Raw genomic sequence first — 57,671 nt, 5'->3', positions numbered from 1 at the left:
GGCGCGACCAAGAACTGGACGATCGAAGAAAAGGTCAAGACCGGCTACGCCAAGCTGAACATCGACACCGAACTGATGTCGATGCCACTGCGCGGCAATATCGGCATGCAAGTCATCGAAACCAACCAGAGCTCGACCGCGAACGCGCTGCGCGCCTGGCCGTTCGCCGATCTGGTGCCGCTGACCGACGGCAAGAAGTACACCGACTACCTGCCGAGCGTGAACCTGGCATGGGCCCTGCCTGAACAGCAATTCATCCGCTTCGGCGCCGGCAAGACCCTGGCGCGCGCCAAGCTGAACCAGCTGAACGCCGCCCTGGAAGTGGGCCTGACCGCGCAGACCACCGGCACCCCATGGGGCAATGGCGGCAACGCCCAGCTCGATCCATGGCGCGCCAAGCAGGTCGACCTGTCGTACGAAAAATACTTCGGCAACAAGGGTTATATCTCGGCCGCCGGCTTCTACAAGGACCTGTCCTCGTATATCTACAGCGTGACCGTGCCGCGTGACTTCTCGGAGTACAACCTGCAGGGCGCCCTGACCAATATCGGCACCATGACCCAGCCGATGAACGGCGAAGGCGGCACCCTGAAGGGCCTGGAGTTCGCGGCCTCGACCCCGCTGGACATGATCCACCCGATGCTGGACGGCTTCGGCATCACCGCCAACGCCTCGTTCACCAGCAGCGAAATCTCGATCGTCGACCAGCGCTTCGGCAGCCTCGCGATCCCGCTGCCAGGCCTGTCCAAGCGCGTGTTCAACGTCACCGCCTACTATGAGAAAGATGGTTTCTCGGCCCGCGTCAGCCAGCGTTATCGCAGCGACTTCGTGGGTGAGATCGGCGGCATCGGCGGCGCCACCGAGCTGACTTACGTGAAAGCTGATAAAGTGGTCGACCTGCAACTGGGTTACGACTTCAAGCAGATCGAGGGCCTGTCGGTGCTGTTCCAGGTGAATAACCTGACCGACACCGCCTTCCGCAGCTACGCCGGCACCGAAGATCGTCCGCGCGGCTACAGCAAGTACGGCCGCCAGATGCTGCTGGGCCTGAACTACAAACTGTAAGCAACACACTGGTTTATCGGCACGCCGCCCAGCGCGGCGTCTGCCAGCCCTTGCAGGTTCAGCCTGCAAGGGCTTTTTGTTTTTTTCGGATTCTGTGGTTTTGGCCTCATAATCCACGCCTGTCTAGTCCACGTATCGTCCTATTTAGCGCCTTGCGCGGGGCGAGGGTGTAAACTACCGCTTTCGTTTCTACTTATTTAAGAGCAACTCCTTTATGTCTGACACCCCAATTCCATCGTTTTCCGACCTCAATCTTTCGGCGCCTGTCCTGAAAGCATTGAAAGACGTCGGCTACGAAACGCCGTCGCCGATCCAGGCTGCCACCATTCCTTTGCTGCTGGAAGGGCGCGACGTGTTGGGGCAGGCCCAGACCGGGACCGGCAAGACCGCGGCCTTCGCGCTGCCGATCCTGTCGAATATCGACGTCAAGAAGACCGCGCCGCAGGCGCTGGTGCTGGCGCCGACGCGTGAACTGGCGATCCAGGTCGCCGAAGCCTTCCAGAGCTACGCTGCCCACATCAAGGGCTTCCACGTGCTGCCGATCTACGGTGGCCAGAGCTATGGCCCGCAGCTGTCGAGCCTGCGCCGCGGCGTGCACGTGGTGGTCGGCACCCCGGGCCGCGTCATCGACCACATCGAGAAAGGCTCGCTCGACCTGTCGCAGCTGACCACCCTGGTGCTGGACGAGGCCGACGAAATGCTGCGCATGGGCTTCATCGACGACGTCGAGCAGATCCTGCAGCAAACCCCGGAAGGCCGCCAGACCACGCTGTTCTCGGCGACCATGCCGCCAGCGATCAAGCGCATCGCAAAAACCTATTTGCGCGATCCGCAAGAAGTCACCGTGGCCGCCAAGACCGGCACCGCCGACAATATCAAGCAGCGCTACTGGCTGGTGGCCGGCATGCACAAGCTCGACGCGCTGACCCGCATCCTCGAGGCCGAGGCGTTCGACGGCATGATCATCTTCGCGCGCACCAAGCTGGGCACCGAAGAACTGGCGACCAAATTGCAGGCGCGCGGCTTCGCGGCTACCGCCATCAATGGCGACATGGCCCAGCAACAGCGCGAGCGCACCATCGAGCAGCTCAAGAACGGCAAGATCGACATCCTGGTGGCGACCGACGTCGCCGCGCGCGGCCTCGACGTGGAACGCATCAGCCACGTGATCAACTACGATGTGCCGTCCGATCCAGAGAGCTACACCCACCGCATCGGCCGTACCGGCCGGGCAGGGCGCAGCGGTGACGCGATCCTGTTCATCACCCCGCGCGAGCGCGGCCTGCTCAAAGCCATCGAGCGCGCTACCCGCCAGCCGGTTGCCCCGCTCGAACTGCCGACCATCAAGGTGGTCAATGAAGTGCGCATCACCCGCTTCAAGGACCAGATCCGCACGGCCCTGGCCGAAGGCGGCCTGGAAGTGTTCCGTTCGCTGATCGAAGACATCGAGCGCGACGACAATGTGCCGGCCATCGATATCGCAGCCGCGCTGGCCAAGCTGGCGCGCGGCGACGAGCCGCTGCTGCTGCAAAAGCCCGATCGCGAAGCCCGTCCCGAATTCGTGCCATCGCAACGCGAGTTCGGCGGCGGCGTGCAGGAGCGCGCACCGCGTGCACCACGCGGCGACTGGGAAGAGCGTCCGGCGCGTCCGGCACGCGAGCCAGGCTTCAAGAAAGAGCGCGTGATGCGCGATCCTGAACCGGGCATGGCCACCTTCCGCATCGAAGTCGGCTTCGCCCATGGCGCCAAGCCGGGCAATATCGTCGGCGCGATCGCCAACGAAGCCAATATCCCGTCCAAGCATATCGGCCGGATCGAGATCTATGACGATTATTCGACCCTCGACCTGCCGGACGATATGCCGAAGGACCTGGTCGAGCACCTGAAGACGATCTGGGTCGCAGGCCGCCAGCTGGCCATCACGCGCGACGGCGAAACGCCAGCGACGCCGGCGGCCAAGAAGCCGTACGCGGCCAAGGGCGTCGAGCGTCGCCTGGGCGAAAAGCCGGCCACTAAAAAGCCGCACCGCAAGGGACCGAGCCAGGGCTGATGCCTCCTGCACGTCGTTCCCGCCCTCGCCGGGCGAGGGCGGGAACGACGGTGTTCAGGGTAGGGGATGAATTCACGGCTCGTCAACGCTGTTGTTTAACTACAAAACCATATCTTTACAGCGCAGTGCCCTCTCGTTCTCACTATGAGAACACCGCGATTGACACCCAGAAATCATCATGTTATTTTGCTACAGATACGCTAGCCGGACTGTAGTCGTCTGTTTTCGTCCCTTCCGGCCTCGCACCGCATCCTGCACAAGGCACTGACGGTACGCTCAATGCGAGCGGCCGTGCAATCACACGAGAGAGCCCGCACCGTCCGGGCCAGATTGGGGACACACAATGGATATGCAATCGACCGTGGGGAAGCCACGTCTGTCGTTCTGGCAGCTGTGGAATATGAGCTTCGGTTTCTTCGGCATCCAGTTCGGCTTCGCGCTGCAGAACGCCAATACCAGCCGCATCTTCGCCACCCTCGGCGCCGACCCCGACAACCTGGCCCTGTACTGGCTGGCCGCACCGGTCACCGGCCTCTTGGTCCAGCCCATCATCGGCTACCTGAGCGACAATACCTGGCACCCGAAATGGGGCCGCCGCCGTCCCTTCTTCTTCATCGGCGCCGTGCTGGCCGCGATCGCGCTGTTCCTGATGCCGAATTCCACCGCGCTGTGGATGGCGGTGGCCGTGCTGTGGATGATGGATGCCGCCATCAACGTGTCGATGGAGCCGTTCCGCGCCTTCGTGGGCGACAAGCTCGACCCGGCCCAGCAAACCGCGGGCTACGCGATGCAGACCTTCTTCATCGGCTGCGGCGCCGTCATCGCGTCCCTGCTGCCGACCTTCTTCGAGAGCATGGGCGTGTCCAATGCAGCCGTCGGCGGCGTGATCCCGGACACCGTGCGCTACTCGTTCTACGCCGGCGGCCTGGTGTTCTTCCTGGCCGTGAGCTGGACCGTGCTGTTCGCCGACGAACTGCCGCCGCCCGACATGGAAGCCTTCCATAAAGAGCGCAAGGCGTCGCGCGGCGTGGGCACGATGTTCGTCGAGATCCTGGGCGGCTTCGGCAAGATGCCGCGCACCATGGTGCAACTGGCCTTCGTGCAGTTCTTCACCTGGATCGCGCTGTTCGCGATGTGGATCTATACCGGCACCGCGATCGCCGACAACGTCTACGGCACCACCGACGCCCAGTCGAGCGCCTACCAGGACGCCGGCAACTGGGTCGGCATCATGTTCGCGGTGTACAGCGGCGTGTCGGCGCTGGCAGCCTTCATCCTGCCGGTGTTCGCCCGCGCGACCTCGCGCAAGATCGTGCACGCCACCTGCCTGGTCATCGGCGGCCTGTCGCTGTCCAGCATGTTCCTGATCACCGACAAGCAGATGCTGGTGCTGCCGATGATCGGCATCGGCATCGCCTGGGCTTCGATCCTGACCATGCCATACGCGATCCTGGCGGGTTCCTTGCCGGCCAAGCGTATGGGTTACTTCATGGGCCTGTTCAACTTCTTCGTCGTGATTCCGCAGATCGTCAGCGGCCTGCTGTTGGGCAGCGTCACCAAGCACCTGTTCGGCGGCCATGCAGTGCTGACCCTGGTGCTGGGCGGTGGCTGCATGCTGGTTGCGGCGGTGCTGACCCTGTTCGTCACCGACAAGGCGGCGCCGGTCTCGAAAGCCTGATCGGACGCTGTTTCCAGCCCTCGCGCGCCGTCATTTTTGCGGCTGTCGTATCGTAATGTTTTACTAACATATTCACCCGAGGCCGAGCCGGCACCGGGTGCTTATGTGAGCGCAAACTTACCCTGACAGGAGCACAGCATGACCATCCAGACCGTCGCGACCACCCCGTTCGCCGGGCAGCGTCCCGGCACCTCGGGCCTGCGCAAGAAGGTGTCCGAGTTCCAGCAGCCCGGCTACCTCGAGAACTTTGTCGAATCCATCTTCCTGACCCTGGGCGAGGGCAAGTGCCGCCACCTGGTGGTGGGCGGCGACGGCCGCTATTTCAATCGCGAGGCGATCCAGACCATCCTGCGCATGGCTGCCGCGCACGGGGTCGAGAAGGTGCTGGTGGGCCGCGGCGGCATCCTGTCGACACCGGCCGTGAGCTGCGTGATCCGCAAGCACGCCTGCTACGGCGGCATCGTGCTGTCGGCCAGCCATAATCCGGGCGGTCCCGAGGGCGACTTCGGCATCAAGTACAACATCGAGAACGGCGGCCCGGCGCCGGAAAAAATCACCGACGCCATCTACGGGCATACGTCGTCGCTGACCGAATACCGCATCAGCGATGCGCCGACCGTGGACCTCGACCGGCTGGGCACTACCCGCATCGAGAACACGACGATCGAGGTGATCGATCCGGTGGCCGACTACGCCGAGCTGATGGCGCGCCTGTTCGACTTCGATGCGATCCGCGCGCTGTTCGCGAGCGGCTTCCGGATGCGCTTCGACGCCATGCACGCGGTGTCGGGGCCGTATGCCAGGGCGGTGCTGGAAGATATCCTCGGCGCGCCCGCCGGTACGGTGGTCAATGGCCAGCCGCTGGAAGACTTCGGCGGTGGCCATCCCGATCCGAACCCGGTCAATGCGGCCGAGCTGATCGCGGCGATGGCGGCGCCGGATGCGCCCGATTTCGGCGCCGCCTCGGACGGCGACGGCGACCGCAATATGATCGTGGGACGCGGCATCGCCGTCACGCCGTCGGACAGCCTGGCCATCATCGCCGCCAACGCCACCGTGGCGCCGGGCTACGCGGGTGGCATCACCGGCATCGCACGCTCGATGCCGACTTCGCAAGCGGCCGACCGCGTGGCCGAGGCGCTCGGCATCTCGTGCTTCGAGACGCCCACCGGCTGGAAGTACTTCGGCAACCTGATGGACGCCAACCTCGCCACCCTGTGCGGCGAGGAGAGCTACGGCACCGGCTCCATCCACATCCGCGAGAAGGATGGCCTGTGGGCGGTACTGTTCTGGCTCAACCTGCTGGCCGTGCGCAAGCAGCCGGTCGGGGAGATCCTGCGCGCACACTGGGCCCGCTTCGGCCGCAACTATTATTCGCGCCACGACTACGAGGCGGTCGACGCGCAAGCGGCAGCCGCCATGATGGATGCGCTGCGCGCGCGCCTGCCCGAGTTGGCGGGCCAGACCCTCGATGGCCACCACGTGGCGCAGGCCGACGACTTCGAATACGCCGACCCGGTCGACGGCTCGGTAGCAAGCCAGCAGGGCATCCGCATCATCATGAGCGACGGTTCGCGCATCGTGTTCCGGTTGTCCGGCACCGGCACCGAAGGCGCCACCGTCCGTCTTTATCTCGAACGCTTCGAGGCCGATCCGGCGCGCCACGACCTGGACACCCAGCAAGCCTTGCAGGGCCTGATCGGCGTGGCCGAAAACGTGTCCGGCCTGCGCCGGCGCACCGGCCGCAATGAACCTACCGTCATCACCTGATCATCTGATCGACTAACCCACCACACAGGAAACCGCATGAAACTACCCGTCCTTGCCGCCTCCATGCTGCTCGCCTTCGGCGCCATGTCGTCTGCAACCGCACATACCAAGGCGCCAGCCGGAAAACCTTTCGTCTGGGAGAACGCGACCGTCTACTTCCTGCTGACGGACCGCTTCAACAACGGCAATCCGGCCAACGACAGGGCATATGGCCGCAAGGACGATGCCGCGACGATGCGCGGCTTCATGGGCGGCGACATCGCCGGCATCACGGCCAAGATCAAGGAAGGGTATTTCACCGACCTGGGCGTGAACGCGATCTGGTTCACGCCGGTCGTCGAGCAGATCCACGGCTCGACCGACGAGGGCACCGGCAAGAGCTATGGCTTCCACGGCTACTGGGCGAAGGACTTCACCGCGCTGGATGCGGCCTTCGGCACCGAGGCCGAACTCAAGGAGCTGGTCGACACGGCGCACGCGAAGGGCATCCGCATCGTGTTCGACGTGGTGCTGAACCACACCGGTCCGGTGACGAAGCAGGATCCGGTATGGCCGGCATCGTGGGTGCGCACCGGCCCGCAGTGCACCTACAAGGACGCGCGCACCACGATGGATTGCACGCTGGTGGCGAACCTGCCGGACTTCCTCACCGGGAGCAACGCCAACGTCGAGCTGCCTCCGCACCTGGCGGCGAAGTGGAAGAAGGAAGGGCGCTACGAGCGCGAAGTCAAGGAACTGGACGACTTCTTCAAGCGCACCGGCTATCCACGCGCGCCGCGCTACTACCTGATGAAATGGCATGCGGACTGGGTGCGCAAGTACGGCATCGATGGCTTTCGCGCCGACACCGTCAAGCACACCGAGCCTGGTCTGTGGAAGGAGCTCAAGCAGGAAGCCAGCATCGCCTTCGAGGACTGGAAGCGCGCCAATCCGAAGCAGCGCCTGGGCGACGACCGGTTCTGGATGGTGTCCGAGGTCTACAACTACGAAATCAAGCACGCGCGCAAGTTCGACCTGGGCGGCGGCGACTTCGTCGATTACCTGGACCAGGGCTTCGACAGCATGATCAGCTTCAGCCTGCGCAGCGACGCCAAGCAGCCTTACGAAAAGATCTTCTCTGATTATTCGAAGATCCTGCAAGGCGAGATGAAGGGCTATTCGGTCCTGAACTACATCAGCTCGCACGACGACAGCAGCCCCTTCGATCCGCTGCGCGAGCGTCCGTTCGAATCGGCCAACAAGCTGCTGCTGGCGCCGGGCGCCGCCCAGATCTACTACGGCGATGAGACCGCGCGCATCCTGCGCGTCGAAGGCGCCGAGGGCGACGCCACCCTGCGTTCGTTCATGAACTGGGACGAGCTGAAAACGAACGCCGAACGCGGCATGCACCGCGTGGCCGATATCCGGGCGCACTGGGCGCGCCTGGGACGCTTCCGCGCCGCCCATCCGGCGGTCGGCGCCGGCGTGCACCAGATGATCAGCCATAGCCCCTACACCTTCAAGCGCACCTGGGAAAAGAACGGCGTGAGCGACCGCGTGGTGGTGGCGCTCGACCTGCCGGGCGGCCAGCCGGCCACGATTCAGGTGGGCGGCGTATTCCATGACGGCGCCACCGTGCGCGACTGGTACACCGGCAAGACCGCTGTGGTCAAGGGCGGCAAGGTGCGTTTCGATACCGCAGCCCCGGTGGCGCTGATCGCCCAGGACTGAGGAGGTCGCTCGCCCCCATGCTTGCTGCATAAAACCTGCCGCGCGGAATTCCCGTCCGTGCGGCCGCTACCTTCGTCCGAAGACTGCTAAGCTGGAAACACAGTCAGGTTTTACGGAACCGCGCGCCGACCGAGCGCGCGGCCGTGGCGCGCCGATGTGACCGGGCGCGGAAGGGGAGCGAGCATGGACAGCAAGGCAAGAGCGAGAATGAGCTACCGCCTGGTACGGGGTACGGCGCGCAGGCTGGCGCCCGGGGGCGATACCTATGCCGGCCTGCACCTGCCGGACGACGGCGAGGTCGGCATGACCGATTCGCCCGATCCCAAGCTCGACTACATCACGCGGCTGGCGGTGCAGGCCACCGGCGCCGACATCGGCGGCATCAGCCTGTTGTTCAAGTCGCAGGTCTGGCTGCCGTCGCATATCGGCCTCAATGCCAGCTTCTTCCCGCGTCCCGGTTCCTTCTGCGACAGCGCGGTGTCGGACGGCAACGACTGGTTCGAGGTGGAAGACGCCAGCCTCGATCCGCGCTTCGCCGGCAATCCGCTGGTGACCGGGGAGCCGCATTACCGCCACTATGCCGCCGTGCCGCTGCGGGGCGAGAGCGAGCACCTGCTGGGCAACCTGTGGGTGATGGGCACCGAGCCGCGCACGCTGGACGTCGCCCAGATCGCTCAACTGCGGCTGATGGGCCGCATCGTGGTCGACATGCTCGAGCTGCGCTACTGCGATCCGGTCACCGGCATGTTCAACCGCGCGGTATTCCTGCAGCACCTGCAGCGCATGCTGGCCGACCACGACGGGCAGACGGTCACGGTCGGCCTGGTCGACCTGATCGGATTCCGCCAGGTGAACGACCTGTTCCGGCGCGAGACGGGCGACCGCATCCTGCGCCTGATGGGCAAGCGCCTCGAAGGCTGGGTCGATGGCGCGCTGTTCGGCCACCTGGGCGCCGACCAGTTCGTGTTCGCGCTGCTGTCGCCGCCGCACGACGAGCAGGCCTGGATGAAACGGCTGTGCACCGCCATCGACCAGCCGTTCGAGGTCGAACCGGGCAATATGCACACGCTGCACGCGCGCATCGGCTTGCGGCGCCAGGCGCTGCCCTGCGAGGAAAGCGCCGGCGGGCTGCTCGATACCGCGGATATCGCGGCATCCTCTGTCCGCCAGCACCAGGACGCGAGCGCCGTGCATGAGTACGACGCGGCGCTGATGGCGCGCGCGCGCCTGCGCTACGAGCTGCGCGAAGCGATCCGCGGCGCGCTGCGCTTCGGCCACCTGGAAGTGCATTACCAGCCGCAGGTCGACGTCGCCCGCGGCCGCCTGATCGGGCTCGAGGCGCTGGTGCGCTGGCGCCATCCGGTCTACGGGCTGGTGGGGCCGGCGATGTTCGTGCCGCAGGCCGAGACCTCAGGCCGCATCTTCGAGCTCGACATGCATGTGCTCAACCTGGTTTGCCACGACCTGATGGCATGGCGCGCGCGCGGCCGCGAAGTGCCGCCGGTGGCGCTCAATTTTTCTCGCGCTTCGCTGATGCATGCCCAGATCTTCGCGCGCCTGGCCGACATCCTCGAGTCCACCGGCGTGCCGGGAGAACTGCTCGAATTCGAAGTCACCGAAAGCCTGCTGCTCGATTCGCCGCAACTGCTGCACCAGCGCGTGTCGGCGCTGCGCGCGCTCGGGGTGCGGGTGGCGGTCGACGACTTCGGCACCGGCTATTCGAACCTCGATGCGCTCAACAGCTTCCCCTTCGATCGCCTCAAGGCCGACCGCCGCTTCGTGCACGGCGTGGCGAGCGACGCCCGCACCGCCGGCGTGTTCGCCCTGATCCAGGGCATCGCAGCGGTGTTCGACGCCGAGCTGCTGTGCGAAGGACTGGAGGACGAGGCCGACCTGTCGTGGCTGGCCGAGCGCGGCGTGCACTGCGTGCAGGGCTGGTACTTCAGCCGCGCGCAGCCGGCGCAGGCGATCGAGCGGGTGCTGCAGCGCTTCCAGGAGGCGCAGGCGGCGCCGTTGTCGGTGCCGGAGATGCGCGCGCTGCTGGCCTGACGATGGGCTGCATTCGTGCATATCGAATCGGTGGCGATCCGGGTTAGACTGGTGGTTCCGTCAACTTTGCCTTGATTGCCATGCCAGTCTTTACACGTATTGCCCGTGCAGTCGCGGGAATGGGTTTTGCCCTCGCGCTGCTGCCGGTCCAGGCCTTCGCGCAGTCCACCACGGAGCCGAGCTACGGTCCCGAGCTGGAAGAGTTCAAGTACCCCGAACCGACGCAGCAATACCGCTTCAAGTCGCAGGGCGTCGACCTGCAGATGACCTATATGGACGTCAAGCCGGCCAAGCCGAATGGCCGCACCGTGGTGCTCATGCACGGCAAGAACTTCTGCGGCGCGACCTGGGATGGCACCACCAGGACCCTGACCCAGGCCGGCTACCGCGTCGTGGTGCCCGACCAGATCGGCTTCTGCAAGTCGACCAAACCGCAGCACTACCAGTACAGCTTCCAGCAACTGGCCGACAACACCCGCAAGCTGCTCGAGTCGATCGGCGTGAAGAAGGCGATCGTCATCGGCCACTCGACCGGCGGCATGCTGGCCACGCGCTATGCGCTGATGTATCCGGAAGCCACCGACCAGCTGGTGATGATCAACCCGATCGGCCTGGAAGACTGGAAGAACCTCGGCGTGCCGTCGCTGGGCGTGGACAAGTGGTATGAGCGCGAGCTGAAAACCTCGGCCGAGCGCCTGCGCGAATATTCGCGCACCACCTATTACAACGGCCAGTGGAAGCCGGAGTACGAGGTGCCGGTGCAGATGCTGGTCGGTATGTACCGCGGCAAGGGCAAGGAAATCGTGGCCTGGAATTCGGCGCTGATCTACGACATGATCTATACGCAGCCGGTGGTCTACGAGTTCCCGCTGATTAAAGTGCCGACCTTCCTGCTGATGGGGCTGAAGGACACGACCGCGATCGGCAAGGACGCGGCGCCGGCCGAGATCCGTCCGAAGCTCGGCAACTACACGGTGCTGGCGCAGAAGACGAAGGAGGCGATTCCCGGCTCGAAGCTGGTGACCTTCCCGGACATGGGGCATGCGCCGCAGATGCAGGAGCCGGTGAGGTTTCACAAGGCGCTGGTGGAGGGGCTGGTGCGCTGATTGTGGTGTACTGCGCGCTTGCGGCTGCGTTGCGTTAACTTGGGTGCCCGCCTTCGCGGGCACGACGTGCGTGCGTAGCGGACTGCGGTAACTGCGGTGGCCCGCACCGTCAGAACGTCGTACCCGCGCAGGCGGGTACCCAAGTTTGCAAGCGCACCCGCACCCTTCGCAGCACCCCCCCCAACCCCCATTCTCTTGCATTTAGTTCAATGGTATCCTTACACGATGACCGTCGATCCAGACACCAAACTGAAACCCGCGCGCGCCGCTTTTGCCGACGGACCGCGCCTGCTGGCCGACATCGGCGCCACCCATGCGCGCTTCGGTCTCGAGACCGCGCCCGGGGTCCTGTCCCAAGTCACCGTGCTGCGCTGCGACGACTACGACGGCATCGTCCCGCTGCTGCACGCCTACCGGGCAGATCATCCGAACCAGCGCATCAGCCACGCGGCCTTCGCGCTGGCCAATCCGATCAGCGGCGATTTCATCCGCATGACCAATCGCGACTGGCAGTTCTCGACCGACGAGGTGCGCCGCGCGCTGGGCCTGTCGACGCTCCTGATCGTGAACGACTTCACTGCGCTGGCGATGGCGCTGCCCGGCTTCCAGCCGAAGGACTTGCTGCAGGTCGGCGGCGGACAAGCGCAGACGCATGCGGTGTCGGGCGTGCTCGGTCCCGGCACGGGCCTGGGCGTGTCGGGCGTGATCCCCACCATCGACGGCTTCGTGACCCTGGGCAGCGAGGGCGGCCACGTCAATTTCGCGCCGAGCGACGAGCGCGAATTCGCGATCCTGCAATATGCCTGGCGCGAATGGAAGCACGTCTCGAACGAGCGCCTGATCTCCGGTCCCGGCATCGAACTGATCTACCGCGCGCTGGCGCAACGCAACGGCGTCGACGCGCCTGCGCGCAGCACGGCCGAGATCATGAGCGGCGCGCTGGACGCCGGTGACGCCCTGTGCCTGGAGGTGCTGGAAACCTTCGCCGGCATGCTGGGCAGCGCCGCCGCCAACCTGGCGGTGACCCTGGGCGCCTTCGGCGGCATCTTCATCGGCGGCGGCATCGTGCCGCGCATGGGCGAGTGGTTCGCCGGTTCGCCGTTCCGGGCCCGCTTCGAGGCCAAGGGGCGCTTTTCCGACTACATCGCCCAGATCCCGACCTTCGTCATCATGACGCCGAACCCGGCACTGTACGGCGTGTCGGCGATCCTGTCCGAACACCTGCGCGGACGCAGCGGCGCCAACACGCTGATGGACCGCGTGCAGCAGCTGCGCCACGAACTGTCGCCGGCCGAGCAGCGCGTGGCCAGCCTGGTGGTCGATCATCCGCGCAAGGTGCTGTCCGAACCGATCGCCGAGATCGCGCGCCTGGCGGACGTGAGCCAGCCGACCGTGATCCGCTTCTGCCGCTCGCTGGGCTTCCAGGGCCTGGCCGAGTTCAAGCTGAAGTTCGCCGGCAGCCTGACTGGCACCATCCCGGTGCGCCACAGCCAGGTGCGCGTCACCGACAGCACCCATGATTTGTCGGCCAAGGTGATCGACAACACGGTGTCGGCGATCCTGAAGTTCCGCGACGCGCTCGACGTGCATGCGATCGACCGCGCGATCGAGCTGCTGCGGCGCGCGCGCCGGGTCGAGTTCTACGCGATGGGCAATTCGCGCGCGGTGGCGCTGGACGGCCAGCACAAGTTCTTCCGCTTCCGCATCCCGGCCGCGCTGTACGGCGACTCGCACCTGCTCAACCTGGCCGCCGGCCTGCTGGGACCGGGCGACGTGGTGATCGCGATCTCCACCGGCGGCCAGCTGCCCGACCTGCTGGAGGCGGTCGACACGGCGCGCGCGCAAGGCGCCGACGTCATCGCCATCACCAGCAGCAAGTCGCCGCTGGCGAAGAAGGCCAGCGTGTGCCTGGCGGTCGACCACAGCGAGGACAGCACCACCTTCCTGTCGATGATCTCGCGCATCCTGCAGCTGCTGCTGATCGACATCATGTCGGTCGGGATCTCGCTGGGGGCGCAGGGGGAGGGCAGCCAGGGTAGCCAGAACGACATCGAACAGCGCCGGCTGCTGATTTCGCACCTGGACATCTAGAAGGACCCGCATGATTCATCACCTGTCGCTCGGCGTGCGTAATCTGCATGCCAGCGCGCGTTTCTACGACGGCATCCTTGGCGCGCTGGGTTTCCGGCGCGTGTTCGAGGACGACGAGGCGATCGGCTACGGTCTGGAAGACGACGAGGACATCCTGTGCCTGAAGCAGCGCGCGGACGCGGCGCCGCCTGGTCCGGGTTTTCATCTGGCGTTCGCGGCGCCGACGCGGGCGGCCGTGGACGCCTTCCACGCGGCCGGGCTGCGTGCGGGCGGCGCGGATAACGGCACTCCGGGACCGCGTCCCGACTACGGCCCGCATTACTACGCGGCCTTCCTGGTCGATCCGGACGGCCACCGCGTCGAGGCGGTAGTCAAAGGGCCGGTGGCCTGACGCCGGATGTCACACCGGTGTCACGGTCAACCCCGACAATGAACGCCAAGCCCGATCAACGGAGGTGGCCTGTGTCGCATCTTGCCTGTTCACTTTTCCTGCGCATCGCCGGTGCAGCATGTGTGGCCATCCTGGCGGCAGGCTGCGCCAGCCACGACCTGAAAAACCCCGGCCCGTCCTGGCCCACTTCTCCCAGCGTCATCGCACACCGTGGCGCCTCGGCCCTGCGTCCCGAGCACACGCTGGCCGCCTACCGCAAGGCGATCGAGGACGGCGCCGACAGCATCGAGCCCGACCTGGTCGCCACCCGCGACGGCGTGCTGGTGGCGCGCCACGAGAACGAGATCTCGGGCACCACCAACGTCGCGGAGCTGGCGCAGTTCTCCGCGCGCAAGGCCAGCAAGACCATTGACGGCGCAGTGGTCAGCGGCTGGTTCACCGAAGACTTCACCCTCGCCGAACTCAAACAGCTGAGCGCCCGCGAGCGCATCCCCGCCAACCGGCCCGCCAACACGATGTACGATGATCGGCATGCGGTCCCGACCCTGCAAGAGATCATCGACCTGGTCGACAGCGAAAGCCGCGCGCGCAACAAGACCATCGGCCTGGTCCCCGAGCTGAAGCACCCGAGCTATTTCAAGTCGATCGGCCTGCCGCTCGAGCGGCGCCTGGTGGACGCGCTGGCGGCCAACGGCTACCGCGGCCGCGATGCGGCCGTGTTCATCCAGTCTTTCGAAACCGGCAACCTGAAGGAGCTGCGCGCGATGGCCGGCTACCGCCTGGTGCAGCTGGTCAGTCCGAGCGGCGCGCCCCACGACGCGATCGAAGCCGGCAGCGGCCTGACCTACGCCGACATGATCACGCCGGAAGGACTGCGCGCGATCGCGTGCTATGCCGACGTGGTGGCGCCCTACAAGACCATCGTCATCCCGCGTGACGCCGCCGGAGAACTGGGAGCGGCGACGCGCTTCGTCCAGGATGCGCGCGGCGCCGGGCTGGCGGTTCATGTGTGGACCATGCGGCCCGAGAATCCCTTCCTGCCAACCGGCATGCGCTCCGCGCCCGCAGACTCGCCCAGCCAGCGCGGCGATGCGGCGGGCGAGATTCGCGCCTATCTGGAAGCCGGCGTGGACGCGGTATTCACCGACGATCCGGCGATCGGACGCACGGCGATTGATGCCGTGCGGAAACATTGATTCTTGCCTCTCATGGCTTGAAACGGCACGTCGTATTGACGACCGCGGGGCCCACGCGTAAAAGCGTCTACGCCACGCAACGCTCACGGCGGAAACAGTAGTTTCCACTAGGAACCCCATGTAAGATTCGGCCGTGGACGCCCCCATTCCCGGCGTTCCGTCATCGTCCCGGCCTCGACCCGCCGTCCCTGAACCGGTATTTGGAAGAGCACCATCATCGTCACCTACGCACACACCGAACAGGCCCGCCTTGCCGCGCTGGCCGCGCTTCAAATCCTCGACACGCCCGCTGAGACGCGCTTCGACCGGTACACCCGGCTCGCCGCGATGACCTTCGGCGTGCCGATCGCGCTGGTGTCGCTGGTCGATGCCGAGCGCCAGTGGTTCAAGTCGCGCGCCGGGCTTGAAGCGCAGGAGACGCCCCGCTCGATCTCGTTCTGCAGCCATGCGGTGCAGGCGAGCGAGATGCTGGTGGTGGAGGACGCGGCGCACGATCCGCGCTTCGCCGTCAATCCGCTGGTGACGGGCGCGCCGCACATCCGCTTCTATGCCGGCCAGCCGGTCTACAGCGATGGCCAGGCGGTGGGCACCCTTTGCATCATCGATAGCGCGCCGCGCAGCTTCGGCATCGAGGAGCGCCAGGTGCTGAAGGACCTGGCCGGGCTGGTCGAAACCGAACTGAATCACATGAAGGCGGTGATGGCGCGCATGCTCGCCGAGCAGGCGCTCAAGTCGCTCAACACCGAACTCGAAGCCCGCATCGCAGCCCGCACCGCTGAGCTGGAAGAGCGCGTGGCCGAGTCCATGCGCATCCGCCAGCAGCTGGAAGAAAAGCAGGAGCTGCTGGACGCGGTGCTGGAATCGATCGACGTCGGCGTGGTCGCCTGCGACGCCATCGGCAACCTGACTCTGTTCAACCGCACCGCGCGCGATTTCCATGGCCTCGACCTGAAGGCGGTGGCGCCAAGCGAATGGTCGCAGTATTACTCGCTGTACCACGCCGACGGCCGCACGCCGATGGCGATGGACGAGGTGCCGCTGGTGCGCGCGCTCAAGGGCGAAGTGGTGCGCGACGGCGCGATGGTGATCGCGCCGAACAAACGCATTCCCTATACGCTGATGGCCAGCGGCCGACCGCTGCGCAATGCCCAGGGCAAGACCCTCGGCGCGGTGGTGGCGATGAAGGACATCACCGAACTGAAGGCCTCGAAAGACCGGCTGGTCGAGAGCGAGGAACGCTTGCGCACGATCACCGACAATCTGCCGGTGCTGATCGCGCATCTCGACCAGGACCACCGTTATGTGTTCGCCAATGCGGTGCACCAGTCCTGGCTGGGCAAGGCGCCCGAGCAGGTGGCCGGCCAGACCATGGTCGAGGCCTTCGGCGAGGAATACTGGTCGCAGCAGCAGGAAGCCCTGAAGGATGCCTGGGAAGGCAAGGCCTCGCAGTGCGAGCACGACATCGTGCGCAAGAAGCACATCCGCATCGTGCACTCGACCTTCCTGCCGCACCTGCGCGACGGCCAGGTGGTCGGCGTTTACATCCTGACCACCGACGCCACCGCGGCGCGCATGCATGAGCGTAACCTGCACGCGCTGGCCCACACCGACGCGCTGACCGGCATCCCGAACCGGCGCCAGTTCGAGCTGGCGCTGCAGGTTGCGGTGCAGCGCGCGCCGCAGCGCGAGCGCGCCTTCGCCCTGCTGTACCTGGACATCGACCACTTCAAGCAGATCAACGACAGCCACGGCCACGCGGTGGGCGACATGGTGCTGGTGGAGTTCGCGCGCCGCGTGCGCAAGGTGGTGCGCAGCTCGGACCTCGTGGCGCGCCTGGCCGGCGACGAATTCACCGTGCTGCTCGACGAAGTCGGCTCGCCGCGCGACGTCGAGCTGGTGGCCAAGAAGATCATGCAGGCGATGGAAGCGCCGTTCGTGGTCGGCAGCCATGCGATTCCGGTGGGCGCCACCATCGGCGTCGGCCTGGCCGACGCCCCGGGCGTCACGGCGCAGGCAATCAGCGAGCTGGCCGACGGCGCGCTGTACGAGGCCAAGGGCATGGGCCGCAATACCTTTGCCATCGCAAGGCTGGCCGATGCGCTGGCGCTCGACACCGTGGCCTGAGACCGGCGTTGCACTCGGCCGGGCCGGGAGAACGCTTGCTGGCATCAATCCGTCGAAGATGGCGTGTTTTCGATTGGAGGCGCGGCTCTCGTCATTGCCCCGCCCGCCGCCACTTTCCATGAATCTGGAAAGATGGCGGCATATCAGCATTACTCAGTCACGAACACTACGGCCGTACGCGCCGGCACGGTAAACGTGCCGCGGGCGCCGTCGAAGCGCGCCTCTTGCGCGCGCTGGTCCGCCGCGCCGGCCGCGGTATGCACCGGATGCAGGCGCAGCTTCTTGCCGCGCAGGAGCGTGGCGTCGATGGTGTGCGCCTTCTTGTCCACGTTTACCAGGTAGCCCAGGCCGGCGAAGTTCGCGCCGGGATAGCCCTGACCGTCGATCCAGGCCGCCAGCACGGTCGGCACCTGCTCCGGGCCGGTGTTGAAGAAACGCAGGCGGGCATTGATGTCTTGCGTGCTGCGCAGGCGCAGCAGCGTGGAGCTGGCGCGGATCTGCAGCAGGTCGCGGAAGGCGTCGCGCGCGAACGCGATGTCGGCGGGCGCCGGCTTGAGCGCGGCATTGGCCAGCAGCGGCTTGAACAGCGGCCAGTCCTTGGCATTGTCTGCGGCCGGCGGCAGCCCGGTGCCGAAGAAGTTGTCCTGGTAGGTCCAGTCGAGACGGTTGAACCAGTCGCCCGAGTTGAAGCTGTTGCGGTCCAAAGACTTCGAACGCAGCACGTCGATGCCGGCGTGGTAATAGGCCACGCCCTGGCTGAAGGCATTGATCGCCATGCCCAGCACCTGCACCCGCGCACGCTCGGTGGCGCTGGTCGCCACCGGCAGCTTGAGCGCGTTGATGTCGTACAGGGTCTGGTTGTCGTGGTTCTCGACGTAGTTCACAGCCTCGGCGGGCTGGCTCGCGTAGCCGGCCGGCTGGTTGCCGCCGTAGACGATGTCCTGCAGCTGGCGCACCTTGCCGTCGAAGGTCTGCATCGGGTAGCTGCGCACCGAGCCGGCCAGGCCGACGCGGATCAGGTCGGCCGCGCGCAGCAGGTCGGCGGACTTCGCTTTGCCGCCGAGCGCGTTCGGGTCGTACACCAGGCCATTGATATAGCCTTGCTGGCGGATGACGATCTCGCCCGAGTCGCCCGGCGAGCCGCCGCGCACGGCGTCGCGCGCGCGGTCGCTGAAGGTGCCGATGCCGGTGCCGTTCAGCGACAGCTGCGAGGCCTGCACGAAGCGCGCGCCATCGGCCACCTCGCCGAAGTTCCAGCCTTCGCCGATCAGCTGCACATGGCGGCCGGCGGCCTCGTTCACGTCCTTCTGCAGGCGCTCCATCGCCGCGCGCGGCTGGTGGCCCATCAGGTCGAAACGGTAGGAGTCGATCTTGTAGTGGCGGGTCCACAGCACCGACGAGTCGATCATCAGCTTGGCCATCATCGTGTTCTCGGTGGCCGTATTGAAGCAGCAGGTCGAGGTCTCGATGCCGCCTTGCGCATCCAGGCGATGGTAGTAGCCCGGCACCACGCGGTCGAGGATCGATTTTTCTTCCTGGCCGGCGATGAAGGTGTGGTTGTAGACCACGTCGGTGCCGACGCGCAGGCCTGCCTTATGCAGGTTCATCACCATCTCGCGGAACTCGACGATGCGGCGCGCGCCATCCTGCGGGTCGCTGGCATAGCTGCCCTCGATCGCATTGAAGTGCTGCGGGTCGTAGCCCCAGTTGAAGCAGTCGGTATGCGCGGTCTTGCCGATCAGGGCCTGCTGGCTCTCGCCATCGGGCGCGCCTGATGGTTGCGGCTGTGCGCAAGCCACTTCCGGGATGCTGCCGATGTCGTACACCGGCAGCAGGTGCACATCGGTCAGGCCGGCTTTTGCCAGCGCGCGCAGGTGCTTCATGCCGTTCGAGTTCGTCTCGGAGAAGGCGGTGTACTTGCCGCGTTTGGGCGCGGGCACGGTGTCGTCGATCAGCGAGAAGTCGCGCACGTGCAGTTCGTAGATGACCATGTCGGTCTGGGCCTGCACCGTGGCTGGCGGACGGGTGTCGTCCCAGCCGCGCGGCTTGAGATTCGGCGCATCGAGGTCGGCGATGTAGCTGCGCTTCGAATCCGCGTTCAGGCTGACCGAATACGGATCGGTGACCAGGTTGCGCACCAGGCCGGCGCCGGGCACGGCGACGTCGACCGCATATTTGTAATAGGTGCCCGACAGGTCGCGCGGCAGGCTGGCCGACCAGGCGCCGGTCTTCTCGTCGAGCGTCATCGCGTGCACGGCGTTCGCCTTGGCCGTCGGGCCATCATAGGTGCAGACCGCAACCTGGCGCGCGGTTGGCGCCCACAGCTTGAAACCGGTCTTCTTCGCAGTCGGCGTGGCGCCGAGATCGGGGATGGCTTCGGCGGCGGCGTACAGCTCGTCGAGCGCACCGGCCGACTGGATGCGGGTGGCGGCGACCACCATGCCGTGCGCGTCTTCCTGTACCAGCACCAGCTGTTCGCGGTGCAGGGCGGGCAGGCGCGCGAGATCGGCATCCGCCACGCGCAGGGTCGGGCCGGTGGCGACCCATTTGAAGCGCTCGGCCGCGGCTTGCGGGACGGCCGTGGTCGAGATGTCCAGCTTCAGTGAACCGGCGGCGCCGGCGACCTTGCTGCCGGCCTTGGCGACGATCGATGCGGCGGGGGAGTGGTACAGGCGATAGGCGCCGTCAGCGGCGGCGCCGGGCCAGCGCACCAGGCGCTTGTCGAGCCAGACGGCGCGCGCATCGACTTGTTCGCCATTGGCTTGCAGGACTTCCTGGAAGCCGGCGCTATTGCACGTTTCAAGTGGAACCGCGGCGTAGGCGGTCGAGGACAGCGATGCCGCGACGAGGGCAAGTTGGAGTTTGTTCATGGTGGGTTGGCGGGTCTCCCGCCGACGCGTTCAGGCGCCGGCGCAAGACCACCGCATTGAGGGAGTTAAGAGGGAGCATGGGCGGCAAGGCCGCCCACCCCGCACATTACGCCGCGTTGCCGCGATAATGATCGACCATCTTGTAGCGCGTCGCATACCAGCCGAACGCCAGCGCCGACAGCAGCGCGAAGCCGGCAAAGAAATACATCTGCGCCGCCATCACGCCCATGCCGGTGCCTTCGATATAGCCCACTACCGACTCGTTCTTGACGCTCGCGTTCACGATCAGCACCCACAGGTTACCGACCGTGACGGCCAGGTACCACAAGGCCATGATCACGCCCTTCATCGAGGCCGGAGCCTGGCTGTAGGCGAATTCGAGGCCGGTCGCCGAGACCAGCACCTCGCCCAGGGTCAGCAGCGCATACGGCGCGATCTGCCAGGCGATCGAGACAGCGTCGCCAGCGTCGAGCGCGACCTGCAGGTTGCCGACCACGATCCAGGCGGCGGCCGACAGCACGATGCCGGCGGTCATGCGGCGCAGCGGCGACGGTTCGATGCCGAACTTGCGCAGCATCGGGAACAGCAGCAGGTTGTTCACCGGGATCAGGATCATCACCAGCAGCGGGTTCAGGGCCTGCATCTGGGCCGGGATGACGTCGAAGGTCCAGCCGAGGAAGCTCACCTGCGTGGTCATGGCATTGGCCTGCACGATCCAGGTCGAGGCCTTCTGGTCGAACAGCGACCAGAATGGCGTCACCAGCGCAAACACGATCAGGATGCGCAGCACGGCGCGCACGCCGTCCACCGCTTCTTGCGGATGCACGCCGCGCGCGCGGTCCAGCTGCATCGAGGCGCCGATGCCGCCGAAGGCCATCAGCAGCACCAGTGCAGTACAGGCGCCGATCACGAAGCCCCACTGCGCCGACATCGCCAGCGACACCACCGCCGCGGCAGCGCCGACCAGCGCGATGTTCAGGCCCGGACGGCCCTGGCCGGGGGCCTTGGTCAGCAGGGCGGTCTTGGCCACCTGCATGAAGGAGTGCGGATTCGGCGGCGAGGGCGGCACGTGCACGTATTTCTTCTTGCCGCTCCAGAACACCATGGTGGCGATGAACATCAGGATGCCGGGCACGCCGAAGGCCCAGGCCGGACCGTAGTCGCGCAGCAGCAGCGGCATCAGCAGCGAAGCGAAGAACGAGCCGAAGTTGATGATCCAGTAGAAGGCGTCGAACACGACCTTCGCCTTGTCCTTGTTGGTCTGGTCGAACTGGTCGCCCACGAAGGAGGCCACCAGCGGCTTGATGCCGCCCGAGCCGAGCGCGATCAGGAACAGGCCGAAGTAGAAGCCGTTGACGTTGTCCTCGAAGATGGCCAGGCAGGCGTGGCCCGCGCAGTACACGAGGCTGAGCCAGAACACCGTGTTGTACTTGCCGAAGTAGCGGTCGGCCAGCCAGCCGCCCAGCAGCGGGAAGAAGTACACGCCGATCACGAAGGTGTGGAACACGTGCTTGGCTTCGCCGGTGCGCATGTCTTCCGGCAGGAACATCAGGAGCGTCGTGATCAGGAAGGGCGTCAGGATGTTGCGCATCCCGTAAAAGCTGAAACGCTCGCAGCCTTCGTTGGCAATAATGTAGGGAATCTGCCGCGGCATTCGCCCGGAACCTGGTTTTGCTAGATCAGTCATCGACCGCTTCCTTGAAATGTCAAACAGACGCGATGCTATGACGAGCGCGTATCTCTTTGCAATAAAAATATTGTTGTGAAACAAACGAGAAACATATCGACGTAGTTTAGTTACGAAGACCACTCGGCTGGAAACGTTTTCGATGTTTCAAGCCTTTGAATCATAAGGATAAATCAAGAATTTTCGGAAAACTTCCGGAATTGTCAAGTTTTGTTGCGTCCTGTATATTGCCTAGAATTCCAAACCAGAGACCAGCCATGACCCAGATCTCGACCACGACGAATCCGAACTGGTGGCGCGACGCCATCATCTACCAGGTTTATCCGCGCAGCTTCCTCGATACCAACGGCGATGGCATCGGCGACCTGGCCGGCATCACCGAGAAGCTCGACTACATCGCGAGCCTGGGTGTGGACATCGTCTGGTTGTCGCCGTTCTTCAAGTCGCCGATGCGCGACTTCGGCTACGACATCGCCGATTACTGCGACGTCGACCCGATGTTCGGCAACCTGGACGACTTCGACCGCCTGGTGTCCAAGGCCCACGGCCTGGGCCTGAAGATCATGATCGACCAGGTGATGTCGCACACCGCCGACACCCACCCCTGGTTCGCCCTTAGCCGTTCGAGCCGCGACAATCCGAAATCGGACTGGTACGTCTGGGCCGATCCGCTCCCGGACGGCAACCCGCCCAATAACTGGCTGTCGGTGTTCGGCGGCTCGGCCTGGCAGTGGGATACCCGCCGCAAGCAGTACTACATGCACAACTTCCTGGTGAGCCAGCCGCAGCTGAACTTCCATAACCCGGACGTGCAGAAGGCGCACCTGGCGGCCCAGCGCTTCTGGCTCGAGCGCGGCGTCGACGGCGTGCGCATGGATGCCTGCGTGTTCCACTTCCACGACCGCCAGCTGCGCAGCAATCCGCCGGCGCTGGTGCGCGACACCTCGACCGTGACGGACGTGAACCCGTACGGCATGCAGGCCCACATCCACGACAAGACCCAGCCCGAGAACATCGCCTTCATGGAAAAGCTGCGCGCCCAGCTGGATGAATTCGGCGCGGTCTCGATCGGCGAGATCAGCTCGGACGATGCGCTGGCCCAGATGAACGAGTACATGGCAGGCGGGAACAAACTGCACATGGCCTACAGCTTCAACTTCCTGACGCCGGTGTTCACGGCCGCGCACATCCGCGCGCAGGTGGAAGACTTCGAACGCCGCGTCGAGGAAGGCTGGGCCTCCTGGTCGGTCGGCAACCACGACGCGATCCGCGTGATGACGCGCTGGGGCGGCCCGCAAGCGGCCGCCGGTTTCGCCAAGCTGGTGCTGGCGATGCAGCTCTCGCTCAAGGGCACGCCCTGCCTGTACCAGGGCGACGAGCTGGCGCTGCACGAAGCCGACGTCCCGTTCGAATTGCTGCAAGACCCGTACGGCATCACCTTCTGGCCCGAGTTCAAGGGCCGCGACGGTTGCCGCACCCCGATGCCGTGGCAGGCCGGCGCGCCGCACGCCGGCTTCACGCAGGGCACGCCCTGGCTGCCGGTGGAGCCTTCGCACGCCGCCGCCGCGGTCGACCTGCAGGACGCCGACCCCGATTCGATGCTGAACTTCCAGCGCCGCTTCATCGCCCTGCGCCGCACCATGCCGCAGCTGACGCGCGGCGAGATCGCCTTCATCGACGTGCCGGAGCCGGTGCTGGCCCTGCGCCGCGACCTGCAGGATGAGCGCAGCGTGCTGGCGGCGTTCAACCTGTCGAACGAAGAAGTGACGTTCGACTGGCCGGCGACCGAAGGCGCCGACCACATGGCCGTCGAGGGGCTGGCCGGTGCAGCCCAGCGCGGCCGCGTGACCCTGCCGCCTTACGGCGCCTGGTTCGGCCTGGTCCGCGCGGAGGGATGATGGCGGCCCGGCAGGAGCAGGGGCAGAGGCAGGAGCAAGAATCGGAAAAGTTCGCGCGCACGGCGTTCGCCGACGGACCGCGCCTGCTGGCCGATATCGGCGCGACCCATGCGCGCTTCGCGCTGCAGACCGCGCCAGGCGTGTTCCGCTCGGTCCAGGTGCTGCGCTGTGACGACTTCGAGGGCATCGTCCCGCTGCTGCGCCACTATCTGCGCGACCATGTCGACCATGGGAATGTGCGGCTGAACCACGGCGCCTTCGCGGTCGCCAACCCGATCAACGGCGACTACGTGCGCATGACCAACCGCGCCTGGGAGTTCTCCACCGACGCGGTGCGACGCGAGCTGGGCCTGTCGACCCTCCTGATCGTCAACGATTTCACCGCGCTGGCCACCGCGCTGCCGGGCTTCGCCAAGGAAGACCTGATGCAGGTGGGGCCGGGCACGAAGGTAGAGGGCGCCGTCATCGGCGTGCTGGGGCCGGGCACCGGCCTGGGCGTGTCGGGCGGGATCCCGACCGCGGACGGTTTCGTCACCCTGGGCAGCGAGGGCGGCCACGTCAACTTCGCGCCGGCCGACGAGCGCGAATTCGCCATCCTGCAATACGCCTGGCGTGAATGGCCGCACGTGTCGAACGAGCGCCTGATCTCGGGCCCCGGCATGGAAGTCATCTACCGCGCGCTGGCCGACCGCAACGGCGTCGACGCCACGGCGCGCAGCGCGGCGGCCATCGTGTCCGGCGCGCTGGAGGCCGACGACTCGCTGTGCCTGGAAACGCTCGAATGCTTCTGCGGCATGCTGGGCGGCGCCGCCGCCAACCTGGCGGTGACCCTGGGCGCCTTCGGCGGCATCTTCATCGGCGGCGGCATCGTGCCGCGCCTTGGCGAGTGGTTCGCGCGCTCGCCGTTCCGCACGCGGTTCGAGGCCAAGGGGCGTTTCTCGGACTACCTGGCGGACATCCCGACCTATGTGATCACCACGCCGAACCCCGCCTTCCACGGCGTGGCGACCATCCTGGCCGAGCACCTGCGCGGTCGCAGCGGCGCCAACACGCTGATGGAACGCATCGGGCAGCTGCGCGAAGAGCTATCGCCGGCCGAGGCGCGCGTGGCGACGCTCGTGCTCGAGCATCCGCGCACGGTGCTGAACGAACCGATCGCCGAGATCGCGCGCCTGGCCGACGTGAGCCAGCCGACCGTGATCCGTTTCTGCCGCTCGCTGGGCTTCCAGGGCCTGGCTGAATTCAAGCTCAAGTTCGCGAGCAGCCTGACCGGCGCGATCCCCGTGCGCCACAGCCAGGTGCGCATGAGCGACAGCACCCACGATCTGTCGGCCAAGGTGATCGACAACACGGTGTCGGCGATCCTGCGCTTCAGGGACCAGCTCGACGTGCGCTCGCTCGACCGCGCGATCGAACTGGTGAGCCGCGCGCGGCGCGTCGAGTTCTATGCGCTCGGTAATTCGCGCGCGGTGGCGCTGGACGGCCAGCACAAATTCTTCCGTTTCAGGATTCCGACCGCGCTGTATGGCGACGCCCACCTGTTCACCCTGGCCGCGGGCTTGCTGGGGCCGGGCGACGTGGTGATCGCGGTATCGAATTCGGGCGGCCTGCCGGAGCTGTTACAGGCGGTGGACATCGCGCGCGCCGCCGGCGCCGACGTGATCGCCATCAGCAACAGCCAGTCGCCGCTGGCGCGCAAGGCCAGCGTGTGCCTGGCGGTCGATCACAGCGAGGACAGCACCAGCTTCCTGTCGATGATCTCGCGCATCCTGCAGCTGCTGCTGATCGACATCATGGCGGTGGGGATTTCGGTCGATGGCCAGCATGGGCCGGAGGCGGGCAAGGATCCGCGCCGGCTGCTCATCTCGCACCTGGATAGTTGAAGACTCGGGGCGCCGTCAGTTGGCGCTCTTGAGGTCCACGCGTTCGATGGTGCGGCGCCATTCCTGGAGGCTGAGCAGGGTGTCCGAGCCGGTGTCGTCGACCAGGATCTCGCTGCCGTCCTGGGCCACCAGGAAGCTCTCGCGGCGGCGCGCATCGTCGGCGCGGTTCTCGACAAAACTCAGCTGGTAATACTTCTTGCCGTTGACTTCGCGCGGGACCGGATCGTCCTCGATCACGGCGCCATGCGCCTTGCCCTGGCTGCGCTGTTCGATCTGGCGCGACCAGGCCTGCAGTTCCGGCAGCGCCAGCAGCGAATCCATCGCCTCCTGTTTCGTGTGCGCCGGCGCCTGGGCCGTGGGCGCGGCGGGCGCGGGCGCCGGTGGCGCTTCGCGCTCGGCGCGCTTGCAGCCGGCAACGGCGCAGCACAGCATCAGCGCGGCAATGGTCAGGCGCAAGGGGGAAGAAGATGCGGCGCGTGTGGACATGGCAGGTCTCGTGAAGGCAGGCGGTCATGGTAAACCATGCGTGTTCGACCAGCAACACGGGACGCCGTTCGACGACAGCATGGATTGTGCGAAAAGCAAGGGCATTGCAACGATGTTTTGCATCCGTTGTTCAATATATTTCCATACGGAAAGTAATTCATGTTTTTCGCCACGAAATCACATTTTTCACCATGGAACCAGAATTTATTCGTAGAAATAATGATATTCTGTAGGATCACTCCTACCTGAACTCCCACGTCATGGACAGCCGCCACTCTGCTTATACCCGCCGCCTCGCCAAGGCGTCGCAACGCGAAAAGCGCTTGGGGGCGCTCGCCGTGCTGGGCCTTGCCGTGGGCGTCGCGGGCGTACTGGCGCCGCCGCTGGACATCGATTGGACGCGGCTGGACCGCCAGCCGGACGAGATCACTCACCTCGGCGCAAGCCCGGGCGCCGCACTGGCGCCGGCCGCGTCGATCGCGGCGCCGGCCGCGGAACAGGGCGCCGCACGCCGCATCTATCCGTTCTCGATCATCCCGGGTGGCGTGGCCGACAAGGACGAACTGGCGCGCGTCATCCGCACCGACGCCGTGGTCGCGGCGCACTATGCCGGCTTCGACGTGGCGAATGCGCGCGCGGTCACCGTGACCGCGCCGCGCGCCGTGTACGTGTCCTACCGCAAGGGCGACCAGGTCTACTGGACCAGGAAGAAGCTGATGCTGGCGCCGGGCGAAACCCTGCTCACCGACGGCAAGAACGAGATGCGGGCGCGCTGCGCCAACCGGATTTCCGACGTGCCGATGTATCCGGTCGAAGCCCATGGGCCGACCGAGTCGGAACTCGATTCCTTCGTCACCGAGGATGGCGGCGGGATAATGGCCGTGGCGGCCGGCCTGGAGGGATTCGACGACGGTCCCTCCGCAGGGCAGCGCTATCATACCGAGGTGTTCCCGAACGGCGCCGGCCTGCTGACGGGCGCCGCGCCGGCCGCGCAGTCGCGCCTGGCTGACCTCATGGGCAGTCCGCCCGCAAGGTATGGCTCGGGCATTTCGAACGGCGGCACGCTGGGCGACGGCAGCGGCGATGGCGCGACGACACCGTCGACCGGGACGCCTGTCGGCAGTACCCCGACGCCGGGAGGTGCCGGCAATGGCAATGCCGGCAGTGGCGACAGTCCTGGCGGCGGCCTGCCTGGCGCCTCGACCCCATCCACGCCGACGCCATCAACGCCGACGCCATCATCGCCGACGCCGGACCCTGGCACCGTCCCGGGCTCCGATCCCGATCCCGGCCCGGGACCCAATCCCGAGTTGTCTCCGCCCACGCCGGGTGTGCCGGGCACGCCGGGAGGTCCCGATACGCCGGGCACGCCAGGCGTTCCGGGCACCCCGGGAAATCCCGGCATCCCTGGCACCCCGGGTGGTCCGCCGGACGACATCGAGGTCGAGCCGAACGACCCGGTCGACGTGCCGGAGCCGGGCACCCTGTGGCTGGGCGGCGCGGCCTTCGCGGCCATGCTGTGGCTGCGTCGCAAGGGGCCGCGCGCCAGGAGCTGAGGTTCCCGCTGCATCAAACAACAAAAAAGCCCGCGAGGTGTGAACCTCGCGGGCTTTTTATCGTGGAAGACTGGCGCGCCGGCGTTGCCGCGGCGCGCCAGGCGACCGGCTGATTTACATCATGCCGTCCATGCCGCCCATGCCGCCCATACCACCCATACCGCCCATGCCGCCGGCTGGCTTGTCTTCAGCCAGTTCCGAGACCATGCAGTCGGTGGTCAGCATCAGGCCGGCGATCGACGCTGCATTCTGCAGGGCCGAACGGGTGACCTTGGCTGGATCCAGCACGCCCATTTCGACCATGTCGCCGTAGGTGCCGTTGGCGGCGTTGTAGCCGTAGTTGCCCGAACCGGCCAACACTGCTGCGACGACGACCGATGGCTCTTCGCCGGCGTTCTGGACGATCATGCGCAGTGGCTCTTCCATGGCGCGCAGGACGATCTTGATGCCTGCGTCCTGGTCTGGATTGTCGCCCTTGACGGTGATGTTGGCGCGAGCGCGCAGCAGGGCCACGCCGCCGCCGGCGACGATGCCTTCTTCCACCGCAGCGCGGGTAGCGTGCAGTGCATCTTCGACGCGTGCTTTCTTCTCTTTCATCTCGACTTCGGTGGCTGCACCGACGCGGATCACGGCAACGCCGCCGGCCAGCTTGGCCACGCGCTCTTGCAGTTTTTCGCGGTCGTAGTCCGAGGTCGCTTCTTCGATCTGGGCGCGGATCTGCTTGACGCGGCCTTCGATCGATTCAGCCTGGCCGGCGCCGTCGATGATGATGGTGTTCTCTTTGCCGACTTCGATGCGCGAAGCCTGGCCCAGTTCTGCCAGGGTGACTTTTTCCAGGGTCAGGCCGACTTCTTCGGCGATGACCTGGCCACCGGTCAGGATGGCGATGTCTTCCAGCATGGCCTTGCGGCGGTCGCCGAAGCCAGGCGCCTTGACGGCGACGGTTTTCAGGATGCCACGGATGTTGTTGACGACCAGGGTCGCCAGCGCTTCGCCTTCGATGTCTTCGGCGACGATGACCAGCGGACGGCCAGCCTTGGCGACTTGTTCCAGTACCGGCAGCAAGTCACGGATGTTCGAGATCTTCTTGTCGCACAGCAGGACGAATGGCTGCTCGTGCACGGCCACTTGCTTGTCCGGGTTGTTGATGAAGTACGGGGACAGGTAGCCGCGGTCGAACTGCATGCCTTCCACGATATCCAGCTCGTCGTTCAGCGACTTGCCGTCTTCCACGGTGATGACGCCTTCCTTGCCCACTTTTTCCATCGCTTCAGCGATGCGCTCGCCGATCGAGGTTTCCGAGTTGGCCGAGATGGCGCCGACTTGTGCGATCTCTTTGGTGGTGGTGGTTGGCTTGGCGATCTTCTTCAGTTCTTCGACGGTGGCGGCGACGGCCTTGTCGATGCCGCGCTTCAGGTCCATCGGGTTCATGCCGGCGGCAACGAACTTCATGCCTTCGCGCACGATGGCTTGTGCCAGCACGGTCGCGGTGGTGGTGCCGTCACCGGCGTTGTCGCTGGTCTTGGAAGCGACTTCCTTGACCATCTGCGCGCCCATGTTCTGGAGCTTGTCTTTCAGTTCGATTTCTTTCGCGACCGAGACACCATCCTTGGTGACGGTCGGGGCGCCGAACGAGCGCTCGAGCACGACGTTGCGGCCTTTCGGGCCCAGGGTGACCTTGACCGCGTTGGCCAGGATATTGACGCCTTCGACCATCTTGGCGCGCGCTGCGTCGCCGAACACTACTTCTTTAGCTGCCATTTGTTATTTCTCCGAATGTTTCGTGAATGGGGTCAGGGAATTACTGCTGGACGACGGCCATGATGTCTTCTTCGCGCATCACGAGCAGTTCTTCGCCATCGACCTTGACGGCCTGGCCGGAGTACTTACCGAACAGCACGCGGTCGCCGACTTTGACTTCCAGCGGACGGACCTGGCCGTTGTCTTGCACTTTGCCGTTACCGATGGCGAGGACTTCGCCTTGGTCTGGCTTCTCTGCCGCGGCATCAGGGATGATCAGGCCAGACGCAGTCTTGGTTTCCTGGTCGAGGCGCTTGACGATTACGCGATCGTGCAGAGGACGAAGGTTCATGCAAAACTCCTTAATATTCAGTGGTTTAACTAGCGTTTTTTTGACATCGCCCCGGCCCTGTGTTCAAGTGCCGCGGCGATCTGCAAAGAGTTGTTAGCACTCTCAGCTAACGAGTGCTAATTATAGGGACGATAACTTGCCTTTTCAAGCGCCTGGCGGTAGATATAGTTTTGTACGCTTGAGCCAGCGCAAGCCGGTGTCGGCCCTGCGCAATGCATTTTTAGCATCTCTTGCCGACAAGTGCAGAACAGGCAAGAGGCGGGCAGCGTACACTGCCTGGCGCTTTCCTGCCGCACGCCAGGCCGCCGCGGCAGGGCCATCCAGACGGGTCTTGCCGCACCGCAGCGCGATTCGGTTGACGGAAAATCCATCTCGATCCTATAGTGTCGAATGATTTCCGAATTCCAAGACCTCTCAGACAAAATCGACCGGCTCGCCCAGCTGACCCAGTCGTTGCGCGCCGAGAACTATTTGCTGCGTCAGGCCAATACCCTGCTCAGCGCCGAGAACCTGGCGTTCAAGGAACGCCTGATCGAGGCCCAGCGCCGGGTCGAGGCCCTGCTCGATGAGCTGCCCAAGCCGCCCGATGAGGACGGCGAAGAGGGCGGGGAAGACGAAGCCGCCGGCGATTCGGCCGGCACGGCAACCGGCGCACCAGGCGATAGTGAGGCAGCACGATGATCCATCTCGACGTCACCATCATGGGCCAGCCCTACCGCCTGGCCTGCCGCGACGGCGAAGAGCGCACCCTGCGTGAGGCGGTGAGCTACCTCGACGGCAAGATGTGCCAGCTGCGCGATTCGGGCAAGGTGAGGGGCACCGACCGCATCGCCGTCATGGCCGCGCTAAGCGTCGCCGCGGAATTCCTGTCGGTGAAGTCGCCGCAGGGGCCGCTGTCGGACATGTCGATCCTCGAGGTCAAGCAAAAGCTGGAAGCGATGCACACGGTGCTCGACAAGGCGCTGGCGCCCCAGGAAAATCTTTTCTGAAAAGCCGAATCCGTTTGACATGCCGCTTCAAAAGAGTACACTGCGCTCTACCCTGCGGTGTTCGAGATTTGCCATATATTCCTTGAACCATTCTTACGCATAGGTCGTGGAACAAGTTCGATGGGAGTGAGCGTCACTCGTTTGACGAACCCGAAATTGATCTGACCGTGACCGCCTTGAACCGTTTTGGTTCAGGATGCCGGCAAAAACGGCACTGGCGGGGGCTAGAATACACAAGCGGTTGCGCACTCTGTACGCAGCCGCTTTTTTTTGTGCGCGCGTCAACCGTGACGGCGCCTTGCAGGGAGAACGGCGCGATGCGCTATTGGTTGATGAAATCCGAACCGGACGAAGTCAGTTTCGACGACGTCCTGTCCGCACCCGGCCAGACCGTGGCCTGGTTCGGCGTGCGCAACTACCAGGCACGCAACTTCATGCGCGACGCGATGGCCGTCGGCGACGGCGTCCTGTTCTATCACTCCAGCTGCGCCGTGCCGGGCGTGGCCGGGCTGGCCGAGATCGCGAGCGGACCCTATCCCGACGCCACCCAGTTCGACCCCTCCAGCCATTACCACGACCCGAAAGCCACCCCGGAAACGCCGCGCTGGATCTCGATCGACGTGCGCGCGCGGGAAGCGGGGCGCTATCTGCCGCTGGCCGAGATGCGCACCGTTCCCGCACTGGACGGCATGGTGCTGCTGCAAAAGGGCAGCCGGCTGTCGATTTCGCCGGTCACCAGATCCGAATGGGATGCGGTCGTCAAACTCGTGCGCGCCAGGGGGGCCTGAATGGATCCCTGGCTGATCCTGGCCCTGCTGACGATGGGCACCTTCGGCGGCTTCGCGGCCGGCCTGCTCGGCATCGGCGGTGGCATGGTGCTGGTGCCCTTCATCACGATGATCTTCACCGCGCGCGGCTTCGCCGACGAACTGGTGGTCCACATGGCGATCGCCACCGCGCTCGGCGTCATCCTGTTTACCTCGATGTCCTCGGTGCGCGCCCACCACAAGCACGGCGCCGTGCTGTGGCCCGTGGTGCGCCTGCTGGCGCCGGGCATCCTGATCGGCTCCTGGATCGGCCCCTGGATCGGCAAGCAGATGAACACCTCGGTGCTGGCCTTTTTCTTCGGCTGCTTCGTCGCCTTTTCGGCCACCCAGATGCTGATCGGGAAGAAGCCGACGGCGGCGCGCGAATTGCCGGGCCGGGCCGGCATGTTCGTCACCGGTGGCCTGATCGGGATTTTGTCGGGACTGGTCGGCGCCGGCGGCGGCTTCGTCTCGGTGCCGTTCATGACGCGCTGTAATGTGCGCATCCATAACGCGGTCGCCACCAGCGCGGCGCTGGGCTTTCCGATCGCGCTCTCGGGCACGCTGTCGAATATGTATTATGGCTGGGGCGAGCCGGGCCTGCCGGCATGGTCGCTGGGCTTCGTCTACCTGCCGGCGCTGGCCATCATCGTGCTGGCCAGCGTGACCATGGCGCCGCTCGGCGCCCGCACCGCGCACAAGATGCCGGTGCGCCAACTGCAGCGCATCTTCGCCGTGATTCTGTATGCGCTGGCGGTGTACATGTTCTGGAAGGCTTTCAACTAGCCTTTCTCATCCTCGCCCGATCCAGTGGCAGGTCGCGCATGCGCAGCCCGCTGGCGTCGAACACCGCGTTGGCGATCGCCGCCGCGGCCGGGCCCTGCGCTGCTTCGCCGGTGCCCAGGAAGGGCTGGCCGGGGCGGTCGATCAGGTGCACGTCGACCTTGTCGGGCACCTGGCCGAAGCGCAGGATCGGGTACGAGGCCCAGTCCACGGTGAGCACGCGCTCGGCGTCGAAACGCACCTGTTCCAGTAAAGTCCAGCTGGCCGACTGATTGACGCCGCCCTCGATCTGGTTGCGCACGCCGTCCGGATTGACGATCTCGCCGCAATCGACGGCGCTCGATACGCGCGTCACGCGCACCAGACCCGTTTCGCGCGCCACCTCCACCTCGACCGCCAGCGCGCAATAGGATGCCAGGTTCTTGTAGCGTGCGAAGGCGAAACCGCGCCCGCGCCGCGCAGTTTTCTTGTAGCCATCCCAGCCGAACTTCGCCGCCGCCAGCTTCACCACCTCGATGGCGCGCGGATCGTCCAGGTGGCGTAGCCGAAACGCGACCGGGTCGACTTTCGCCGCACGCGCCAGTTCGTCCATGAAGCTCTCGATCGCGAACACATTGCAATAGGCGCCCAGGCCGCGCATGGCCGAGGTGCGCAGGACCGCCTTCGGCTGGAAGTGATGGGTCACGCGCGCGTTCGGCAGCCGGTAATAGGGGATGGCGTTGCGGTCGCCGCTGCCTTCCGGCTGCGGGCTGGGTTTCGGCACCGGCGGCGTAAACGGCTTGGCCAGATGCGTGGCTGGCAGCAGGTTGCCGGCCTTGCCGGGACGGGTGTTGTGCGGGGGCGTGAAGACGTCGTACTGCCAGTCGGCGATGCGGCCGTCCGGGCCCAGCGTGGCCGCCACCTGCGCCACCATTGCCGCACCGAACGGCTCCCAGCCGTGTTCGTCCTCGCGCATCCATTGCACCCGCACCGGCCGGCCCGGGAAGGCGCGCGCCAGCAGGGCGGCGTCGGCCGCCACGTCGTCGGCGGCGTTGTGGCCATAGCAGCCCGAGCCCTCGACGTGGATGCAGCGGATTGCGTCCTCCTTTACTCCCAGCAGTTCGGCCAGCGCGCCGCGCAGCGGGAACACGCCTTGCGAGTGGGTCCAGACCGTGTAGCGGTTTTCCACTAGTTGCGCCACGGCGCAGGACGGGCCGATGGAGGCGTGCAGCTGGAAGGGGCGGGTATAGGTGGCCTTGAAGTGCGTGCCTTCGTGCACACGTGCGCCGCGTTCGAGGATGGTCGCCGGTTCGGCCGGCTGGGCCATCACCAGCGCTTTGATGTCGGGATGGACTGGCAGCGCGGCCGGCGTCTCCCAGCGCACGGCGCGCGCGAGCAGCGCGGCGGCTTTCACGGCGCGGTATTCGCCGTCCGCGATCACGGCCAGGAAGCGCCCGTCGCGCACGATTTTCAAGACACCGGGCAGGCGCATGACGGCGGCCGTATCCACCGCGCTCAAAGTCGCCGCCTGCGCGGGCGGGCGCACCACGCGCGCATGCACCATATTCGGCAGGCGCAGGTCCTGCACGTAGGCGGCTCCGCCCGTGACCTTGGCCGGGATGTCGATCCTCGGCAGCGACTGGCCGATTGCGGTCTTGGGGCCGGGAGCGGGCGGCGCCGGCTGCGACGTGGCGCGCAGGTGCAGTTCCTGGCCGGTGACCAGCTGGCCGAAGCTGGCGCGACGGCCGTCAGGGGCGATGAAGGCGCCATCCTTCAATGCCAGGCCGGCCGCGGGCGTTCCAAGGCGCGCCGCCGCCAGCGCGCCCAGGCGCATCCGCACCTGGCCCGCCGCATGGCGCAGCGCGGCGCCGCTGTCCTTCATCGAGTTGCTGCCGGCGGTCATGCCTTCGTCCGGCGTGCGCGCGGTGTCGGCGGTGACGAGCGTCAGGCGCCCCGGTGCGATGCGCAGCTCGTCGGCCACGACCTGCAGCAGCGCGGTCTTGATGCCTTGCCCCAGCTCGGCCTTGCCGGTGAAGACCGTGATGCGTTCATCGGCGTCGATGCGGATCCAGGCGTCGAGCCAGGGCGTTTTTTCGAGGCTTTTCGGTAATGCGTCTTGCGCGGACCACGCCGGCATGGCGAACGACAGCGTCAATGCGCCGCCCGCGGCCAGGAAGCGGCGGCGGCCCTGGTCTGCGCTCATCGCTTTTCTCCCTTTGCCAGCACGTCGGCGGCACGCCGCACCGCGCGCAGGATGCGCATATGGGTGCCGCAGCGGCACAGGTTGGGCGACATGTGGGCACGGATCCGGGCGTCGCTCGGATTCGGTTCGCGTTCGAGCAGTGCGCTGGCCTGCATGATCATGCCCGCGATGCAGTAGCCGCATTGCGCCGCCTGCTCGTCGATGAAGGCCTGCTGCAGCACGCCGGGCTTGTCGCTGTCGCCCAGGCCTTCGACGGTGCGCACGGCGCGCGTGCCGACGCTCGACACGGGCACCAGGCAGGACATCACGGGTTTGCCGTCCATGATCACGGTGCAGGAGCCGCACTGGCCCAGGCCGCAGCCGAACTTGGCGCCATTCAGGGCCAGGTCGTTGCGCAGCACGTACAGCAGCGGGGTATCGGGATCGGTATCGACGGCGTGGCGCTTGCCGTTCACCTGCAGGCGGTAGGTCGTCATGGTGCTCTCGCTTTGCTCACTTGCTCGTCCAGTTGCGGCCAGGCCGGCTGGCCGGCGCCGTACTTGCGCAGGTAGGCGGCCAGCGCGCCGGCCTGTTCATCGCTCAGGATCGCCTCGAAGCCGGGCATCCAGCGTCCCGGCTCGCCATCCGGCGGCAGGATGCCGGTGTCGACGATGTGGATCAGGCTGCGCGGGTCGGGGTCGTACAGGGCGATCGCTTTCTGTAGCGGCAGGGCAGTGCCCGAGCTCGGGGCACGGCCGACGTCGTGGCAGCGCGCGCAGGAATTGGCGTACAACTCATAGCCGAGGCGCATGCGCGGCAGTTCCGGATCGTCGGCGGTGGGTTCGGGTAGCGCTCCATCGCGCTGCGCCGGCGTCGTGCGTAGTGGCGCCTGCGACAGGTGGCTGAGGGTCCACGCGGCCAGCGCGGCGACGTCGCCTTCATCGGCCTGGGCCAGGTGCATCACGACGTCCTGCATCGGGCCGCCGGCGACCGCGTGATCCTCGGCCATGCCGGTGCGCAGGTAGGCCTGCAGCTCTTCGCGTGTCCATGGCAGCGGCGACGGCGAATTACGGTTCAGCGCGGGCGCGTACCAGCCCTCGGCTTCGCCGCCATCGAGCTGGCGCTTGATATCCGGACCGCCCAGCTTCGTGCGCGGCGTATGGCAGGCGGCGCAGTGGGCAACGGCGTCGGCCAGGTAGGCGCCGCGGTTCCATTCGGCCGATTGTCGCGGGTCGGGTCGCCACGGCGCGTCATCCAGGTACAGCACGTTCCAGAACCCGACCAGCGGCCGGAAACCGAAGGGGAAGGTCATGTCGTTGGCGGGCGCCGGCTCGGCGATCGGGGTGCGCGTCATGAAGTAGGCGTACAGGTCGTCGATGTCGTCCTGCGTCATGCGCATGTAGTGGTTGTAGGGGAAGGCGGGGTAGAGTCGGTGGCCGTCGCGCGAGACGCCCTCGCGCATCGCCCTGGTAAACACTTCGGGGCTCCAGGCGCCGATGCCGGTGTCGGCGTCGGGCGTGATATTGGTGCTGTGGACGGTGCCGAACGGCGTCTCCATCGGCTTGCCGCCGGCGAAGGGGCGCGCCAGGTCGGCCGTGTGGCACGAAGCGCACATGCCGAGATGGGCGAGATTGGCGCCGCGCTCGATGCGGGCCTGGTCGAAGGAAGGTGGCGTGGCTTGCGGCGCCAGCGCGGGGCGCCACATGATGGCGAAGGCGATGCCTGTCAATACGACGATGGCGGCAAGCAGCAGCCACCATCCGGTATGCAGCTTGCGCCTTGTTTGATCCATGAGGGCTCCGATCCGTGGAGCCTCATTGTCGGGCGTGAAGGACGAGCGCTCTGTGCGCTCGCCCACTCAGAGCTCGATCAGGCGGTCACAGGCCTGCCCGGCGCCTGGCGATAGGCCCAGGCCAGCATGACGAGGGCGGCGACGATCATCGGCAGCGACAGCACCTGGCCCGAGGTGATCGGCAGGCCGAACACGGTGGTTTCCCAGTCCGGCACGCGGAACCATTCGGTGAAGAAGCGCGCGCAGCCATACAGCAGGGTGAACATGGCGCCGACCGCCAGGCGCGGACGCGCCTTGCGCGCGAACATCCACAGGATCACGAATACCAGCACGCCGTCGACCAGCGCCTGGTACAGCGGCGACGGGTGGCGCGGACCGGCCACGCCGGGCCACAGCATGGCCCACGGCAGGCTCGGGTCGGCCAGACGGCCCGGCAGTTCGGCGTTGATGAAGTTGCCCATGCGGCCGGCGGCATAGCCGAGCGGCACCAGCGGCGCGATGAAGTCGTACACGTCGAGCAGGTTGCGCTTGCGTTTGCGCGACCACAGCGCCATCGCGATCAGCACGCCCAGGAAGCCGCCGTGGAAGGACATGCCGCCCTTCCAGATCATGAAGATCTCGAGCGGATGTTCGAGGAAGTACAGCGGCTGGTAGAACAGCACTTCGCCCAGGCGGCCGCCCACGATCACGCCCAGCATCCCGTAGAACAGCATGTCGTCCAGGTCGTCGCGGGTCCAGCCCTGCGCCGCCACGTGCGGCATGCGGATGCGCACCCGACCCAGGATGATGAACAGGGCGAAGGCCACCACGTACATCAGGCCGTACCAGTGGATTTGCACCGGGCCGAGCGCAATCGCGATCGGGTCCGGCTGCGGATGAATCAGCATAGTCAGTCTCTCTTCAATTCTTCAAACATTCCAGGAAGCCCCTCAGCACGGGCGAATCGTTGTCGCGCCGCCAGGCCAGGCCGGTTTCGGCCAGCGGCGCCGGGTCGCGCAGGGCACGGTATTCTACGCCGGGACGCATCAGGTTCGACACGGATTGTGGCACAAGTGCCAAGCCCATGCCGCCGGAGACCAGGCTGACGATGGTCTGCATCTGGATCGCTTCCTGGCCGATGGTGGGCGGCACGCCGGCCGCGCGAAAGCAGGCCAGGATCGCGTCGTGCAGGCTCGGCGCCACCGCGCGCGGGAAGATCACCAGCGGCAGCGGCGGCAGGTCGCGCAGGCGCACCGGGCCGGGCGCCGACAACGCTGCCAGGCCGCTCGGCGCGCACAGCACCAGCGGCTCGTCGACGATCTTGAGGTAATCCAGGGCGCCGTCGGCCATGTCGTCGGCGGCGCCCGGCTGCGGCGGAATGACAAAGCCGGCGTCGATGCGGCCCGAGAGCAGTTCATCGAACTGGACGTCGGAAGTCGCCTCTTGCAGCACCAGGCGCACGGCCGGATAGGCGGCGCGATAGCGGCGCAGCACGTCGGGCAGCATGCCCAGGCCGGCGGTCGAGACGAAGGACAGGGCCAGGCGGCCCGCTTCGCCGCTGGCCGCGCGCCGCACCAGTTCGGGCAGCGCGGCGGCCTCCTCGAGGATGCGGCGCGCTTCCGGCAGCAGGGCGGCGCCGGCCGCGGTGAGGCCGACCATGCGCCGGTTGCGCACGAACAGCTGAGCGCCGAGCAGTTCTTCGAGGTTGGCGATGCTCTGCGACAGCGGCGGCTGGGTCATGTGCAGGCGGCGCGCGGCGCGGCCGAAATGCAGCTCTTCGGCCACGGTGACGAAATGGCGCAACTGGCGCAGTTCGGGATGCATGGGTGATGATTGGGCTAGGGCTGTGATATTCCCAATGTATCACAGGGCCCGCTGGTTCAACGGCGCTTGTCGAGGGGCTTCTTGATGCGCTCGTTGCGGCGCTTGTCCTGCAGCTCGTGTTCTTTTTTCTTGTCGAGCCCGAGAATCTTCTCGATGTACTCGAACCAGATGAAGGCGGCAACGAACAGCCCGGCGATGACCCACCAGGACAGTTCGGCAAAACGCCAGACCTCGAAGAAACGCAGGGCGGCCAGGGCGACGATCAACAGGATCAGGGGCATGAGCTGTACTCCTTACAAGCAGGCATCTTACAAAGAAAACGATGCTTGTGGGGCGAATTAATGTGAACTCACGATTGGCGCTTGCCACCCGTGACGATCGATACGCCGTCCGGCCGCAGCGCAGCCTTGTCATAACCCTGGCGGGCCACGATCACGTCCTTGATGTGTACCTGCGCCCACTGGCACATCTGCTCGGCGATTCCCGACACGCTCACCCCGAGCGGCGTCAGCGCGTATTCCACGCTCGGCGGCGTGGTGGCGTATACGGTGCGCGACACCAGGCCATTGCGCTCGAGCGTACGCAGCGTCTGCGTCAGCATTTTCTGCGTGACGCCATCCAGCCGGCGCCGCAACTCGCCAAACCGCATCGGTTCACGCGCGAGCGACCACAGCAGCAGCGTCGCCCATTTGCCCGACAGGATTTCGACCAGCTCCCTCGAAGGGCAATTCCCGTTGAAGACGTCGGCAGGCGGCAGTTTGCGACGCTGGCTGGGCGTCAAGCCATTGAGTATGGTATCCATCAGGTACCTACCTTCCATAAAGGTGCCTAGTTTACATCAGAGACCATGAATCCGACAATGCCTGCGCGGCCGGTCAAGCGGCCAACCAACCAGGAGAATTGCAATGCAGAGTTTGATTCAACACAGCTTCGGCGGTCCCGACGTCCTCGTGCTGGAAGAGCGGCCGCGCCCCGTGCGCAACTTCGGCGACGTGCTGGTGCGCGTTCATGCGGCAAGCGTCAATCCGATCGACTTGTACGTGCGCGCCGGCGTGATGCCGATCCTGGGGCCGGCGCCGGTGGTGCCGGGCTGGGACATCTCCGGCGTGGTCGAGGAAATCGAGCTCGGCACGACGACGTTCAAGGTCGGCGACGAGGTGTTCGGCATGCCGCTGTTCCCGCGCGCCGCCAATGCCTACGCCGAGTACGTCGTGGCGCCCGCGGGGCAGCTCTGGCACAAGCCTGCGCAACTGAGCCACGCCCAGGCGGCGTCGCTGGCACTGGCCGGCCTGACTTCGCTGCAGGCGCTGCGCGACATCGCGCGGCTGCAGGCTTCGCAGCGTGTCCTGGTCCATGGCGCAGGCGGCGGCGTCGGCCACCTCGCGGTACAGGTGGCCAAGGCCATGGGCGCGCATGTGATCGCAACCGCCAGCGCATCCAAGCACGCCTTCGTGCGTGGATGCGGTGCGGATGAGGTCATCGATTACACCGCAGTCGATTTCACCGAGCAGGTGCGGGACGTGGATGTGGTCTTCGACGTGGTCGGCGGAGACTGCGCCGAACGCTCGTTGCAGGTGTTGAGGCCCGGCGGGATCGTCGTGACGGCGCTTGGCCTCAGCCATGGCCACATGCCGGCGATGGCCGCTGCGGCCGGCAAGCGCTTTTCCAGCGTCGCCGTCCAGCCCGATGGCGCCGGCCTGCGCCAGTTGGCCGAGTGGGTAGCCGCCGGCCGCCTGACGCCGCACGTGTGCCAGACCTTTCCGTTGGCCGAAGGCGCGCGGGCGCATCGCGCCCTGGAAGCGGGATCCATGCTGGGAAAAGCCGCGTTGATCCTCGTATGACCTTCACATTTTCGGGAAACCCATGACAACATTCGCTCTCGCACACATCACGCATTCGACCGTCAACGACGACATCGTCGAATACCTCGGCCGCATCGACGCGACGCTCGCCCCTTACGCGGGGCGGTTCCGCGTCCATGGCGGCGCCATCAAGCCGCTGGAAGGCGCGTGGACCGGCCAGCTCGTCCTCATCGAGTTTCCGGACAGCGCCAGTGCCGAGGGCTGGTACGGCTCGGCCGCCTACCAGGACATCATTGCGCTACGCACCGCGAATGCGTCGGCCGACGTCATCCTGGTCGAGGGCGTCGCCCATGGCTATAAGGCCGCCGAGGCGCTCGCGGGCCTGGTGGCTGGCCGGGCCACGGAAAACAGGAAGGAGCATTGATGAGCGTGCATTCGTGGCAAATTCATTCACGGGGTTTGGCGGAATCCGGCTCGAACAAACCGCGATGCCAATAGCGGATCAGGACCGGCTTCTGGTCCGGGTGGTGGCCGCCGGCGTCAATGTTGTCGATCACGCCATCCTGCATGGCAAGATGCCGATGGTCGCCGCGCCCCTGATACTTGGTAATGAGGGCTCGGGGGTGGTCGAGCGGGGCGATGCGGAGTTTCCCGCCGGGACCCGGGTTGCCTTCGGCGGGCCGTTCGGGGTGCTGGAAGCGGGCGCCTATGCCGAGTATGTGGCCGTGCCGAAGTCGATGCTCTTCCGTATCCCGGACAATATCGATCTGATCGAAGCGGCAGGCCTGCCCGTCGCTTACATTTCGGCCTGGATGGCGCTCGAGATGGGCGGTTTCGAAGCTGGCAAGATCGTCTTCAGTCCCGGTGTGTTTGGCGGCATCGGCAATGCATCGTTCCAGCTGGCGCGCGCCATGGGCGCCGGCCTCGTCCTGTCGTCGACGGGTTCCCCAGGCAAGGCGGCGCTGGCGCGTGCGGCGGGTTTCGACCATGTCATCGACATGAACGAGGCCGTGCTGGCAGAGGCGATATTGCGCGAAACCGGCGGCCGTGGCGTGGACGTGGTCGTCGATGGCTTGAGCGGTCCCGTGCTTTCCGCCTCGCTGTAGGTGCTGGCCGCACGCGGGACCGTCGTCACGGTCGGCTATTCGGCCGGGCGTGAAGTCGCGATCGACGTGACGAAGCTGATCTGGAAAGCCGCGCAGATTCGTGGCTTTAATTTCCCGTTCGAGAGTCCGGAGCGGTGGGCGCTGGCCTGGCAAGGCATCAGCCGGCTGCTGGCCGAGGAAAAGATCAAACCGGTCGTGGCGAAGGTGTATCCGTTCGAAGCGACGCCGAAAGCGATGCGCTTCCTGGTGGAAGGCCGTCCTGCCGGACGTGTGATCGTTCGCCTTTGACAATGCGGGATCGGTGGGTGAATTTGTCTGTTTCTTGTTACAGGATATTGATAAACATGGCGATCGCGTTACAGAGTGTATCGACCTCTTTGCCCCAGTGGGAAAGGGGGTAAAATCCAATCAGTCATAAATTCGGAGAAACAAATGAAGCGGTCCCTGATGTTGTGTGTGGTGCTGTCGGCTTTCGCGTCGTCGGGTGCGTACGCCCAGGCCGATCTGGCCAAGGCCAAGAATTGCATGGCTTGCCACACCGTCGCCACCAAGCTGGTCGGTCCTGCCTACAAGGACGTCGCGGAGAAGTACGCGGGCCAGAAGGGCGCCGAGGACAAGCTGGTGCAGAAGGTGCTGAAAGGCGGCGCGGGCACCTGGGGCCCGATCCCGATGCCGGCCAATCCGCAGGTGAGCGAGGCCGAGGCGCGCTCGCTGGTCAAGTGGGTGCTGGCGACCAAGTGAGCGCCATTTAATATCCGTCAAAAAGCGCGCCTGCGCGAGCAAGGCGCGCTTTGTCGTTTACGCCTGGCTTCATTCGTTGTAAGGGATCGTCCCGGCAGGGTCAGCCCCGGCAGGGTCCCCGGCAGGGTCAGTGTCGAATTATTTGACAATTTCCACAAAACCTTACGAATCAATTAGGGTCAGAGTCGAATTTTTTGATAACTTTTTGCGCAAACGAAAGGCGCGGTTGATTTTAGATGCCGTGAAGATGTAGCTCCCCGGATAGAAGATGATTGCTTCGAGCGAAATCAAAATCAGCCTGACGATCGCTTATGCAAAATCACACTGTGGCGAATTGGTATGGCGCCGCGCCGTTGGAAAGACTGCCAGCGCCGGGAAATTGCTCAATAATTTGACTCTGACCCTAATTGATTCGTAAGGTTTTGGGGAAATTGCCAATTAATTCGACTCTGACCCTAATTGGATTGGATGCCTGTGCCTGGAATTTGGCGGGTCGCGTTGCATGCGCGGCTGCAGAGCCAGGTCGGCTACACTGGTGGCCAACCATTAGGAGCGACTATGAGAATGATTCGGATTGCAAGCATCGCATTGAGCATGGCGACCTTGTGCGCAACGAATGCGTTTGCGCAGCAAGTCAATATCAAGCCTGGACTGTGGCAGATCGACATGACACTGCCCGGCCAGGGAGGGGGCAATCAGATGGCGGGCATCGCCGCGTTGATGAAGAATCAGATGGCCTCGATGTCGCCGGCCCAGCGCGCGGAGATACAAAAAAGGCTGGGCGCCAATGGAACGGAGTTCACGGACGATGGACTGCGCACGAAACAGTGCATCACGAAAGAGGACATCGCGAAGTTCGACGTATTTGGCAAAAAAGGTCCTGACGGCTGCACCAGGAATGCGACGCCCGCCACTGGCGGCATGAATGTCAGCATGCAGTGCACCCAGCCGCAGATGAAAATCGATGCCGTTGTGAAGACCCCGAGCGAGACCGCCTACACCTTCGACTCGACTGCCACCGTGGCCGGTCCGAATGGCATGATGGTGACCCAGAAAACCAGCGGCACGGGTAAATGGCTGGGCAGCGACTGCGGCAATGTGGCGCGGGTGGCTGGCGAAGGCTAACGCAGTCCGGGCAAGGCCGTCGGCGGCACTTCGTCGGGCGAGAAGAACAGCCAGTCGTGGTTGCCCAGGCTGATGCCGATCCCGGCTACCTGGAAATGGCTGCCCAGGTCGGGCGTGAAGAAAATCTGCGGCGCGTCGTCGTAGCGGGCGCCGGCCAGCATCACCAGCAGGGTCGAGCCGCCCGCATCGATCGTCAGCGCCATCTCATTGAGCACGGCGATGCGCCCGCGGCCCGACTGCACCAGGCCGCCCAGCGACCTGGCATAGACGAAGCACAGCGCCGTGGCCTCGTCATGCCAGGCGCGCAGGCGCGCCGCGATGTCGCCGCCGTCATTCGTGGAAGATTGTCGGACCAGTTGCTGCGGTGCGGCCAGGACGCCCATCGGACTTCTCCCCGAATGCCTGGCGGCGTGACGATCAGCGGATCACGTCCATCCGCGTGCGCTTGCCGCCCTTGTAGGTGTACAGCGTCAGCGCGCCATCGAGGATGTCGCCCGACGGATCGAACTGGATGGTGCCGGTCACGCCCTCGTACTTGATCTTCTTGAGCTCGGGCAGGTACTTCGCCGGCTCGGCCGATTTCGCCTTCTGCATCGCGGCCGCCATCACCATCACCGAGTCATACACATACGGCGCATACAGCTGCACCTCTAGCCCCGTCTTCTGCTTGAAGCGGTTGCGGAAGTCGGCCATCACCTGCTCTTGCGCGCCTTTCACGCCGCCCGCTTCGGCGCACACGACCTTGTCTTCGCCGACCGCGTCGCCGGCCAGGCGGCCCAGCGCCGTGGTGCACATGCCGTCGCCGCCCATGAAGCGGGCATTGATGCCGAGCGCCTTCATCTGCTTGAGCATCGGGCCGGCCACCGCGTCCATGCCGCCGAAGAAGACCAGGTCGGGCTTCTTGGCGCGGATGGCGGTGAGGATGGCGGTGAAGTCGGTGGCGGTGGCGCTGGTGAACTGCTTGTCGACGATGCGCACGCCCGGCCCCTTGGCGGCCTTCGCGAATTCGGCGGCCACCCCCTGGCCGTAGGTGGTGCGGTCGTCGATGACGGCGATGTTCTTGACCTTGAGCGTCTCGACCGCGTACTTGCCGAGGGTGCCGCCCAGCTTGGCGTCGTTGGCGACCACGCGGAACACGCCCGGGAATTTCTGTTTGGTGAACTGGGTCGCGGTGGTGGCCGGCGACACCTGCACCAGGCCGGCGTTGTGATAGATGCGCGAGGCCGGCACGCTGGTGCCGGAGTTCAGGTGGCCGACCACGCCGTTGACCTTGGCGTCGACCAGCTTCTGCGCCACCGCCGTGCCTTGCTTGGGATCGCTGGCGTCGTCCTCGGCCAGCAGCTGCAGCGTGACCTTCTGGCCGTTGATCGTGAAGCCCTTGGCGTTGAGTTCGTCGATCGCCATGCGCGCCGCATTTTCATTGTCCTTGCCGAGGTGGGAATTGGGGCCGGAGACCGGTCCCACATGGCCGATCCTGACGATCTGCTGGGCGCCGGCGCCGGAGGCGACGGTCAGGGCAATGGCGAACGCGATAGGCTTGCTGGTGAACCGCATGGACGGGCTCCGAAGTAGGGTGGTGGACGTGGCAGATCTGAAATTGCAGAGCAACGGTACCGCAAATTACAGGCTTCGGAAAGCGATAAATACAGGGCCGCCGCGGGCCGCACCCGGGCGGTGCGGCGGCGCCGGAAGGTGGTGCGCCGGCGGCCGCCTGGCGCGCCGCCGAGGGGCAGGATCAGCGCGTGATACGGCGCTTGGCGACGTCCGCCAGCGTCTTCGCCAGGCCCTGGGCGTCGGCCTCGCTGCTGGCGGCCATATAGCCGCGCACATAGGCGGCCTGTTTGGCGACCTGGCTGTTGCCGCCCTTGAGTTCCTCGAGCAGGTGGTCGGCCACCGCCATGTCGTTCAGGAGGCCAAGCCGGTCCTGCAGCTTTTCCAGGTGGCCGACGTAGCGCTTGACGCGGCGCGCCGGCAGCAGGTCGCGGAAGAATTCGGCCGCGTAGCGCGCCTTCTTGGCGGCGATGCGCACCCGGTGGCGGCCCGGCGCGTCGTCCTCGTCCAGGCCGTCGATGCGTTTGGCCAGGCGCTTCTCGGCCTTGCGCAGCAGGGGCAGGGCGGCCCTGGCGGCGCGCTCGGCCAGGGGCGAATCCTTGTCCAGCGTGGCGTCGGGACGCCAGCGGCGTTCGCCGAGCCATTCGTTCAGCTGCGTCATCAGCTCGACGTAGCGCGGCTCGCGCAGCACGTTCAGGATGTGCGCGTGATGCGCGTTCGCCCGCTCGTGCGCGGCCTGGCGCAGCGCCGTCGAGTCGAAGCCCTGGACCCGGTCGAGGGTGGAGTCGGCCAGCACGTCCCAGTCGCGCGCCGGTCCCAGTTCGCCGGACAGCCATTCGATGTCGGCGTGCAGGGCGACCGGCGGCGCGGCCAGGTCCTCGAACATGGCAAGCAGCGCGCGCAGGCGGCGCAGGCCGACCCGCATCTGGTGCAGGCTTTCGACGTTTTGCTTCAGCACGCCCGGCAGGTTCGCCTCGATCTGCTGGACGCAATTGAGGCCGATGGACTGGAAGGCGTCTTCCAGCGTCATGCGCCCGCGCAGGCGCACCGGTTCAGCCTTGACCGGGCGGATCTGTTCTTCCTTCGGCAAAGGTTGATCCTGTTGGGGCTCGGGTGGCGCCACCGCTGCGGCCTGCTGCGGGACTTGCTGTTCGGTCGGCGACGCGATGGCCGCGTCTTTGCCTTGCGGCGCCAGTTTTTCTTTCTGTTGCTTACTCATGCTGGTTCCTTTCACGGTAGACAAGCGCAGCGGCAAGGTGGATCGCGAAGAAGCCTGTGTCGATTTTCACTGCAGGCGTGAAAGTGCTACCCACTCCGCTGGCTGTTTCGCTGCCACGAGAAGTCCTATGCTTCTCCCGACAACGAGCTGGACAAATCGATCATACGCCGATGAACCGCCCAACTCGCCCATACATGACAGGAGAATGACATGATGCATCCAAAGGCCCTCGCGCGCTTGTACGCCGTTGTTGCCACCGCGATCGCCATCGCCGTCCCGGGCGCGGCCCACGCGGCGCCGGCCGCCGCGCCCATCCCGACCATTGGCCAGCTCGAACGCGTGGTTGCCTTCGACGGCCCGATGCCCACCGGCGTCACGGTGGCCGAAGGCAACCGTATCTTCGTGAACTTCCCGCGCTGGGGCGATGACGTGCCCTATACGGTGGCGGAAATCCGCGACGGCAGGCCGGTCCCGTATCCCGACGCCGCCATCAACCGCGCCGACCCGGACGACCCGGCCCGCGGCCTGGAGAGCGTCCAAAGCGTGGTCGCCGATGGCCAGGGACGCCTGTGGATCCTGGACACCGCCGCACCGGGCTTCGCCGCGCCGAGGCCGGGCGGCGCCAAGCTGGTGGCGGTCGACCTCAAGACCGACAAGGTGGTCAGGACGGTGGTGTTTCCGCCCGATGTGATCCTGCCGAGCACCTACGTCAACGACGTGCGTTTCGATTTTCGCGTGGGACGCGAGGGCGTGGCCTATGTGACCGATTCGTCGCTGAGCGGGCCGGGCGCCATCATTGTGCTCGACCTGGCCACCGGCAAGGCGCAGCGCCGCCTGCAAGGGGATCGCTCCACCTCGGCCGATCCGCGCTTCGTGCCGCGCGTGGAGGGCCGCGTTTTGCAGAGCCGTGCGGCCGATGGCAGGACCGCGCCGTTCCGGGCGGCGTCGGACGGCATCGCGCTCTCGCCGGACGGTGAAACCCTGTATTTCAGCCCGCTCTCTAGCCGTCATGGCTACGCGGTGGCCACGCGCCTGTTGCGCGATCCGACGGTAGGCGAGGCGGCGCTGGCGCTGGTCGTGCGCGACCTGGGCGAGAAGGGGGCGTCCGACGGGCTGGAGACCGATGCCGCCGGCAACCTGTATGCGACCGACTACGAGAACAATGCGATCCGCCGCCTGGAAGCCGATGGCAGCTGGCGCACCATTGCGCAAAGCCCCGAGCTGCTGTGGCCCGATACGCTGTCCGCCGGTCCGGACGGCTACCTGTACGTCACCGCCAACCAGCTGCACCGCCAGGCCGGCTTCAACGGCGGCAAGGACCTGCGCGCCAAGCCGTACCGCCTGCTGCGCATGAAGATCGGGCATGGGCCGGCGCCGACGCGCTGATGTTCACTTGCCGGTTCACTTTCCGATCCGGTAGATCACGTCCACGCCCTGCACCAGTTTCTGCACCGTCACCAGCAGCGGATCCGCTGGCGTGGACACCGGGCTGTAACGCGGCCCGTCGGTGGCCAGTCCCATTGCGTTCGACAGGTTCTTGAGCGGCGCCAGCGCCACGCCGTTCGCCGGTCCCAGCCTGGCGCCGATGCCGCGCGCGATGTTCTGCGCCTTCAGGCGCGCCGCGCCCAGGGCCTGGCTCACGAGTTCGGCCTCGATCTTGTCGGCGTCGCTGCGGCTGAAGGCGACCGCCAGCGACTCGACGTTCGGCATCGTCATCAGGGCCTGGATCAGCGCCGTCCACCCTTCCAGATTGCGCACCGTGGCGTGGACCGCGGCGCGGGTCTCGATCGCCTGCACCGTATCGCCCTGCTTGAGAGGACGGCGCAGCAGGTCCTGCACCGAGATGTCCTCAACCGCGACGCCATGCTGCGCGAGCAGCGCGCGGCTGACCCCAAGCCGTTCGCTCACCAGCTTCCAGGCCGCTTCCAGGTCGGGGTCCAGGCTGACGATCTCGAAATCGATCTCGCCCACGTCCGGCATCACGTGCAGGTTGGCGGCGGCGTTCACGTGGATGAAGGGATAGTTCGGCAGGTCGGCCGCCTGGGCGGGGGCCAATGCAGTGCAGGAAGCGATGGCCAATGTGGCGGCGAGTTTCTTCAGCATGACGGTCCTTGTGATGGCGGGACGGCTCCCGGTGACGGTCAGCTTAGGTTATCTAGACATTGATGTCTAGATGAGATGATATTTCATGCCGGACGGGTAGGTCGACCGTCAGTCGCAGAAGCGCCGATAGGCGCGGTTGCGGAAGTAATGGGCCAGGGCGTCCGCCTCGCCGCCCGGATCGCACAATGCGATGTGGCCGTCCGGCCGCACCAGATAGTGGGCGTTGCGTGCGAAGCCGGCTGCTTCATGGCGCGCAGTCCAGGCGAATTCGCGCAAGGGCATGCCGTGCAGCAGGCACCAGGCGCGCAGGCCGTCGCCGGCCTCGCCATAGACCTGCACCTGCCAGTCGATCTTCTCCAGCGGCGCGTGGTTGTCAACTCCGTCCACCTCGACCCAGGGCAGCCGGTCGCCGGCCTTGATGCTCCCCGCGCTGCCGGTGCTGAGCGGGCTCTCGTGGTAGCTGATCGTGATCTGCGAGACGATCTTGAAGATCAGTTCGCGCACCGCGTCGACGCCATAGGCGACCGTGGCGAACAGCGGAGCGATGCGGGTGCGCACGAAGTCGGCGAAGTTGCCTTCGGCGGTGACGAAGTTGAACAGGCGGTCGGTGGTGTCGACCAGCTTGCGCGCGAATGCCAGTCTTTCGGTCTCGTAGCTGTCGAGCAGGCTGTCCGGCGCCTCGTGGCGCACCACGGCGGCCAGCTTCCAGGCCAGGTTGACGGCGTCGCCGATGCCGGTGTTCATGCCCTGGCCGCCGGCCGGGCTGTGCACGTGGGCGGCGTCGCCGACCAGGAAGACCTGGCCGCTGCGGTAATGGCTGGTGATGCGGTGGTGCACGCGGTAGGTCGAGAACCAGTGCACCTGGTCGACCCGCAGGCCCAGGCTGGACAAGGCGCTGTGGCCGACGTCGTCGAAGGTATAGGGGCCGCCGGCATGCCCGTCGGGAGAGATGCGATGCACGGTGCCGATCAGGCGCCCGCGGCCGGTGTCGGTATAGGGCAGCATGATGACGAAGTCGGAGGTCTCGAGCGAGACGTGCACCTCGCCGTCGGCCGCCACGCCCGCGGCCTGGACGTCGGCCACGTAGAACAGGTGATCGTAGGTGCCGCCCGGGAAACCGGCGCCGAGCTGCTGGCGCACGGTGGAGCTGGCGCCGTCGCAGCCGGCCAGGAAGCGCGCCTCGCATTCGCGCACGCCGCCGTCCGGGTCGCGCAGGCGCGCCACCACATAGTCTTCGCGGTCCTCGAAGGCGACCAGTTCGACCGGCCGCTGGACCTGGACCCCGGCCTGCTCGAGATGGCGCAGCAGCAGCCGTTCATGCAGGTCTTGCGGATACACCAGCACGAAGGGGTAGGGGGTGAGCTTCTCGCCGGCGTCCTGGAACGACAGGCGCGCGCGGCGCTTGCCGCGCACCCACATATTGAGGGCGATATTGCGCTTGCCGGCGGCGACCGTTTCGTCGGCCAGGCCGAGCTGGCGGTACAGCTCCAGGGTGCGCGCCTGGACCGCCATCGCGCGCGAGGTGGTGCCGGGCTGCGCCGCCTTATCGACGACCGCGACCTTGACGCCCTGGCGCGCCAGCCACAGGGCCAGCACCAGGCCGGTCGGCCCCGCGCCGGCGATGAGCACGTCGTACCTGTCCACGGCCGTTCCCTCAAACTTATGCAAAGCTATTTATAGTTAACTTTGCTGTTGAATTCCTGCTTCATAGGGGACGGTTTCGCCTCACACTTGAATTGCGAGGCCAGCGCCTTCCCCTCCACAGGCAGTTACGGCGGAACTCGCCGCTAAATTTTTCAAGTTGATCGCCGCGTTCACGTCGCGATCATGGTTTGTTCCACAGCGTGGGCAAACCCAGTGGCGAGTGCCCAGGCCGAGTTCAGCAAGCAGGTAACCGCAGCATGAGCACGTTTTACTGCTCGGATACCAACGGTCGATTACCACCACCTGCCCACCACGTTGCGCAGCCTTGTACTCCAGTTGCCTTCGCAACTCGCCAAAACCCATGTCGGCAATGGCACGTGATAAGCACCGGTTCGCAAGCATGCCCCTGACATGCAAATCTTCGATGCCGACGGTGTGGAAACGGCGCGTTATATTCGTGCTGAGCTTGTGGAGGCTGTCGCGCCGCGGGCTGGCAATCCTGGCATACAACTTGGCCAGCTTTTTTTTCGCTTTGCCACGGTTGCGCGAACCCTTCAGCTTCCGGGACAAGCCGCGCGATAGCCGCCGCACCCGATCCAGGAGCTTGGTCAGCGCTTTTGGTCCAACAAAGGTCTCACCATTCGACAATGTCGCCAGCGTCGTGACACCCAGATCGACTCCGACCACGCCTTGGTTTTCAGCTGAAGGCAAGAGAGGCTCTGTGATATCGACGGTGATGCTGGCATACCAATGATCGGCAACGCGTGAGATCGATGCGGAAACGCACCTGCCTGCAAACCGCAACGATTCCCACATCCTGACCCACCCAAGGTGCGGGATCCAGATGCGTTTTTCCTCGACATGAAACTGGTCGTTCGTTAAAGTAAATCGGTCGTCACGTCCTTTACGCCGGAAGGTCGGGTAGCGTGCCCGTCCCTTGAAGAAGTTCTTGAAGGCGCGATCTAGCTGCATGATTGCCATCTGCGGAGCATTCTTCGTTACTTCCAGCATCCAGGGATACTGCTCGCGCTTGATCGCATTGAGCTGACGCCTCAGCGCATTCTCGTTCGGTTTTGGCAAGTCTGGATTGGACTTGCACGCTTCATACTGTCGCTGCCACTCAGCCAGTGCCCAGTTGTAGGCGAACCGAGCGGTGCCTGCCGCACGGGCAAGGTACGTGGCCTGCACGTTGTTGGGATCGAGGCGAATGCGATGACCGCGGAACATAATGAATCCCCAGAGGCGTGGCCCGCGTTGGCTATGAACCCAGCTAGAGCGAATCAGCCGATCTTGTTAGAGCTGGTGAGGCACCAGATAGTTCCCAAGAGCGCACCTACAGCCAAGTTGCAGATTTTTCCGCCCATCTCCAGTAGATGCGAACTATCGCACTGGCGCTGCGGGTATCTATCTTCTTCACAACCACCATAGCTCTACGATATTCATGTCCGTCTAACAATCGTCGAGCCAAACTTCTCAAAGTGGGCAACTTTGAGAAGTTTCAAGTAGCTTTCGAACTAACTGCAATCAACCCCTCCTTCATCCGTCCTACCCAGATGCCGGCATGGCGCAATGGTTCCGTGGGCGCGCTACTCCACTTCGAAGGCCAGGTCGCGCCCCTCCAGCGCCAGATTGCCGGCGAAGTCGGCGGCGTGGATGCGCAGGGTGTAGCGGCCGGGGGCGAGCTCGCCGATGCGCCAGCTGCCGGTTTCGATCTCGCCGTCCTGCAGGCGATTGTTGAGCGCGTAGTCGAACTGGGTCGACTTGCTGCCATAGACCGTGATGCCGCTGGTCGGCGCATAGACGGCCTTGACGGCGTCCTGATTGCGCGGCAGGCGGTCGAAGACCTGGGTGATGAGCGGCTGCTCGAAGCCGGCGAGCGGCGTGCCGTTGGCGCCCAGCAGCTGGTAGCCCAGCTTGTACAGGCCGAGCTTGCGGCGCGCCAGGTTGCCGTTCACCTGGTCGTAGGCGTTGACCACCACCTGGACCTCACCCAGGCTGCGGGTCAAAAGGATCGGCTGGCCCTTCTTCGCCGTGATGCGCTTGCCAGCGCCGTCGTACAGTGCGATGCGCTGGATGGTCGGCGGGACGGTGTCGGTAAAGCCCGTGAAGGGCAGGGTCAGCGGATTGACCACCGTGCCGCCCTGGTAGTAATCCAGGTGGACGTGGGCCATGGCATTGATGGTGCCGAGCGCATCGCCCACCGCGAAGCGGGTGCCGCGCGGCACCCGCACGCGTTCAGCTTTACCTTTGGCGTCGCGCAGGATCTGGAAGTGCGGATCGAGCGGCCGACCCTGCGGGTCGCGGCCGACGCGCATGTGGATGTACGAGAGCGGGCCCAGGCTCAGGCCTTCGCTGAGGGAATTGAAACCCCAGTTGGCATGCGGGTCGGTCACTTTCGACGGGAATACCGCCAGCACCTTCGCGCCGACGTCGGCGCGCACGTCCAGGCCGGCGTGGAAATGGTGGCGGCTGTCGCCGTTGTAGGCGCCGCGCACCTCACCCATCACGCCGACGACTTCATGCACCATGTCTTGCGGGCCGACCGGCCAGGGCATCGGTTCGGTGCGCGTGACGAGCGCCGGCCGCACCAGTACCGGCGCGGCTTCGCCCTCGCGCGGCGGCGCCAGCCGGTGCACGCGGTGGGCACTGGCGTCGGCCACCACCAGGCTGCCGTCGCGGCCGACCGCGATGCCGCGCGGGCCGTACAGCTGCACCGTGCCGTCGCTGCCGAAGCCGTTCGGATCGAGGGGGCGGTCGGCGTCCTGCAGCGGGCGCATTTCTCCGTCCGGCGTCAGTTGCAGGATGCGGCCGCCGGCACTGGCGGCGATGTACAGGTAGCCGTCGCGCGTGAGCGCCAGGCCCGCCGGACGCCGCAGCGGTGGGCGGATCTCGCCTTCGAGCGGGATCGCCAGCGTGTCGACCGTGCCGTCGGGCTTGATGCGGCGCACCGCGTGGTTGCCGGTATCGGCCACGTACAGCGTGCCGTCGCGGCCGGCCGCCAGCGCGCTCGGGGTGTCGAAGCCGGCATCCAGCAGCGCGCCATCCAGCAGGCCGGGTTTTCCATTGCCTGCCAGCGTGCTCACCGTGCCGTCGGGCGCGATGCGGCGGATGCGGTCGTTATAGGTGTCGGCCACGTAGACGATGCCGGCGTCGTCCACCGCGATGCCGACCGGGCCGTTGAACTGGGCCGCACGGCCCACGCCATCCAGGTAGCCGGGGCTGCCGCTGCCGGCCACCGTGGTCACCGTGCCGTCGGGCCCCACCTTGCGGATCGCGTGGTTGCCGGTGTCGGCCACGTACAGATTGCCTTCATGGTCGAGCGCCAGGGCGGACGGGGTGTGGAAGGCGGCCGCCGCGCCGATGCCGTCGGCAAAACCTTCCTTGCCGCCGGCCAGCGTCGAAACCGTGCCGTCGGGCTGGACCAGGCGGATGCGGTTGGCTTCGCCCCCGTCGGCGACGTACACCACGCCGCGCGCACCGATGGCCACGCCGTACGGATCGCTGAAGCGGTTGGCGCTGGCCGGCCCGTCGATCACGCCGTCGCGGCCGTCGCCTGCCAGCAGGCTCACGCGCGCCGGCCAGAAGGGCGTGGTCTTCGCGATGGGCGGCGTCAGGATGGCCAGGGCGCCGGGGCGTTGCTCGATGGTATCGGTAAAGTAGACGGCCGTGCCGATGGCCAGGATGGCGGCGCCCACGAGCGCGGCGATGAGGGGAGTTCGTTTCACGAGACGCAAGAGAGGATGCTTGAATGCATGTGGGGTGGACGGCAAAACCGTCCACCCCACGCGGAATTACCCAAAAGGCTCAGATACGCAGATCGTCGAGCGACTTGCCCTTGCCCAGTGCTTCGACTACCCATTTCGGCTGGCGGCCGCGGCCGGTCCAGGTCTGGGAGTTGTCGGCTGGGTTGTGGTATTGGGGATTCACCTTGGCGCCGCTGCCCGCTTTCTTGCTTTTGCCAGTGCCCTTGGCCAGCAATTCTTCCACCGAGATTCCCATATTCTGGGCGATCTCGAGAATCTGCTCACGCGCTTTCTTGACGTCTTGTTGCTGGCGGTTTTTGATCTCCTTTTCGATATCGAATTGAAGTCCCTTCAGCTCGGCGAGGTTATAACCCGACAGATCGATGTTTGCCATTTTGTTTCATCCTTGATTAGGTGATTCGATTCGTTTCGAAGTGCCGCGCAGGGATTTTACTATTTAATCGTCAAATATGAATGACAATCGTGCGCGGGGTGATGTCGAATCAAATCCCATGGCAAATCGTTAATGCATATGGGGTTATTTTCCCAGGGTCTGGAGATGGGCAATTTCTTGTGAAACGGCGCGGGTCACGACCTGGTCCAGCGATTGATGCAGGCTAGCTCGAATCTCGGCCGAAAAACCCGCCATCGCTTTATCCACCGCTTCGGCGATGCCGTCGCGCAGCCGTTGTTCGAGCACGAAATCGATCCGCCCCTGTAATTGCTGCAGCACGCGTTCGGTGAGGCGGCGTTCCATGACGCTCCACTGTTCGCCGCTCCAGCGATCGGCGGCCCGCCGTTCCAGGGCTTCCGGGCTTTCCGCGTCATCGTCGGCGCCGCTCGATTCTGTCGTGACGGCGACTGCCGCGGCAGGGGGGGAAGCGCTTGCCGCCACTGGTGGCGCCGGCGCCGGCGAGTCGGCGACGACCTCGGTCAATACGGGAATGCTGGTATCGAAAGCGGGATCCTGGTTCATGTCTGTCCTGCGACGAAGTGGGTCAATGGATAGGATTGCTTTTTATATGCGACATAGCGTTTGCGTCCTTCGGCGGCATCGTCTTCATCAGTCGAAATGATTTCGAACACGCGCGCGAATTGCGCGAAATTGTTCGGCGTGCGGCGCGTGAGGTTCACCAGCATATCGTGGTGCGGCAGCATCGCGTCTTCATTATCGGTAATCACGATCGGCGTTTGCGGCGCCAGCGGATCGTCGGCCAGCACGTGCGGAATGAAATCGGTATCGCCCACGTTCCACAGCGCCGCATTCAATGCCTCGGCCTGCTCGGTGCTTTCTGCCAGCACCACGACTTTGGCGCGTGAGCCATATGCCTTGCGCGCCAGCCGGCAGGCATAGGACAGCTTATCTGGGATATTCGTGTGGAAGTCGATCCGGGTCATGGCATCACTAAAAAGAGGAGGGCTTTCGCCCTCCGGTGCAGTTCTCTGCGCAGTTTTCTGCGCAGTTTTCCGAACGATCAGGCATTCATGCCGCTATGGCGCAGCAGGGCGTCGATCGAAGGTTCACGGCCGCGGAAGGCCTTGAACGATTCAAGCGCGGGACGCGAGCCTCCCACGGCGAGGATCTCGCGATGGAAGCGGCGTCCGGTTTCGAACAGGTCGGCCCCGCCTTCGACGGCTTCTTCGAATGCGGCATAGGCGTCGGCGGACAGCACCTCGGCCCATTTATAGCTGTAATAGCCGGCCGCATAGCCGCCCGCGAAGATATGGCTGAACGAATGCTGGAAGCGGTTGAACGACGGCGGCGTGATGACGGCGAAGTTGCGGCGGATATCGTCGACCAGGCTTTGCACTTCCTGGTTGTGCGGATCGAAATCGTAATGCAGATGCATGTCGATCAGCGAGAACTCGACCTGGCGCAGGGTCTGCATCCCGGACTGGAAGTTCTTCGCCGCCAGCATCTTGTCGTACAGCGCGCGCGGCAGCGGCTCGCCGGTCTTGTAGTGCGCCGTCATCTGCTGCAGCTTGTCCCACTCCCAGCAGAAGTTTTCCATGAACTGGGACGGCAGCTCCACCGCATCCCATTCGACGCCCGAGATGCCGGCCACCGACAGCTCTTCGACTTCGGTCAGCATATGGTGCAGGCCGTGGCCGAATTCGTGGAACAGCGTGGTCACTTCGTCGTGCGTGAACAGCGACGGCTGCAGCACGCCGTCCACCATCGCCGGCGGCGTGAAATTGCAGACCAGGTAGGCGACCGGCGTCTGCACCGTGCCGCCAGAGAGCAGGCGGCGGCCGCGCGCATCGTTCATCCAGGCGCCCTGCGCCTTGCCGGCGCGCGCATACGGATCGAGGTAGAACTGGCCGACCAGCTGGCCATTGCGCTCGATGCGGTAGAAGCGCACGTCCGGGTGCCACACCGGCGCGTCCTCGGGGATGACGTCGGCTTCGAACAGCTGGCGGATCACGCCGAACAGGCCTTGCACCACCTTGTGTTCGGGGAAGTACTCCTTCACTTCCTGGGCCGAGAAGGCATAGCGCTTCTCGCGCAGCTTTTCGGAAGCGTAGGTGACGTCCCAGGACTGCAGTTCATCGATGCCAAGTTCGGTGCGCGCGAATTCGCGCAGTTCAAGCAGGTCTTTCTCGGCATACGGGCGGGCTCGGCGCGCCAGGTCTTCGAGGAATTCGATCACGTGCTGCGGGCTCTGCGCCATCTTGGCCACCAGCGAGACATCGGCGAAGCTGCCGTAGTCGAGCAGGCGCGCCTCTTCGTTGCGCAGCTTGAGCAGGTTGACGATGTTGGACGAGTTGTCCCACTTCTCGACCTCGGTGAACATGATGCCGGCATCCGACGCCTTGGTGGCGCTGGCGCGGTAGATCTTTTCGCGCAGCGCGCGGTTATCGGCGAATTGCAGCACCGGGAAGTAGGACGGGAAGTGCAGGGTGAACTGCCAGCCGCCCTTGCCATCGCGCTCGGCGGCGGCCTTCGCCGCTGCTTTTACGTCCTCGGGCAGGCCGGCGAGTTCGTCCTCGTTCTCGACCATCAGCTTGTAGTCGTTGGTCGCGTCCAGCACGTTTTCCGAGTAGCGCGTCGACAGCTGCGACTGCTGTTCCTGGATCTCGGCGAAGCGCGGCTTTTTATCTTCCGGCAGTTCGGCGCCGCCCAGGCGGAAGTCGCGCAGGGCATTCTCGACGATGCGCTGGCGCACCGGATTGAGGCTGTCCCAGTGCGGGCCGTTGCGCAACTGCCTGTACTTGGCGAACAGCGCCTCGTTCTGGCCGATGGCGGTGGAGAACTCCACGACCTTCGGCTGGTTCTCGTTATAAGTGGCGCGCAGTTCGGGCGTGTCCACCACGTGGTTCAGGTGGCCGACCACGCCCCAGGCGCGGCCCAGGCGTTCGCTGGCGTCGTCGAGCGGGGCCAGGGTGTCCCAGGTGACGTCGTCCACCGGGGCTTCGAGTTGGGCCACCACGGCGTTCGCATCCGCGATCAGCTGCTCGATGGCGGGCGTGACGTGGTCGGGCTTGATCGCGTCGAAACGCGGCAGGCCGGAAAAGTCGAGGAGGGGATTGCTGGTGTCGGTCGTCATCGTGTTCCTTCCAGATTCGTTAAATCGGTGTGCGCCGAACGCCCGTCGCGGGCGCGCATGCCCCTCGACAGACAAGCAAATCAGCGTTGTTTCGCCAGTTCGCGCTCGGCCGACTCCACCGTGTTCTGCAACAGCATGGTAATCGTCATCGGGCCCACGCCACCCGGCACAGGGGTGATGTGAGCGGCCACTTCCTTCACGCCGTCGAAGTCGACGTCGCCGCACAGCTTGCCGGCGTCGTCGCGGTTCATGCCGACGTCGATCACGATCGCGCCCGGCTTGACCATGTCGGCGGTCAGGGTATTGCGGCGGCCCACGGCGGCCACGATCACGTCGGCCTGGCGGGTGTGGTAGCCCAGGTCCGCGGTCGCGCTATGGCATATGGTCACGGTGGCATTGGCTTGCAAGAGCAACATGCCCATTGGTTTGCCAACGGTGTTGCTGCGGCCGATCACGACGGCGTGCTTGCCGCGCAGGTCGATGCCGGTGGTTTCGATCAGCTTCATGCAGCCGTACGGGGTGCAGGGGCGGAAGCCTTCCAGGCCGGTCATCAGCTCGCCGGCCGACAGCACCGAATAGCCGTCGACGTCCTTGGCGGTGGAGATGGCCTCGATGACTTTCGATGGGTCGATGTGCTTCGGCAGCGGCATCTGCACCAGGATGCCGTGGATGGCCGGGTCCACGTTCAATGCTGCAATGCGGTCGAGCAGGGCCGTTTCGGACAGGTCGGCCTCGTATTTCTCGAGCACCGAATGAAAGCCCACGTCGCCGCAGGCCTTCACCTTGTTGCGCACATAGACCTGGCTGGCCGGGTCTTCGCCGACCAGGATGACGGCCAGGCCGGGCTGCTTGCCGGCGGCGGTGAGTTTGGCGGCGCGCGCGGCGATGTCTTCGCGCAGTTGTTTGGAAAGGAGAACTCCGTCGATCAGTTGTGCAGGCATGGTGAAAGCTCGTCGCTGGGCAAAAACAGAATTATACGACCCAGGCATGCAATCTCCTCCGTTCAGCCTATAAATGCCCCGTTTTTCGCCGTTCTGGCGGCGCTTCGGTATA

49 protein-coding genes and 1 other RNA gene (1 of these 50 only partly in view) are annotated in these 57,671 nt (G+C 65.5%); 26 read left to right on the top strand and 24 right to left on the bottom strand.

Going from position 1 to position 57,671, the window contains the following annotated elements; all coding sequences use genetic code 11:
* The 11 genes from SOM61_RS23810 to SOM61_RS23760 form a co-directional block, all read left to right on the top strand.
* Positions 1–1,065, top strand: the 3' end of a protein-coding gene (locus tag SOM61_RS23810) for a TonB-dependent receptor (RefSeq protein WP_320476374.1). Its footprint begins 1,605 nt before the window's first position; 1,065 of the gene's 2,670 nt are visible here — the last part of the coding sequence; its start codon lies beyond the left edge, outside the window; it ends in the stop codon at positions 1,063–1,065.
* 214 nt (positions 1,066–1,279) lie between these two features.
* Positions 1,280–3,115 carry a DEAD/DEAH box helicase gene (locus tag SOM61_RS23805; RefSeq protein WP_320476373.1) on the top strand — a complete coding sequence of 612 codons (1,836 nt, stop codon included), beginning with the start codon at positions 1,280–1,282 and terminating at the stop codon, positions 3,113–3,115.
* A 343-nt stretch (positions 3,116–3,458) separates the two neighbouring features.
* On the top strand, positions 3,459–4,793 hold the full coding sequence (locus tag SOM61_RS23800) for an MFS transporter (RefSeq protein ID WP_320476372.1): 1,335 nt from the start codon (positions 3,459–3,461) through the stop codon (positions 4,791–4,793).
* A 138-nt stretch (positions 4,794–4,931) separates the two neighbouring features.
* Complete coding sequence (locus tag SOM61_RS23795; protein ID WP_320476371.1) at positions 4,932–6,563, top strand: alpha-D-glucose phosphate-specific phosphoglucomutase; 1,632 nt, start codon at positions 4,932–4,934, stop codon at positions 6,561–6,563.
* A 36-nt stretch (positions 6,564–6,599) separates the two neighbouring features.
* Entirely contained in the window at positions 6,600–8,273 is a 1,674-nt protein-coding gene (locus SOM61_RS23790; protein ID WP_320476370.1) for an alpha-amylase family glycosyl hydrolase, read from the top strand.
* Between the two features lie 207 nt (positions 8,274–8,480).
* Positions 8,481–10,322: a putative bifunctional diguanylate cyclase/phosphodiesterase gene (locus SOM61_RS23785; protein ID WP_320476369.1), complete on the top strand. Its 1,842-nt coding sequence runs from the start codon at positions 8,481–8,483 to the stop codon at positions 10,320–10,322.
* 119 nt (positions 10,323–10,441) lie between these two features.
* Positions 10,442–11,428 carry an alpha/beta fold hydrolase gene (locus SOM61_RS23780; RefSeq protein WP_320476368.1) on the top strand — a complete coding sequence of 329 codons (987 nt, stop codon included), beginning with the start codon at positions 10,442–10,444 and terminating at the stop codon, positions 11,426–11,428.
* Between the two features lie 225 nt (positions 11,429–11,653).
* On the top strand, positions 11,654–13,519 hold the full coding sequence (locus SOM61_RS23775) for a glucokinase (RefSeq protein WP_320476367.1): 1,866 nt from the start codon (positions 11,654–11,656) through the stop codon (positions 13,517–13,519).
* A gap of 10 nt (positions 13,520–13,529) precedes the next feature.
* Entirely contained in the window at positions 13,530–13,910 is a 381-nt protein-coding gene (locus tag SOM61_RS23770; protein ID WP_320476366.1) for a VOC family protein, read from the top strand.
* A 38-nt stretch (positions 13,911–13,948) separates the two neighbouring features.
* Positions 13,949–15,106: a glycerophosphodiester phosphodiesterase gene (locus tag SOM61_RS23765; RefSeq protein WP_414675059.1), complete on the top strand. Its 1,158-nt coding sequence runs from the start codon at positions 13,949–13,951 to the stop codon at positions 15,104–15,106.
* A gap of 198 nt (positions 15,107–15,304) precedes the next feature.
* Positions 15,305–17,230, top strand: coding sequence for a sensor domain-containing diguanylate cyclase (locus SOM61_RS23760; RefSeq protein WP_320476376.1), 1,926 nt, complete (start codon positions 15,305–15,307; stop codon positions 17,228–17,230).
* 149 nt (positions 17,231–17,379) lie between these two features.
* On the opposite strand, the gene SOM61_RS23755 is transcribed toward SOM61_RS23760, so the two are convergent.
* Together SOM61_RS23755 and SOM61_RS23750 are read right to left on the bottom strand one after the other, a co-directional pair.
* Positions 17,380–20,100: an alpha-1,6-glucosidase domain-containing protein gene (locus SOM61_RS23755; protein WP_320476364.1), complete on the bottom strand. Its 2,721-nt coding sequence runs from the start codon at positions 20,098–20,100 to the stop codon at positions 17,380–17,382.
* Between the two features lie 106 nt (positions 20,101–20,206).
* Positions 20,207–21,787 (bottom strand): POT-type proton-dependent oligopeptide transporter, encoded by a 1,581-nt coding sequence (locus tag SOM61_RS23750; protein WP_320476363.1) that lies wholly within the window; start codon positions 21,785–21,787, stop codon positions 20,207–20,209.
* 257 nt (positions 21,788–22,044) lie between these two features.
* Between SOM61_RS23750 and SOM61_RS23745 the strand changes: the two genes are divergently transcribed.
* Together SOM61_RS23745 and SOM61_RS23740 are read left to right on the top strand one after the other, a co-directional pair.
* Positions 22,045–23,685, top strand: coding sequence for an alpha-glucosidase family protein (locus SOM61_RS23745; protein ID WP_320476362.1), 1,641 nt, complete (start codon positions 22,045–22,047; stop codon positions 23,683–23,685).
* Complete coding sequence (locus SOM61_RS23740; RefSeq protein WP_320476361.1) at positions 23,685–25,568, top strand: glucokinase; 1,884 nt, start codon at positions 23,685–23,687, stop codon at positions 25,566–25,568. The genes SOM61_RS23745 and SOM61_RS23740 overlap by 1 nt, the downstream gene beginning before the upstream one ends.
* Positions 25,569–25,583: 15 nt before the next feature.
* Here SOM61_RS23740 and SOM61_RS23735 read toward each other — a convergent pair whose 3' ends face one another.
* A complete protein-coding gene (locus tag SOM61_RS23735) occupies positions 25,584–26,054 on the bottom strand; it encodes a hypothetical protein (protein WP_320476360.1) in 471 nt (156 codons plus the stop codon).
* 323 nt (positions 26,055–26,377) lie between these two features.
* On the opposite strand from SOM61_RS23735, the gene SOM61_RS23730 reads away from it, so the two are divergent.
* Positions 26,378–27,610, top strand: coding sequence for a PEP-CTERM sorting domain-containing protein (locus SOM61_RS23730; RefSeq protein ID WP_320476359.1), 1,233 nt, complete (start codon positions 26,378–26,380; stop codon positions 27,608–27,610).
* A 114-nt stretch (positions 27,611–27,724) separates the two neighbouring features.
* Here the strand turns inward: SOM61_RS23730 and groL are convergent, their stop codons facing one another.
* Together groL and groES are read right to left on the bottom strand one after the other, a co-directional pair.
* Positions 27,725–29,371 (bottom strand): chaperonin GroEL, encoded by a 1,647-nt coding sequence (groL, locus tag SOM61_RS23725; RefSeq protein WP_147935990.1) that lies wholly within the window; start codon positions 29,369–29,371, stop codon positions 27,725–27,727.
* Positions 29,372–29,411: 40 nt separating this feature from the next.
* Positions 29,412–29,702 (bottom strand): co-chaperone GroES, encoded by a 291-nt coding sequence (gene groES / locus SOM61_RS23720; protein ID WP_147935989.1) that lies wholly within the window; start codon positions 29,700–29,702, stop codon positions 29,412–29,414.
* A gap of 390 nt (positions 29,703–30,092) precedes the next feature.
* Between groES and SOM61_RS23715 the strand changes: the two genes are divergently transcribed.
* The 5 genes from SOM61_RS23715 to SOM61_RS23695 all read left to right on the top strand — a co-directional run bounded on the left by SOM61_RS23715 (position 30,093) and on the right by SOM61_RS23695 (position 32,283).
* Positions 30,093–30,383 (top strand): hypothetical protein, encoded by a 291-nt coding sequence (locus SOM61_RS23715; RefSeq protein ID WP_320476358.1) that lies wholly within the window; start codon positions 30,093–30,095, stop codon positions 30,381–30,383.
* Complete coding sequence (locus SOM61_RS23710; protein ID WP_320476357.1) at positions 30,380–30,691, top strand: cell division protein ZapA; 312 nt, start codon at positions 30,380–30,382, stop codon at positions 30,689–30,691. Before SOM61_RS23715 ends, SOM61_RS23710 begins: the two co-directional genes overlap by 4 nt.
* Positions 30,692–30,737: 46 nt before the next feature.
* Positions 30,738–30,919: non-coding RNA, 6S RNA (gene ssrS / locus SOM61_RS23705), on the top strand.
* 89 nt (positions 30,920–31,008) lie between these two features.
* The gene (locus SOM61_RS23700; RefSeq protein ID WP_320476356.1) at positions 31,009–31,479 is read left to right on the top strand and encodes an EVE domain-containing protein; all 471 of its coding nucleotides are present in this window, start codon (positions 31,009–31,011) and stop codon (positions 31,477–31,479) included.
* Positions 31,480–32,283, top strand: coding sequence for a sulfite exporter TauE/SafE family protein (locus SOM61_RS23695; RefSeq protein WP_320476355.1), 804 nt, complete (start codon positions 31,480–31,482; stop codon positions 32,281–32,283).
* Here the strand turns inward: SOM61_RS23695 and SOM61_RS23690 are convergent.
* The 7 genes from SOM61_RS23690 to SOM61_RS23660 form a co-directional block, all read right to left on the bottom strand.
* Positions 32,276–34,462: a xanthine dehydrogenase family protein molybdopterin-binding subunit gene (locus SOM61_RS23690; protein ID WP_320476354.1), complete on the bottom strand. Its 2,187-nt coding sequence runs from the start codon at positions 34,460–34,462 to the stop codon at positions 32,276–32,278. The genes SOM61_RS23695 and SOM61_RS23690 overlap by 8 nt on opposite strands.
* Positions 34,459–34,938 (bottom strand): (2Fe-2S)-binding protein, encoded by a 480-nt coding sequence (locus SOM61_RS23685; protein WP_320476353.1) that lies wholly within the window; start codon positions 34,936–34,938, stop codon positions 34,459–34,461. Before SOM61_RS23685 ends, SOM61_RS23690 begins: the two co-directional genes overlap by 4 nt.
* A complete protein-coding gene (locus tag SOM61_RS23680; RefSeq protein WP_320476352.1) occupies positions 34,935–36,233 on the bottom strand; it encodes a c-type cytochrome in 1,299 nt (432 codons plus the stop codon). Before SOM61_RS23680 ends, SOM61_RS23685 begins: the two co-directional genes overlap by 4 nt.
* Positions 36,234–36,310: 77 nt before the next feature.
* Positions 36,311–37,120, bottom strand: coding sequence for a prolipoprotein diacylglyceryl transferase (gene lgt, locus SOM61_RS23675; protein WP_320476351.1), 810 nt, complete (start codon positions 37,118–37,120; stop codon positions 36,311–36,313).
* A gap of 13 nt (positions 37,121–37,133) precedes the next feature.
* The gene (locus SOM61_RS23670; RefSeq protein ID WP_320476350.1) at positions 37,134–38,036 is read right to left on the bottom strand and encodes a LysR family transcriptional regulator; all 903 of its coding nucleotides are present in this window, start codon (positions 38,034–38,036) and stop codon (positions 37,134–37,136) included.
* Between the two features lie 56 nt (positions 38,037–38,092).
* Positions 38,093–38,317, bottom strand: coding sequence for a TIGR04438 family Trp-rich protein (locus SOM61_RS23665; protein WP_320476349.1), 225 nt, complete (start codon positions 38,315–38,317; stop codon positions 38,093–38,095).
* 68 nt (positions 38,318–38,385) lie between these two features.
* A complete protein-coding gene (locus SOM61_RS23660; protein ID WP_320476348.1) occupies positions 38,386–38,838 on the bottom strand; it encodes a winged helix-turn-helix transcriptional regulator in 453 nt (150 codons plus the stop codon).
* Between the two features lie 103 nt (positions 38,839–38,941).
* Here SOM61_RS23660 and SOM61_RS23655 point away from each other — a divergent pair, with 103 nt between their 5' ends.
* The 6 genes from SOM61_RS23655 to SOM61_RS23630 all read left to right on the top strand — a co-directional run bounded on the left by SOM61_RS23655 (position 38,942) and on the right by SOM61_RS23630 (position 42,810).
* On the top strand, positions 38,942–39,877 hold the full coding sequence (locus SOM61_RS23655) for an NADP-dependent oxidoreductase (RefSeq protein WP_320476347.1): 936 nt from the start codon (positions 38,942–38,944) through the stop codon (positions 39,875–39,877).
* Positions 39,878–39,899: 22 nt separating this feature from the next.
* A complete protein-coding gene (locus tag SOM61_RS23650) occupies positions 39,900–40,262 on the top strand; it encodes a DUF1330 domain-containing protein (RefSeq protein ID WP_320476346.1) in 363 nt (120 codons plus the stop codon).
* Positions 40,263–40,275: 13 nt separating this feature from the next.
* A complete protein-coding gene (locus SOM61_RS23645; protein ID WP_320476345.1) occupies positions 40,276–40,944 on the top strand; it encodes a quinone oxidoreductase family protein in 669 nt (222 codons plus the stop codon).
* Complete coding sequence (locus tag SOM61_RS23640) at positions 40,945–41,232, top strand: zinc-binding dehydrogenase (RefSeq protein ID WP_320476344.1); 288 nt, start codon at positions 40,945–40,947, stop codon at positions 41,230–41,232. It begins immediately after the preceding gene.
* 144 nt (positions 41,233–41,376) lie between these two features.
* On the top strand, positions 41,377–41,685 hold the full coding sequence (locus SOM61_RS23635; RefSeq protein WP_320476343.1) for a c-type cytochrome: 309 nt from the start codon (positions 41,377–41,379) through the stop codon (positions 41,683–41,685).
* 594 nt (positions 41,686–42,279) lie between these two features.
* Positions 42,280–42,810 carry a DUF3617 domain-containing protein gene (locus tag SOM61_RS23630; protein WP_320476342.1) on the top strand — a complete coding sequence of 177 codons (531 nt, stop codon included), beginning with the start codon at positions 42,280–42,282 and terminating at the stop codon, positions 42,808–42,810.
* On the opposite strand, the gene SOM61_RS23625 is transcribed toward SOM61_RS23630, so the two are convergent.
* The 3 genes from SOM61_RS23625 to SOM61_RS23615 form a co-directional block, all read right to left on the bottom strand.
* Positions 42,807–43,193, bottom strand: a complete 387-nt coding sequence (locus SOM61_RS23625) for a hypothetical protein (protein WP_320476341.1) — start codon at positions 43,191–43,193, stop codon at positions 42,807–42,809. The genes SOM61_RS23630 and SOM61_RS23625 overlap by 4 nt on opposite strands.
* 34 nt (positions 43,194–43,227) lie before the next feature.
* Complete coding sequence (locus SOM61_RS23620; RefSeq protein ID WP_320476340.1) at positions 43,228–44,364, bottom strand: branched-chain amino acid ABC transporter substrate-binding protein; 1,137 nt, start codon at positions 44,362–44,364, stop codon at positions 43,228–43,230.
* Between the two features lie 181 nt (positions 44,365–44,545).
* Positions 44,546–45,580, bottom strand: coding sequence for a CHAD domain-containing protein (locus SOM61_RS23615; RefSeq protein WP_320476339.1), 1,035 nt, complete (start codon positions 45,578–45,580; stop codon positions 44,546–44,548).
* A gap of 210 nt (positions 45,581–45,790) precedes the next feature.
* Here SOM61_RS23615 and SOM61_RS23610 point away from each other — a divergent pair, with 210 nt between their 5' ends.
* Complete coding sequence (locus SOM61_RS23610) at positions 45,791–46,966, top strand: L-dopachrome tautomerase-related protein (RefSeq protein WP_320476338.1); 1,176 nt, start codon at positions 45,791–45,793, stop codon at positions 46,964–46,966.
* A 15-nt stretch (positions 46,967–46,981) separates the two neighbouring features.
* Here SOM61_RS23610 and SOM61_RS23605 read toward each other — a convergent pair whose 3' ends face one another.
* From SOM61_RS23605 to folD, 9 genes are all read right to left on the bottom strand, one after another.
* Positions 46,982–47,683 carry an SIMPL domain-containing protein gene (locus SOM61_RS23605; protein WP_320476337.1) on the bottom strand — a complete coding sequence of 234 codons (702 nt, stop codon included), beginning with the start codon at positions 47,681–47,683 and terminating at the stop codon, positions 46,982–46,984.
* 108 nt (positions 47,684–47,791) lie between these two features.
* Positions 47,792–49,327, bottom strand: a complete 1,536-nt coding sequence (locus SOM61_RS23600) for an FAD-dependent oxidoreductase (RefSeq protein WP_320476336.1) — start codon at positions 49,325–49,327, stop codon at positions 47,792–47,794.
* Positions 49,328–49,408: 81 nt separating this feature from the next.
* Positions 49,409–50,554, bottom strand: coding sequence for an RNA-guided endonuclease InsQ/TnpB family protein (locus tag SOM61_RS23595; protein ID WP_320476335.1), 1,146 nt, complete (start codon positions 50,552–50,554; stop codon positions 49,409–49,411).
* 359 nt (positions 50,555–50,913) lie between these two features.
* On the bottom strand, positions 50,914–53,052 hold the full coding sequence (locus SOM61_RS23590; protein WP_320476334.1) for an NHL repeat-containing protein: 2,139 nt from the start codon (positions 53,050–53,052) through the stop codon (positions 50,914–50,916).
* Between the two features lie 79 nt (positions 53,053–53,131).
* Positions 53,132–53,464, bottom strand: coding sequence for an H-NS histone family protein (locus SOM61_RS23585; RefSeq protein WP_109346568.1), 333 nt, complete (start codon positions 53,462–53,464; stop codon positions 53,132–53,134).
* A gap of 144 nt (positions 53,465–53,608) precedes the next feature.
* Entirely contained in the window at positions 53,609–54,046 is a 438-nt protein-coding gene (locus SOM61_RS23580; protein ID WP_320476333.1) for a hypothetical protein, read from the bottom strand.
* Positions 54,043–54,468 carry a DNA polymerase III subunit chi gene (locus SOM61_RS23575; protein ID WP_320476332.1) on the bottom strand — a complete coding sequence of 142 codons (426 nt, stop codon included), beginning with the start codon at positions 54,466–54,468 and terminating at the stop codon, positions 54,043–54,045. Before SOM61_RS23575 ends, SOM61_RS23580 begins: the two co-directional genes overlap by 4 nt.
* Before the next feature lie 77 nt (positions 54,469–54,545).
* Positions 54,546–56,618, bottom strand: a complete 2,073-nt coding sequence (locus SOM61_RS23570) for a M3 family metallopeptidase (protein ID WP_320476331.1) — start codon at positions 56,616–56,618, stop codon at positions 54,546–54,548.
* Positions 56,619–56,698: 80 nt separating this feature from the next.
* Positions 56,699–57,559, bottom strand: a complete 861-nt coding sequence (gene folD / locus SOM61_RS23565; protein ID WP_320476330.1) for a bifunctional methylenetetrahydrofolate dehydrogenase/methenyltetrahydrofolate cyclohydrolase FolD — start codon at positions 57,557–57,559, stop codon at positions 56,699–56,701.
* Positions 57,560–57,671 lie beyond the last annotated feature (112 nt).

Origin of the sequence: Massilia sp. CFBP9012 (genome assembly GCF_034045115.1) — a bacterium.
Taxonomy (GTDB): domain Bacteria; phylum Pseudomonadota; class Gammaproteobacteria; order Burkholderiales; family Burkholderiaceae_D; genus Telluria.
The sequence above is the reverse complement of the archived record's forward strand: the minus strand, read 5'-3'. Positions and strand labels throughout refer to the sequence as shown.

What these genes read in the sequence shown, in the direction of transcription:
- SOM61_RS23805 (WP_320476373.1), top strand. Translation starts at nt 1,280, where the DNA reads ATGTCTGACACCCCAATTCCATCGTTTTCCGACCTCAATCTTTCGGCG.
- SOM61_RS23800 (WP_320476372.1), top strand. Translation starts at nt 3,459, where the DNA reads ATGGATATGCAATCGACCGTGGGGAAGCCACGTCTGTCGTTCTGGCAG.
- SOM61_RS23795 (WP_320476371.1), top strand. Translation starts at nt 4,932, where the DNA reads ATGACCATCCAGACCGTCGCGACCACCCCGTTCGCCGGGCAGCGTCCC.
- SOM61_RS23790 (WP_320476370.1), top strand. Translation starts at nt 6,600, where the DNA reads ATGAAACTACCCGTCCTTGCCGCCTCCATGCTGCTCGCCTTCGGCGCC.
- SOM61_RS23785 (WP_320476369.1), top strand. Translation starts at nt 8,481, where the DNA reads ATGAGCTACCGCCTGGTACGGGGTACGGCGCGCAGGCTGGCGCCCGGG.
- SOM61_RS23780 (WP_320476368.1), top strand. Translation starts at nt 10,442, where the DNA reads ATGGGTTTTGCCCTCGCGCTGCTGCCGGTCCAGGCCTTCGCGCAGTCC.
- SOM61_RS23775 (WP_320476367.1), top strand. Translation starts at nt 11,654, where the DNA reads ATGACCGTCGATCCAGACACCAAACTGAAACCCGCGCGCGCCGCTTTT.
- SOM61_RS23770 (WP_320476366.1), top strand. Translation starts at nt 13,530, where the DNA reads ATGATTCATCACCTGTCGCTCGGCGTGCGTAATCTGCATGCCAGCGCG.
- SOM61_RS23765 (WP_414675059.1), top strand. Translation starts at nt 13,949, where the DNA reads ATGAACGCCAAGCCCGATCAACGGAGGTGGCCTGTGTCGCATCTTGCC.
- SOM61_RS23755 (WP_320476364.1), bottom strand. Translation starts at nt 20,100, where the DNA reads ATGAACAAACTCCAACTTGCCCTCGTCGCGGCATCGCTGTCCTCGACC.
- SOM61_RS23750 (WP_320476363.1), bottom strand. Translation starts at nt 21,787, where the DNA reads ATGACTGATCTAGCAAAACCAGGTTCCGGGCGAATGCCGCGGCAGATT.
- SOM61_RS23745 (WP_320476362.1), top strand. Translation starts at nt 22,045, where the DNA reads ATGACCCAGATCTCGACCACGACGAATCCGAACTGGTGGCGCGACGCC.
- SOM61_RS23740 (WP_320476361.1), top strand. Translation starts at nt 23,685, where the DNA reads ATGGCGGCCCGGCAGGAGCAGGGGCAGAGGCAGGAGCAAGAATCGGAA.
- SOM61_RS23735 (WP_320476360.1), bottom strand. Translation starts at nt 26,054, where the DNA reads ATGTCCACACGCGCCGCATCTTCTTCCCCCTTGCGCCTGACCATTGCC.
- groL (WP_147935990.1), bottom strand. Translation starts at nt 29,371, where the DNA reads ATGGCAGCTAAAGAAGTAGTGTTCGGCGACGCAGCGCGCGCCAAGATG.
- groES (WP_147935989.1), bottom strand. Translation starts at nt 29,702, where the DNA reads ATGAACCTTCGTCCTCTGCACGATCGCGTAATCGTCAAGCGCCTCGAC.
- SOM61_RS23715 (WP_320476358.1), top strand. Translation starts at nt 30,093, where the DNA reads ATGATTTCCGAATTCCAAGACCTCTCAGACAAAATCGACCGGCTCGCC.
- SOM61_RS23710 (WP_320476357.1), top strand. Translation starts at nt 30,380, where the DNA reads ATGATCCATCTCGACGTCACCATCATGGGCCAGCCCTACCGCCTGGCC.
- SOM61_RS23700 (WP_320476356.1), top strand. Translation starts at nt 31,009, where the DNA reads ATGCGCTATTGGTTGATGAAATCCGAACCGGACGAAGTCAGTTTCGAC.
- SOM61_RS23695 (WP_320476355.1), top strand. Translation starts at nt 31,480, where the DNA reads ATGGATCCCTGGCTGATCCTGGCCCTGCTGACGATGGGCACCTTCGGC.
- SOM61_RS23690 (WP_320476354.1), bottom strand. Translation starts at nt 34,462, where the DNA reads ATGAGCGCAGACCAGGGCCGCCGCCGCTTCCTGGCCGCGGGCGGCGCA.
- SOM61_RS23685 (WP_320476353.1), bottom strand. Translation starts at nt 34,938, where the DNA reads ATGACGACCTACCGCCTGCAGGTGAACGGCAAGCGCCACGCCGTCGAT.
- SOM61_RS23680 (WP_320476352.1), bottom strand. Translation starts at nt 36,233, where the DNA reads ATGGATCAAACAAGGCGCAAGCTGCATACCGGATGGTGGCTGCTGCTT.
- lgt (WP_320476351.1), bottom strand. Translation starts at nt 37,120, where the DNA reads ATGCTGATTCATCCGCAGCCGGACCCGATCGCGATTGCGCTCGGCCCG.
- SOM61_RS23670 (WP_320476350.1), bottom strand. Translation starts at nt 38,036, where the DNA reads ATGCATCCCGAACTGCGCCAGTTGCGCCATTTCGTCACCGTGGCCGAA.
- SOM61_RS23665 (WP_320476349.1), bottom strand. Translation starts at nt 38,317, where the DNA reads ATGCCCCTGATCCTGTTGATCGTCGCCCTGGCCGCCCTGCGTTTCTTC.
- SOM61_RS23660 (WP_320476348.1), bottom strand. Translation starts at nt 38,838, where the DNA reads ATGGATACCATACTCAATGGCTTGACGCCCAGCCAGCGTCGCAAACTG.
- SOM61_RS23655 (WP_320476347.1), top strand. Translation starts at nt 38,942, where the DNA reads ATGCAGAGTTTGATTCAACACAGCTTCGGCGGTCCCGACGTCCTCGTG.
- SOM61_RS23650 (WP_320476346.1), top strand. Translation starts at nt 39,900, where the DNA reads ATGACAACATTCGCTCTCGCACACATCACGCATTCGACCGTCAACGAC.
- SOM61_RS23635 (WP_320476343.1), top strand. Translation starts at nt 41,377, where the DNA reads ATGAAGCGGTCCCTGATGTTGTGTGTGGTGCTGTCGGCTTTCGCGTCG.
- SOM61_RS23630 (WP_320476342.1), top strand. Translation starts at nt 42,280, where the DNA reads ATGGCGACCTTGTGCGCAACGAATGCGTTTGCGCAGCAAGTCAATATC.
- SOM61_RS23625 (WP_320476341.1), bottom strand. Translation starts at nt 43,193, where the DNA reads ATGGGCGTCCTGGCCGCACCGCAGCAACTGGTCCGACAATCTTCCACG.
- SOM61_RS23620 (WP_320476340.1), bottom strand. Translation starts at nt 44,364, where the DNA reads ATGCGGTTCACCAGCAAGCCTATCGCGTTCGCCATTGCCCTGACCGTC.
- SOM61_RS23615 (WP_320476339.1), bottom strand. Translation starts at nt 45,580, where the DNA reads ATGAGTAAGCAACAGAAAGAAAAACTGGCGCCGCAAGGCAAAGACGCG.
- SOM61_RS23610 (WP_320476338.1), top strand. Translation starts at nt 45,791, where the DNA reads ATGATGCATCCAAAGGCCCTCGCGCGCTTGTACGCCGTTGTTGCCACC.
- SOM61_RS23605 (WP_320476337.1), bottom strand. Translation starts at nt 47,683, where the DNA reads ATGCTGAAGAAACTCGCCGCCACATTGGCCATCGCTTCCTGCACTGCA.
- SOM61_RS23595 (WP_320476335.1), bottom strand. Translation starts at nt 50,554, where the DNA reads ATGTTCCGCGGTCATCGCATTCGCCTCGATCCCAACAACGTGCAGGCC.
- SOM61_RS23585 (WP_109346568.1), bottom strand. Translation starts at nt 53,464, where the DNA reads ATGGCAAACATCGATCTGTCGGGTTATAACCTCGCCGAGCTGAAGGGA.
- SOM61_RS23580 (WP_320476333.1), bottom strand. Translation starts at nt 54,046, where the DNA reads ATGAACCAGGATCCCGCTTTCGATACCAGCATTCCCGTATTGACCGAG.
- SOM61_RS23575 (WP_320476332.1), bottom strand. Translation starts at nt 54,468, where the DNA reads ATGACCCGGATCGACTTCCACACGAATATCCCAGATAAGCTGTCCTAT.
- SOM61_RS23570 (WP_320476331.1), bottom strand. Translation starts at nt 56,618, where the DNA reads ATGACGACCGACACCAGCAATCCCCTCCTCGACTTTTCCGGCCTGCCG.
- folD (WP_320476330.1), bottom strand. Translation starts at nt 57,559, where the DNA reads ATGCCTGCACAACTGATCGACGGAGTTCTCCTTTCCAAACAACTGCGC.